This is a genomic window from Mesorhizobium sp. WSM4904, assembly GCF_029674545.1.
In the GTDB taxonomy this organism is placed as follows: Bacteria; Pseudomonadota; Alphaproteobacteria; order Rhizobiales; family Rhizobiaceae; genus Mesorhizobium.
On the sequence record NZ_CP121354.1, the window covers coordinates 6,426,701 to 6,484,371 of the forward strand.

Annotated in this window: 44 protein-coding genes, 1 tRNA gene and 2 pseudogenes (2 of these 47 running past the window's edge); 15 read left to right on the forward strand and 32 right to left on the reverse strand. The window is 62.1% G+C overall.

Features of this window, described 5'->3' with window-relative positions; genetic code table 11:
• The 8 genes in view from QAZ47_RS31080 to QAZ47_RS31115 are tightly spaced (at most 26 nt apart) and all read left to right on the forward strand, a layout consistent with a single transcriptional unit that may run on beyond the window.
• A protein-coding gene (locus tag QAZ47_RS31080) for a Rieske (2Fe-2S) protein (protein ID WP_278231937.1) crosses the window boundary here: on the forward strand, positions 1 to 629 show its 3' portion. The gene continues 22 nt to the left of window position 1, outside the view; 629 of the gene's 651 nt are visible here — the last part of the coding sequence; its start codon lies beyond the left edge, outside the window; it ends in the stop codon at positions 627 to 629.
• Positions 626 to 1,471, forward strand: a complete 846-nt coding sequence (locus tag QAZ47_RS31085) for an aromatic ring-hydroxylating dioxygenase subunit alpha (RefSeq protein WP_278231938.1) — start codon at positions 626 to 628, stop codon at positions 1,469 to 1,471. Before QAZ47_RS31080 ends, QAZ47_RS31085 begins: the two co-directional genes overlap by 4 nt.
• The gene (locus tag QAZ47_RS31090) at positions 1,468 to 2,127 is read left to right on the forward strand and encodes a glutathione S-transferase family protein (RefSeq protein ID WP_278231939.1); all 660 of its coding nucleotides are present in this window, start codon (positions 1,468 to 1,470) and stop codon (positions 2,125 to 2,127) included. The genes QAZ47_RS31085 and QAZ47_RS31090 overlap by 4 nt, the downstream gene beginning before the upstream one ends.
• A 1-nt stretch (position 2,128) precedes the next feature.
• On the forward strand, positions 2,129 to 3,508 hold the full coding sequence (locus QAZ47_RS31095) for an amidohydrolase (protein ID WP_278231940.1): 1,380 nt from the start codon (positions 2,129 to 2,131) through the stop codon (positions 3,506 to 3,508).
• A 26-nt stretch (positions 3,509 to 3,534) separates the two neighbouring features.
• Complete coding sequence (locus QAZ47_RS31100) at positions 3,535 to 4,629, forward strand: BMP family ABC transporter substrate-binding protein (protein ID WP_224600985.1); 1,095 nt, start codon at positions 3,535 to 3,537, stop codon at positions 4,627 to 4,629.
• 2 nt (positions 4,630 to 4,631) lie between these two features.
• Positions 4,632 to 6,155, forward strand: a complete 1,524-nt coding sequence (locus QAZ47_RS31105; RefSeq protein WP_278233915.1) for an ABC transporter ATP-binding protein — start codon at positions 4,632 to 4,634, stop codon at positions 6,153 to 6,155.
• Positions 6,152 to 7,252, forward strand: coding sequence for an ABC transporter permease (locus tag QAZ47_RS31110; RefSeq protein WP_278231941.1), 1,101 nt, complete (start codon positions 6,152 to 6,154; stop codon positions 7,250 to 7,252). Before QAZ47_RS31105 ends, QAZ47_RS31110 begins: the two co-directional genes overlap by 4 nt.
• The gene (locus tag QAZ47_RS31115; protein WP_278204745.1) at positions 7,249 to 8,160 is read left to right on the forward strand and encodes an ABC transporter permease; all 912 of its coding nucleotides are present in this window, start codon (positions 7,249 to 7,251) and stop codon (positions 8,158 to 8,160) included. The genes QAZ47_RS31110 and QAZ47_RS31115 overlap by 4 nt, the downstream gene beginning before the upstream one ends.
• Positions 8,161 to 8,175: 15 nt before the next feature.
• On the opposite strand, the pseudogene QAZ47_RS31120 reads toward QAZ47_RS31115, so the two are convergent.
• Positions 8,176 to 8,334, reverse strand: a pseudogene (locus QAZ47_RS31120) (adenylate/guanylate cyclase domain-containing protein); the annotation flags it as partial.
• 190 nt (positions 8,335 to 8,524) lie between these two features.
• Here QAZ47_RS31120 and QAZ47_RS31125 point away from each other — a divergent pair.
• On the forward strand, positions 8,525 to 8,659 hold the full coding sequence (locus QAZ47_RS31125) for a hypothetical protein (RefSeq protein ID WP_278204746.1): 135 nt from the start codon (positions 8,525 to 8,527) through the stop codon (positions 8,657 to 8,659).
• A gap of 111 nt (positions 8,660 to 8,770) precedes the next feature.
• A complete protein-coding gene (locus QAZ47_RS31130) occupies positions 8,771 to 11,683 on the forward strand; it encodes a trifunctional glycosyltransferase/class I SAM-dependent methyltransferase/polysaccharide deacetylase (RefSeq protein ID WP_278231942.1) in 2,913 nt (970 codons plus the stop codon).
• A gap of 116 nt (positions 11,684 to 11,799) precedes the next feature.
• Here the strand turns inward: QAZ47_RS31130 and QAZ47_RS31135 are convergent, their stop codons facing one another.
• The 5 genes from QAZ47_RS31135 to QAZ47_RS31155 form a co-directional block, all read right to left on the reverse strand.
• Positions 11,800 to 12,480: a redoxin domain-containing protein gene (locus QAZ47_RS31135; RefSeq protein WP_278204748.1), complete on the reverse strand. Its 681-nt coding sequence runs from the start codon at positions 12,478 to 12,480 to the stop codon at positions 11,800 to 11,802.
• A gap of 18 nt (positions 12,481 to 12,498) precedes the next feature.
• The gene (locus QAZ47_RS31140) at positions 12,499 to 15,795 is read right to left on the reverse strand and encodes an adenylate/guanylate cyclase domain-containing protein (protein ID WP_278231943.1); all 3,297 of its coding nucleotides are present in this window, start codon (positions 15,793 to 15,795) and stop codon (positions 12,499 to 12,501) included.
• A 240-nt stretch (positions 15,796 to 16,035) separates the two neighbouring features.
• Entirely contained in the window at positions 16,036 to 17,421 is a 1,386-nt protein-coding gene (locus tag QAZ47_RS31145; RefSeq protein WP_278231944.1) for a hypothetical protein, read from the reverse strand.
• Between the two features lie 50 nt (positions 17,422 to 17,471).
• A complete protein-coding gene (locus QAZ47_RS31150) occupies positions 17,472 to 17,996 on the reverse strand; it encodes a GNAT family N-acetyltransferase (protein ID WP_278204750.1) in 525 nt (174 codons plus the stop codon).
• A gap of 175 nt (positions 17,997 to 18,171) precedes the next feature.
• Complete coding sequence (locus tag QAZ47_RS31155) at positions 18,172 to 19,167, reverse strand: hypothetical protein (protein ID WP_278231945.1); 996 nt, start codon at positions 19,165 to 19,167, stop codon at positions 18,172 to 18,174.
• Positions 19,168 to 19,196: 29 nt separating this feature from the next.
• On the opposite strand from QAZ47_RS31155, the gene QAZ47_RS31160 reads away from it, so the two are divergent.
• Positions 19,197 to 20,612 carry an adenylate/guanylate cyclase domain-containing protein gene (locus QAZ47_RS31160; protein ID WP_278204752.1) on the forward strand — a complete coding sequence of 472 codons (1,416 nt, stop codon included), beginning with the start codon at positions 19,197 to 19,199 and terminating at the stop codon, positions 20,610 to 20,612.
• Between the two features lie 14 nt (positions 20,613 to 20,626).
• Here QAZ47_RS31160 and QAZ47_RS31165 read toward each other — a convergent pair whose 3' ends face one another.
• The 8 genes from QAZ47_RS31165 to QAZ47_RS31200 all read right to left on the reverse strand — a co-directional run bounded on the left by QAZ47_RS31165 (position 20,627) and on the right by QAZ47_RS31200 (position 31,653).
• Entirely contained in the window at positions 20,627 to 21,106 is a 480-nt protein-coding gene (locus QAZ47_RS31165; protein ID WP_278204753.1) for a class I SAM-dependent methyltransferase, read from the reverse strand.
• 192 nt (positions 21,107 to 21,298) lie between these two features.
• Positions 21,299 to 22,480 (reverse strand): ABC transporter permease, encoded by a 1,182-nt coding sequence (locus QAZ47_RS31170; RefSeq protein ID WP_278204755.1) that lies wholly within the window; start codon positions 22,478 to 22,480, stop codon positions 21,299 to 21,301.
• Entirely contained in the window at positions 22,477 to 23,475 is a 999-nt protein-coding gene (locus QAZ47_RS31175; protein ID WP_126090193.1) for an ABC transporter permease, read from the reverse strand. The genes QAZ47_RS31170 and QAZ47_RS31175 overlap by 4 nt, the downstream gene beginning before the upstream one ends.
• Before the next feature lie 2 nt (positions 23,476 to 23,477).
• Positions 23,478 to 25,376, reverse strand: a complete 1,899-nt coding sequence (locus QAZ47_RS31180) for an ABC transporter substrate-binding protein (protein ID WP_278204757.1) — start codon at positions 25,374 to 25,376, stop codon at positions 23,478 to 23,480.
• The gene (locus tag QAZ47_RS31185) at positions 25,373 to 27,268 is read right to left on the reverse strand and encodes an ABC transporter ATP-binding protein (protein ID WP_278204758.1); all 1,896 of its coding nucleotides are present in this window, start codon (positions 27,266 to 27,268) and stop codon (positions 25,373 to 25,375) included. Before QAZ47_RS31185 ends, QAZ47_RS31180 begins: the two co-directional genes overlap by 4 nt.
• A gap of 145 nt (positions 27,269 to 27,413) precedes the next feature.
• A complete protein-coding gene (locus QAZ47_RS31190; protein WP_278204759.1) occupies positions 27,414 to 28,754 on the reverse strand; it encodes an adenylate/guanylate cyclase domain-containing protein in 1,341 nt (446 codons plus the stop codon).
• A 264-nt stretch (positions 28,755 to 29,018) separates the two neighbouring features.
• Entirely contained in the window at positions 29,019 to 30,362 is a 1,344-nt protein-coding gene (locus QAZ47_RS31195) for a nucleotide sugar dehydrogenase (RefSeq protein WP_278204760.1), read from the reverse strand.
• A gap of 112 nt (positions 30,363 to 30,474) precedes the next feature.
• Positions 30,475 to 31,653: a DUF3095 domain-containing protein gene (locus QAZ47_RS31200; RefSeq protein WP_278204761.1), complete on the reverse strand. Its 1,179-nt coding sequence runs from the start codon at positions 31,651 to 31,653 to the stop codon at positions 30,475 to 30,477.
• A gap of 75 nt (positions 31,654 to 31,728) precedes the next feature.
• Here QAZ47_RS31200 and QAZ47_RS31205 point away from each other — a divergent pair, with 75 nt between their 5' ends.
• Positions 31,729 to 32,817: a glycosyltransferase family 4 protein gene (locus tag QAZ47_RS31205; protein ID WP_278231946.1), complete on the forward strand. Its 1,089-nt coding sequence runs from the start codon at positions 31,729 to 31,731 to the stop codon at positions 32,815 to 32,817.
• The gene (locus QAZ47_RS31210; RefSeq protein ID WP_278204763.1) at positions 32,814 to 33,578 is read left to right on the forward strand and encodes a polysaccharide deacetylase family protein; all 765 of its coding nucleotides are present in this window, start codon (positions 32,814 to 32,816) and stop codon (positions 33,576 to 33,578) included. Before QAZ47_RS31205 ends, QAZ47_RS31210 begins: the two co-directional genes overlap by 4 nt.
• Position 33,579: 1 nt before the next feature.
• Here QAZ47_RS31210 and QAZ47_RS31215 read toward each other — a convergent pair whose 3' ends face one another.
• The 3 genes from QAZ47_RS31215 to QAZ47_RS31225 all read right to left on the reverse strand — a co-directional run bounded on the left by QAZ47_RS31215 (position 33,580) and on the right by QAZ47_RS31225 (position 37,864).
• Positions 33,580 to 34,434 (reverse strand): MBL fold metallo-hydrolase, encoded by an 855-nt coding sequence (locus QAZ47_RS31215; protein ID WP_278231947.1) that lies wholly within the window; start codon positions 34,432 to 34,434, stop codon positions 33,580 to 33,582.
• Positions 34,435 to 34,509: 75 nt separating this feature from the next.
• A complete protein-coding gene (locus tag QAZ47_RS31220; protein ID WP_278204765.1) occupies positions 34,510 to 34,959 on the reverse strand; it encodes a cyclic nucleotide-binding domain-containing protein in 450 nt (149 codons plus the stop codon).
• Between the two features lie 190 nt (positions 34,960 to 35,149).
• Entirely contained in the window at positions 35,150 to 37,864 is a 2,715-nt protein-coding gene (locus tag QAZ47_RS31225; protein ID WP_278204766.1) for an ABC transporter ATP-binding protein, read from the reverse strand.
• Positions 37,865 to 38,026: 162 nt separating this feature from the next.
• Between QAZ47_RS31225 and QAZ47_RS31230 the strand changes: the two genes are divergently transcribed.
• Positions 38,027 to 38,698, forward strand: coding sequence for a class I SAM-dependent methyltransferase (locus QAZ47_RS31230; protein ID WP_278233916.1), 672 nt, complete (start codon positions 38,027 to 38,029; stop codon positions 38,696 to 38,698).
• 156 nt (positions 38,699 to 38,854) lie between these two features.
• Here QAZ47_RS31230 and QAZ47_RS31235 read toward each other — a convergent pair whose 3' ends face one another.
• Genes QAZ47_RS31235 through QAZ47_RS31245 form a run of 3 tightly spaced genes read right to left on the reverse strand, consistent with a single transcriptional unit; the run spans position 38,855 to position 42,463 of the window.
• Positions 38,855 to 40,006 carry a glycosyltransferase family protein gene (locus QAZ47_RS31235; protein ID WP_278231948.1) on the reverse strand — a complete coding sequence of 384 codons (1,152 nt, stop codon included), beginning with the start codon at positions 40,004 to 40,006 and terminating at the stop codon, positions 38,855 to 38,857.
• The gene (locus QAZ47_RS31240) at positions 40,003 to 41,247 is read right to left on the reverse strand and encodes a glycosyltransferase (RefSeq protein ID WP_278231949.1); all 1,245 of its coding nucleotides are present in this window, start codon (positions 41,245 to 41,247) and stop codon (positions 40,003 to 40,005) included. The genes QAZ47_RS31235 and QAZ47_RS31240 overlap by 4 nt, the downstream gene beginning before the upstream one ends.
• Position 41,248: 1 nt before the next feature.
• Positions 41,249 to 42,463 carry a glycosyltransferase family protein gene (locus tag QAZ47_RS31245; protein ID WP_278231950.1) on the reverse strand — a complete coding sequence of 405 codons (1,215 nt, stop codon included), beginning with the start codon at positions 42,461 to 42,463 and terminating at the stop codon, positions 41,249 to 41,251.
• Positions 42,464 to 43,001: 538 nt separating this feature from the next.
• On the opposite strand from QAZ47_RS31245, the gene QAZ47_RS31250 reads away from it, so the two are divergent.
• A complete protein-coding gene (locus QAZ47_RS31250) occupies positions 43,002 to 44,447 on the forward strand; it encodes an adenylate/guanylate cyclase domain-containing protein (RefSeq protein ID WP_278231951.1) in 1,446 nt (481 codons plus the stop codon).
• A gap of 168 nt (positions 44,448 to 44,615) precedes the next feature.
• Here the strand turns inward: QAZ47_RS31250 and QAZ47_RS31255 are convergent, their stop codons facing one another.
• From QAZ47_RS31255 to QAZ47_RS31310, 12 genes and pseudogenes are all read right to left on the reverse strand, one after another.
• Positions 44,616 to 45,686 carry an adenylate/guanylate cyclase domain-containing protein gene (locus tag QAZ47_RS31255; RefSeq protein WP_278231952.1) on the reverse strand — a complete coding sequence of 357 codons (1,071 nt, stop codon included), beginning with the start codon at positions 45,684 to 45,686 and terminating at the stop codon, positions 44,616 to 44,618.
• 3 nt (positions 45,687 to 45,689) lie between these two features.
• Positions 45,690 to 46,184 carry a Rab family GTPase gene (locus QAZ47_RS31260; protein ID WP_278231953.1) on the reverse strand — a complete coding sequence of 165 codons (495 nt, stop codon included), beginning with the start codon at positions 46,182 to 46,184 and terminating at the stop codon, positions 45,690 to 45,692.
• A 12-nt stretch (positions 46,185 to 46,196) separates the two neighbouring features.
• Positions 46,197 to 49,235 carry an OmpA family protein gene (locus tag QAZ47_RS31265; RefSeq protein WP_278231954.1) on the reverse strand — a complete coding sequence of 1,013 codons (3,039 nt, stop codon included), beginning with the start codon at positions 49,233 to 49,235 and terminating at the stop codon, positions 46,197 to 46,199.
• Between the two features lie 7 nt (positions 49,236 to 49,242).
• The gene (locus QAZ47_RS31270; protein WP_278204774.1) at positions 49,243 to 49,908 is read right to left on the reverse strand and encodes a hypothetical protein; all 666 of its coding nucleotides are present in this window, start codon (positions 49,906 to 49,908) and stop codon (positions 49,243 to 49,245) included.
• Positions 49,909 to 50,321: 413 nt separating this feature from the next.
• Positions 50,322 to 51,323, reverse strand: coding sequence for an MBL fold metallo-hydrolase (locus QAZ47_RS31275; protein WP_278231955.1), 1,002 nt, complete (start codon positions 51,321 to 51,323; stop codon positions 50,322 to 50,324).
• A 223-nt stretch (positions 51,324 to 51,546) separates the two neighbouring features.
• Positions 51,547 to 51,987 carry a hypothetical protein gene (locus QAZ47_RS31280; RefSeq protein ID WP_278231956.1) on the reverse strand — a complete coding sequence of 147 codons (441 nt, stop codon included), beginning with the start codon at positions 51,985 to 51,987 and terminating at the stop codon, positions 51,547 to 51,549.
• A gap of 52 nt (positions 51,988 to 52,039) precedes the next feature.
• Positions 52,040 to 52,135: transfer RNA gene (locus QAZ47_RS31285), tRNA-Sec, on the reverse strand.
• Positions 52,136 to 52,264: 129 nt separating this feature from the next.
• Positions 52,265 to 54,091 (reverse strand): annotated as a pseudogene (gene selB / locus QAZ47_RS31290) (selenocysteine-specific translation elongation factor); the annotation flags it as partial.
• On the reverse strand, positions 54,088 to 54,876 hold the full coding sequence (locus QAZ47_RS31295) for a tetratricopeptide repeat protein (protein ID WP_278231957.1): 789 nt from the start codon (positions 54,874 to 54,876) through the stop codon (positions 54,088 to 54,090). The gene QAZ47_RS31295 and the pseudogene selB, both read right to left, overlap by 4 nt.
• Positions 54,863 to 56,284: an L-seryl-tRNA(Sec) selenium transferase gene (gene selA, locus QAZ47_RS31300; RefSeq protein ID WP_278231958.1), complete on the reverse strand. Its 1,422-nt coding sequence runs from the start codon at positions 56,282 to 56,284 to the stop codon at positions 54,863 to 54,865. Before selA ends, QAZ47_RS31295 begins: the two co-directional genes overlap by 14 nt.
• Positions 56,285 to 56,291: 7 nt before the next feature.
• Positions 56,292 to 57,209: a formate dehydrogenase accessory protein FdhE gene (fdhE, locus tag QAZ47_RS31305; RefSeq protein WP_278233917.1), complete on the reverse strand. Its 918-nt coding sequence runs from the start codon at positions 57,207 to 57,209 to the stop codon at positions 56,292 to 56,294.
• A gap of 103 nt (positions 57,210 to 57,312) precedes the next feature.
• Positions 57,313 to 57,671: the 3' portion of a formate dehydrogenase subunit gamma gene (locus QAZ47_RS31310; protein WP_278231959.1), read on the reverse strand. The gene runs 346 nt beyond the window's last position; the window shows 359 of its 705 coding nt (coding positions 347-705); its start codon lies off the right edge, out of view; it ends in the stop codon at positions 57,313 to 57,315.

The window sequence follows — 57,671 nt, forward strand, 5'->3', positions numbered from 1 at the left end:
CATGGATGCCTGTTGCCCTCTCCGCGGACTTGCCGGCGGGAACCGTAATGCCGGCGCAATCCCCGGCCGGACCGGTTGCCCTTTGGCGAACCCGTTCCGGCCGTGCGGCGGCCTTCGCCGACAGATGCCCCCATCGCGGCATGCGCCTTTCCCAGGGCTTCGTACGCGGTGAGACCCTGGCCTGCATCTATCACGGCTGGAGCTACGCCAAGGCGGGAAACTGCCAGCGCATTCCGGCCCATCCGGCATTGACGCCGCCGGACACGATTCGTGTCGCGACGCAGCACCTCGAGGATGGCGGCGGCATCATATGGATTTCGGTTGGCGAACCCGCCGCCGGGCCGCCGCGGTTCGAGGGCCTTGCGCCGCTCCGCTCCATGGTGGTGGAAGCGGGCATCGTGGCGCTGGAGGCGGCCGCGGGCACGAAGGCCGCTGGAGGCCTGCTCGACTACACCCACGATGAACAGGCCGTCTGGCTGCTGCTTGCTCCCGATGGGCAGGCGCGCACGCTGATGCATGTTTTGGTGGACGAGGACAGCAATCCGGACGAGCGTATCGCCGCGTCGAGGGCCGCCGAGGCGCTGCGGCGGGCGGCCGAGGATATTGCACGCGCCGGGATCGCCCGATGACCGGCAACACGATGATCGACGGATGGTACCCTGTCAGCCTTGCTAGCCAGCTCGATGCGCATGGGCGCAGGACGGCCCTGATGGGCGAGCCGATCATGGTGAGGCGCGGCGAAGACGGAAACGCGAAGGTCACGGGCGGCAACGGACGTGACCTGCCGGCCTGCATCCGCTACGGCCATGTCTGGTCATCGCTCGGTGATCCACAAAAGCCGCTGTTTGCGATCCCCGAGGCCGATCAGCCGGGCCGCCGGCTCGTCGATGTCGGGGTGGTGCGCGTGCGCTGCTCGCCATTGCGTGCGGTGGAGAACTTCCTGGACATCGCGCATTTTCCTTTCGTGCATACCGACATACTGGGGGCCGAGCCGCATACGGAGGTGCAGAACTACAAGGTCGAGATCCGAGAGGACGAAGACGAGGTTTGGGCCACTCAGGTGAAGTTCTACCAGCCGCAGGCCGCAAAGTCGGCGGAAGGTGGCATCACCACGGAATACATGTACCGCGTGCCCGCGCCGACCTGCTCGGTGCTCTACAAGACCTGCCCGCCTCGCCCGGCGGAATGGGACGTCATCACACTTTTCGTGCAACCACTTGCCGAAGACCTGTGCGACGTCTGGCCATGGATGGCGCTGTTCGATGACGAAACACCGATGACCGACCTGATCCATTTCCAGCAGACGATCTTCGTTCAGGACCGGTCGATCCTCGAAAACCAGATTCCGAGGCTGCTGCCGCTCGATCCCGGCATGGAGATTCCCACGCGCGCCGACCTTACCTCGGTTGCCTACCGGCGCTGGCTGAAACGCCACGGCTACACCTACGGCGCGCAACTGGTGGCGCAATGAAGCTCTACGACTACGTGCTGTCGCCGAGCTGCTACAAGGTGCGCCTCATGGCTGCGCTGATCGGGGTGACGCTCGACATCCGCCCTGTCGACTTCCATCCCGGTTGCGAGCATCGCGGTCCTGAGCTCATGGCGCTCAATCCGGCGGGGTCGATCCCGATCCTGGAGGATGGCGACCTCGTGCTGACCGAATCCTCGGCCATGCTGGTCCATCTAGCCGCGAAGGCGGCACCCCAATGGCTGGGCAATGATACGGCCGGGCGGGCGGCGCGCGTCCAGCAATGGCTGTCCTTCTCGCACCGGCTGACCTCGAGCCTTGGGGCGGCGCGCTTGCACGAGATGCTGCTGCGTCCGGGCAATATCGCCGCCCTTCAGGAGCAGGGAATAGCGGCCCTGCGGGAGCTGGAAGCCGGCCTCGTCGAACAGCATATCCGCGGCCAGCGCTTCCTCGCGTCGGATCGACCGACGATCGCCGACATTGCCTGCTTTCCCTATGTTGCGCTGGCGCCGGACGGCGGCGTTTCGCTCGATCCCTACCCCGCTATCCGGCTCTGGTCACGGGCGGTCCGCAGTCTCCAGGGCTTCATCGAGATGCCGGGCATCCACCGGCTGCACGAACTGACACCCGCACCGGTCCTCGAAGTCGGCGAGGCCTGACGTGGCGGGCTATTTGCTGAAGGGCTGCGCTGCGGTCATCGTGGACGAGGGCAACGGTCCGGACATCCGACGCAATGTCGATGTCTTGACCGACGGCCCGGCAATACGGGCCATCGGCGCGGGCCTCGACAAGGCAGAGCTGCCCGTTGGAACAGTCACGCAGGACGCCGCTGGCTGGTTCGTCTATCCCGGCCTCGTCAACACCCATCACCACTTCTTTCAATGCTTCGTGCGCAACCGCGCCGATCTGGACTGGACGAAGCTGTCGGTCATCGAATGGCTCGACCGCATCTATCCCATTTTCTCGCGGCTGACTGAGGAATGCTTCTACCACGCATCGGTCACGGCGATGGCCGAGCTGATAAAGCACGGCTGCACGACGGCATTCGACCATCAGTATTGCTTTCCGCGGCAGGCGGGCAAGCGGCTGATCGACCGGCAGTTCCAAGCAGCCGAACTGCTCGGCATGCGCTTCCATGCCGGACGCGGCGGCAACACGCTGCCCAAATCGGAAGGCTCGACCATCCCCGACGCCATGCTGGAAACGACCGACGAATTCATCGCCGACTGCGCCCGGCTGATCGACGCCTACCATGATGCCGGTCCCTTCGGCATGCGGCAGGTCGTCGTCGCGCCTTGCCAGCCAGTCAACTGCTATCGCGACACCTTCGTGGAATCGGTGGCGCTGGCGCGCGACCGCGGGGTGCGCATGCATACGCATGTCGGCGAGGGCGAAAGCCCGCTAATCGAGGCCCGTCACGGCATGCGCACGGTGGACTATTGCGCGGACATCGGCTTCTGCGGGCCGGATACCTTCTATGCCCATTGCTGGGAACTGACCCACGACGAGCTGCGCAAGATGGCCGCGAGCGGCACCGGCGTCGCCCACTGCCCGGAACCGGTCTATCTCGTCGGCGCCGAAATCACCGACATTCCGGCGATGTCGGCCTTCGGACTCAGTGTGGGTCTGGGCTGCGACGGCGCCGCCTCAAACGACAATTCCAACCTGATGCACTGCATCCATTCCGCCTACATGCTGCAGTGCCTGTCGGCGTCGACGCGCGACCATCCGGTGCCGCCGCCGGCCGATTTTCTCGGCTATGCGACGACCGGAGGCGCGGCATTGCTCGGGCGCGGCGACATCGGCAGGCTGGCGCCCCGCATGGCCGCCGACCTTTTCGCCATCGACACGCGGCGCATGGACTATGTCGGCACGCGGCACGATCCGCTGAGCCTGCTGGCCAAGGTGGGCATCGGCGCGCCGACGGACATGACCATGATCAACGGCCGCATCGTCTGGGCCAAAGGCGAATTCCCGGGGCTCGACGAGGCCAGACTGTTCGCGCAAGCCGAGGCGGCGCTTGCGACGGTGGAATTTTAGAAACCAAAACAAGGGGAACCGACATGCTGACAAATCTTACCCGCAGAACATTGATGAAAGGCGCGGCCGCCTCTGGGCTCGTCGCGGCGGTGGGCGGCCGCGCGCTTGCCGCCGACGAACCTCTGGGCATCGTGCTCGTGGTCCCGTCGCCGGTCGGCGATGTCGGCTGGGGCCGTGCGCTCGCCGACGGACTTGAGCCTGTGAAGGCTGCCTACGGCGACAAGGTGAAGGTAACCATCATCGAGAACATACAGGAAGGACCCGACGCCGACCGGATCATGAACAAGGCGGTCGCCGACGGGAACAAGTTCCTGGTCGCCGGCTCCTTCGGCTATCAGAACGGCGCCCTGCAGATCGCGCGCCGCAATCCCGACGTAACCGTGCTGCACGCTTCCGGTTTCCAGGTGGCGCCGAACTTCTCGCCCTTCGCGGCCCAATATTCCCAGGGTACCTACCTTATGGGCATGGCGGCAGCCGCGCTTTCGAAGACTGGCAAGCTCGGCTCGGTCTCTGCCTTCGCCATTCCCGAGCTGATCACCTCCATCAACGCTTTCACGCTGGGAGCGCAGGCGGTGAAGCCCGATGTCGAGGTTTCAGTCGTATGGGTGAACTCCTGGTTCGATCCGGCCAAGGAGCAGGAGGCCGCCAAGGCGCTGCTAGCGCAGAAATGCGACGTGATCTTCTCCAACGCGCAGGACACACCCTCCGTCGTCTCGGCCTGCGAAGAGGCCGGCGTCCCCGCCTTCAACCTCAACTCGTCGATGAAGAAATACGCGCCCAAAAACTACCTCGGCTGCGTGGCGACCGACTGGTCGCCCTTCTTCAAGGCCTCGGTCGACGCCCACATCGCCGGCACCTTCAAGGGCGCAAACGCTTTCCTGGGTGTCGGCGACAAGGTGGTCGAGGTCGTTGACTGGAACCCGGGAATCCCGGCCGACATGATGGCCAGGATCAAGGACGTTGAAGCCAAGATCGCCGACGGCAGCTTCTCGCCCTTTACCGGTCCGATCGTCAAGGCCGACGGCAGCGAGGGCGTGCCCGCCGGCAAGACGATGACCGGGGCCGAGATCGTTGCCATGGACTGGCACGTCAAGGGTGTCACCACGCCGCTGCCCAAGTGACCGTGACCGTCCCGCTCCTGTCGCTGCGCGGCATCTCGAAGAGCTACGGCCAGATCCATGCCAATCGAGACATCGATCTGGATGTGGCTCCACGCTCGATCCATGCGATCCTCGGGGAAAACGGAGCGGGCAAGTCGACGCTGATGAAGCTGATCTACGGCGTCGAGCAGCCGGACGCCGGAATGGCGACCTGGAAAGGAGCCCCCCTGGCCCTCGCTTCCCCCGCGGATGCAAGGCGCAAGGGGATCGGCATGGTCTTCCAACATTTCTCCTTGTTCGAAACACTGACGGTGGTGGAGAACATCCGCCTGGTCGTGCCCAAGGGCAAATCGGATCTCGCGGAATGCATCCGTGCGCTCGGCCGCGACTTCGGACTCGAGGTCGATCCGCTTGCCCATGTGCACGCGCTCTCGGTGGGAGAACGGCAACGGGTGGAGATCATTCGCTGCCTGATGGCCGAACCCCAGCTCCTGATCCTCGACGAACCGACCTCCGTCCTGCCGCCGCAATCGGTGAACAAGCTGTTCGAGACTTTGCGGCGGCTGCGCGACAGCGGCGTTTCGATCCTGTTCATCTCGCACAAGCTGGACGAGATCCGGGCGGTTTGCGACCGAGCGACCATCCTGCGCGGCGGTCGCGTCACCGGCCATGTGGACCCGCGCGACCATGACGCGCACGACCTCGCCCGCATGATGATCGGCCGCGACATGCCGCAGCCCATGCCGGCGTTGGCGCATTCCGGCGGCGAAAAGCGCCTCGAAGTCGTGGGCCTGGACCACCAGCCTGACGATCCCTTCGCCGTGCCGCTTTGCGACGTCAACCTGACGGTGCGTGCCGGTGAGATCCTCGGCATAGCGGGCATATCGGGCAACGGGCAGAGCGAACTCGCGGCGCTGATCTCGGGCGAAACGGTGCTGCCGCGCGAAAAGTCCAATTGCATCTACATGATGGGAAAGGATGTCGGCGCGCTCGATACGGCCGCCCGCCGCCGGCTGGGCTTCGCTTTCGTTCCGGAGGAACGGCTCGGCCGCGGCGCGGTGCCGGAAATGTCGCTCGTCCTCAACAGCCTTCTGACCGCCCATCCGTTCGGCCTGGTGAAACGCGGCCTTGTCGACACAGCTCGCGCGAAGGCTTTCACCGAGACCTGCATCCGGCAATACGACGTGCGCACGCCCGGTTCCGAAGCGGAGGCCAACGCGCTTTCAGGGGGCAATCTGCAAAAGTTCATCGTCGGCCGCGAGATCATGCTGTCGCCGAAATTGCTTTTCGTGGCGCAACCCACCTGGGGCGTGGACATCGGCGCAGCCTCCGCCATCCGCCGGCGCCTTGTCGCCCTGCGCAACGAAGGCATGGGCATCCTCGTCATCTCGGAGGAGCTGGAGGAACTGTTCGAACTCTGCGATTCGATCCAGGTGATCCATCAGGGCTGGCTGAGCCCGCCGCTGGTGACGCGCGACACCAAACCCGAGGAGATTGGCCGCTACATGATCGGCGCGCATTCAACGGCCAGGAAGGTTCCGGCATGAGCGCTCTTTCCAGGCCGTTCCTTCCGGTTTTGGTTCGCCGGGAGCATGCCTCGCTTACCGTGAAGCTGGTCGCCCCGCCCGTGGCGCTCGGCGTGGCGACACTCCTCAATCTCGGGCTCTACCTCCTGATGGGCCGCGATCCGGTCTCTATTTTCCACGCGATGCTTCTGGAGCCTTTCCTGTCCTGGGCCTCGTTCTCGGAAGTTCTGCTGAAGACGGGGCCGCTCCTGCTGATCGCGCAGGGGCTTGCTATCGGCTTTCGCACAAAGGTCTTCAACATCGGCGCCGAGGGTCAGTTCATCCTCGGCGCGATCTTCGCATCCGCCATTCCCATCTGGTTCCCGCAGGCAACGGGCCAGTGGATCTGGCCATCCATGCTGGTCATCGGCGCGCTGGGCGGCGCGCTGTGGGCGTCGCTAACGGCCTTCTGGCGCGTGAAGCTCAACGCAAACGAGATTCTCGTGTCGCTCATGCTGGCGCTCGTTGCCGCGCAATTGCTCAACTATCTGCTTCTCGGCCCCTGGAAGGATCCGAATGGCTTCAATTTCCCGCAATCGGTGATGTTCCAGTTTGACGCGATGGTGCCGATCCTGATCCCCGGCACCCGCGTCAACGTCTCGCTGCTTGTCGCCTGCGCCTTCTCCCTCGCGGCCTGGGTGTTCATGCAGAGGAGTTTCGCGGGTTACAAGCTGCAGGTCGGCGGCCTCGCGCCGCGCGCCGCCGGATACGCTGGCTTCAACGAAGGACGCGCGATCTGGCTTTCGCTCCTCGTCGGTGGCTTCGCGGCAGGCCTCGCCGGTGCGGCCGAGGTGGCCGGGCCGCTCGGACAGCTGCAGCGCTCCATCTCGACCGGCTACGGCTATGCCGCCATCATCGTCGCCTATCTCGGGGGCCTTCACCCGGTCGGCATCGTCTTTTCCGCGTTGCTCATGGCGGCCCTCTATATCGGTGGCGATAACGCCATGGTCTCGGCAAATCTGCCGGTCGCTGCGGTCAGGGTCTTCCAGGGCAGCCTGCTGCTTGCCTATCTTGTCGCCATCGCCTTCGTCCGCTATCGGCTCGAATGGCGCCATGCCGCCCACGGAAGCACGCCATGAACGCCGTGGAATTCATCCTCGCCGGGATGTTGGCGGCGGCTACGCCGTTCCTTCTGGCGGCGCTCGGCGAACTGGTGGCCGAGCGCGCCGGGGTCCTCAATCTCGGTGTGGAGGGCCTGATGGCCCTCGGCGCAGTCATCGCCTTCATCATCGTCTATCAAGGCGGCGGGCATCTCCTGGGTTTCCTCGCCGCTGGTCTCGCCAGCGCCGCTCTTTCCCTTGTCTTTGCCGTCGCGGCGCTGGGATTCCGGGCGAACCAAGTTGCGACAGGCCTCGCCATAGGCATCCTCGGCCAGGGCCTTTCGGCGCTGTTCGGCAAGAGCTTTGAGAGCCTCACGGTCAAGGGGCTTCCGAAACTCTCATTGCCCTGGCTTTCAGATATCCCGGTCATCGGTGGCTTGTTCACCCAAGACATTGTCGTTTGGCTTTCGCTTGCTGCGACCGTCGCCATTTGGGCGATGTTCGCCTACACCAAGACCGGCCTCGTCATCCGCGCCGTCGGCGAGAATCCCAAGGCGGCCCGTGCGCTCGGCTATCCGGTAATCGCCGTGCGCTTCGCCGCGGTCGCTTTCGGCGGCGCGTTCGCGGGTTTCGCCGGTGCCTACGCGGCCGTGGTCTACACTCCGCTCTGGGCCGATGGCATGATCGCCGGGCGCGGCTGGATAGCGATCGCGCTCGTCGTCTTCGGCACTTGGCTTACCAGCCGTATCTTCCTTGGTGCTTGCCTCTTCGGCGCCGTGTCCCTCGCAAGCCTCGCGGCCCAGACAACTGGGCTCGACGTTTCCTCGCAACTTCTATCGAGCCTACCTTATCTCGTGACAATCGTCGTGCTGGGCATCATTTCTTCGAACCGGCGTCTGCTCAAGCTCAACGGCGTGGCTTCGCTGGGAGAGCCTTTCGAACAATAGTGTCGCTCGCCGCCCGTCGCGGGCAAAGGCCAGCGGATTGACGCGATAGAGCGAGTGGTCGTCGACGCTCTTGATCAGCGCCTCGAATTTCGAGATGACGCGTGGGCTCCAGGCTCGCGCTTGCTCCACCTTGGTCATCTTGCTTTCGAGAAGGCGATCGTTGACTACCGTCACGCCGGTTCCTCAAACCTGCCTCGCGACAGCCTACTAAAAAACCAGCGCGATGCGAATGGACTGACTTTCCTTGTTGTACGACAGTCTTGACAGAGCAGTGCTGCCATCCGATGCCGTTATGCGTTTTCGAGGTTCCGAAGCTGGATGATCCAAGATTATGCTCCCATAAGCGTTGTGGTACCGATGGCCAATGCAAACCATCGGCGCAACGCTTGCCGGCATCCGCCGGCAGATCTACCTGGCACTGGATATAGTCGTAGTGGACGACGGGATCGAGGGACGGATCGGGTTCGACGGCCTATGCCAGGCGCAGGAGACTGTTTGAACGCAGCGTCCCTGAAAGCCGTTTCTTTGGCAGGAAATCGCCGGCTATGTTTCGGTACTCTTGTTCTACCTTCGAAGCAGGCGCGGGTAAGACGGCGTGGCGCATAGTCCCTTGGTTTCAATCGTGGTTCCTGCGCACAACGCCGAGGCAACGCTGGCGCGCGCACTCGATAGCCTGCTCGATCAGGAAATGGTGGATTGGGAGGCGATCATCATCGACGACGCCTCCACTGACCGCACGCCCGCGATCATCGCGGGTTATGTGGAGCACGATGCACGATTTCGGACATTGGGGTCTTGCGGGCATAGCGCCGCCGCCGGGCGCAATTGCGGGATTCCCACAGCGCGCGGTCGCTGGCTCATGTTTCTGGATGCGGACGATTGGGTAGATGCCAGCTTTCTTGCGAAAATGCTGGCTGCGCTGAAAACCGCTCCCGATGCAGTGGCCGCCTATTGCGGCTCTCGGCGCATGATGCCCGATGGCGAACTCACCCCGTCGAGCATCGCAACGGAAGTTGCGATCCAGCCCTTCGAAACATTCGCCCGCCGCTGTGCCGTCGGCACGCACGCGCTGCTGGTCGACCGGGAGACGATTGTCGAGTTGGGCGGTTTCGATGTGTCGCTGCGCACTTGCGAGGACTGGGACCTGTGGCAGCGCCTCGCGCGTCTCGGCAAACGTTGGCTGATGGTCGACGAGCCGCTCGCTTTCCATCGGACCAGCCCCAACTCACTCACCCGCAATTCCACGCAGATGCTGGTAGATGCGGAAATCGTGATCGCCCGCGGCTTTTCTCCTGATCCCAGGGTCAAGCACCCAGCATCGGCTCACGCCAATGGAGCGATCGAGGCGAACGGCACCGCTGCCGAAGCGCTCGCGTGGTTCGCGTTGTGGAACTCCGCGTCGGATTGTGGCCGCGGCTTGCGCTCGATCAACCCGCAGTTCCTGCGCGCGCTCCCGGCAGGACGTAAGTGGGCGCGTGAGATCGCCAAGGTGGCCTTTGATGGTCTTATGGTAGGAAGCCTGTCGGTGCCGACGCAACTGGCTGCCAGGTGGGACAGGTTCGCCGGCCCTCTCACCGAGTTGATTGCCGACCTCGGCAAGGTCTGGGACGATCCCATAGCGTGCCGCCGCGTCCAGTATCACCTTGATCAAATGCTTCTCGACTGCGACGACCTTGCCGCGCCGCGCAGACTGGCGCGGATACTCGGAATTCGCGTCGACGCCAGAAATCCGATCTCGATCGAACTTCCGGAGGGGATCGATCAAATCTATGCCGGTCTGATGATGGATGGCCGGATCGAGGCTCGCGTGCAGTTCGCCGCGCTCGGGACAGTGACCAGGCGTCATTGGATTGAATTGATCTCCAATCTCGTGCCTCCAGAGCGGCTTGCACGGGGCGCCGGTGCCGACACGTCGAACATGTTTGCAGCCGAGGCATCGGCGTCTATGGCGGGACACCGGTCTGATCCGGACAGCCACTTCGGCGAGCTTGCGCGATTGGCAGCGGAAGCGCAGAGGCTTGTTCGCTCGAGCGCCGAACCGGCAGAGCCTCTTGCCGCGCCGCGCCGCAAACCGGCCGCTGACGACCGTGACGATGATCGCACGTCGTTTTGGGATCGCCATTTCGCGACCGAGGATCCATGGAAATACGGTTCGCCCTATGAGCAGGAAAAATATGAGCGCCAGCTCCAAATTCTGCCCGCCGGTCCCATCGGACGGGCGCTTGAGCTGGCCTGCGCGGAGGGCCACTTCACGCGGCAGCTGGCGCCGCGCGTGGGCCATTTGACCGCGACTGACATCTCCGCCGTCGCCATCGGGCGCGCGCGCGCGCGATGCAGCAATCTGCCGAATGTCGAGTTCGGCGTGCTGGATCTCGCTGCGGACACGCTGCCGGGTGAGATGAATCTGATCGTCTGTTCGGAAGTGCTCTACTACCTGGACGATCTCGCCGAGTTGCGGCGCGTCGCCAAGAAACTCGTTGAGGCGCTGGCGCCTGGCGGCAGTCTCATCGGCGCACACGCATTCGTGCTCCGAGATAATGTTGAAAGGACAGGCTTCGACTGGAACACATTCGGTGCACAGGCGATCTTAGAGACGTTGGCAGCGACCGAAGGCCTCGTCCTCGAGCAATCGATCCAGACCGAGCTCTATCGCATAGACCGCTTCCGGCGCCTGTCACCAGACGACGTTGCGACGGAACCGATGATTGATCATGTGCCAATCCGTGCGCCCATCGGTATTGGAGTCGCGCGAAATATCGTCTGGGGCGGAGCGCGGGCGTTGCGCCGCGACGTCGCACGTAGCGAGCGGCGGCAGCGTATCCCTGTCCTCATGTATCACGGCGTCTCCGATGATGGTCCGGCCGCCCTCGCCCGTTTTCGGCTCACGCCCGCCGCGTTCGACGGCCAGATGGCCTGGCTGCGCGCCAATGGCTTTCACGCGATTATGTCCGAGCAGCTGGAATGGTACATCGCCAACCGTCAACCTTTCGTTGGCCGCCCAGTGCTCATCACGTTCGATGACGGCTTCCAGAACTTTGCCGACCATGCCTGGCCGATCTTGCGCGCGAACGACCTGACCGCGGAGGTGTTCCTCGTGACGGATCTTGTGGGCGAAAGTGCACGGTGGGACGCCGACAGCGGTCCGCCGACGCCGCTTATGAACGCCGGGACGGTGCGACGCCTCGCCGGCGAAGGTGCGTTCTTCGGAAGCCATCTGGCGACGCATCGCGCGATCGATGGTCTATCGAGCTCTGACTTGGCCGCCGAGCTCCTGCGCTCTCGTATGTTCATCGAACGGTGGACCGGTCGACCAACCGCGGCGTTCGCTGCACCCTTCTCTGTCACCGACCGACGGCTTGGCCGACTGGCCAAGGAGTGCGGCTATCGGATCGGCTTCGGCGGCAGACATGGGCCGGCGGACCTCGATTGCGATCCCATCGACCTTCCGCGCATCGAGGTTCGCGGGGATCGCTCGCTCGATGACTTTGTTGCCCGTATCAAGGCCGTGCTCGAAGAGCCGTAAATCTCAGCAGGGTGCGTGCTGCCACGAGCGTGCGGGCCCGCCGAGGCCAATGTCTAGATTTGTGACAAATTGGTTCCGCTTTCGTTCAGTGTCCCGCCCGTCACCTCGTCGCAGGTCTATGGCGCGACTTGCGACACCGCCGACATCAGCTCCTGTGCGCTAGGCGCCGCGAACATGTATCGCCCGCCCTCTGGAACCTCCGTGAAGCTCCAGCGGACGATGCCCTGCCGGTCTAGTAGGAACTGACCGATCAGTTGTCCGTGTCCCGTCGCCATCATCTGCTCGTCGGCTTCAGTCACCTCGTAATGGTCCCTCTTGTCGAGGAATTCGCTGGCCGCAAAAGGATCCATTGGACCGGGCAACTCGCCTGGTATGTCGACCCGCAAATCCTTTGCCGCTGCCATCGAAACCTTGTACGGCCAGTTCGTCTCGTTTTCGGTGAATTCGAGATTGGGCAGTCCAAAAGCGCGATGCGAAGCGCGTTCAGGGTCGGAGGCCGCAAGCAGATTGGGCATCGGATGGTAGCGGAAATAAAGTCGCGCCCGCTCGATCGGCGTGTTGACCACCGTCAGGCTCCCCACGCCCTTTTCGCGCAGCTCCGGATCGAGCCGCGCCTGGGCGGCGATATGGCGCCGGCAAAACGCACAATGCAGACCTCGAAACAGGCCGACCAGCACGGGCTTTTGTCCGCGAAAGTCGTCAAGCGCGATCTTGCCTTCCTGGGTTATGGCGTCGAGTACCACGTTTGGCGCACGGTCGCCCGGTTGAAGCGGTACCAAGTCACTATGCGCGGACATTTCCAACCTCCCACCCGGCTAGTCGAGAAAAGGCAGCACCACAAGTCCTTCCGGGTCGAGCCCGTGCTGGGCGCATATACCCTGCGCCAAGGAAAAATAGCGCTCGGCCTCGGCCAGATTGTCGAGGTCGAGATTGAGCGTTGCGAGACCATCATAGCACGGAAACAGCAGTTGGGGTTCGCCCGTTTCGCGGGCTACGTTCAGTGCTTCGTGGAACAACCCAACCGCCAGCTCCGGACGGCCGTTGCACTGGTGGATCTGCCCAAGCACGATCAACGGCACCGGCAGATGCTCGCGCTGGTCGAGCGCGCGGTCGATCTCGATGGCCTTCTCGGCGGCAGGCACGCCCTCCGTCGGGCAGCGATCTGTGAACGTACAACAAGCGACCGCCAGATTGGCGAGGAGGCGCGCCTGGAACCCCAAATCACCAATACGGCGCGCCACTTCAAGACCGCGCCGACAGACCTCCATCGCCTTTGCCGGATCGATGGTCGTGTAAAGCACGCCGAGATTGGTGTAGCCGCGACAGGCCGTGCCCGGTAGGCCGGCGGCTTCGGCCAGTTCAATGCTGCGTTCAATCTGACGCACGGCTTCCTGGCTTCGCCCAAGGCGAGCCAGCGCAACAGCCTTGGTGTTGAGCGCCTCGGCGGTCACAAGGGTGGCATCACGCCCTACCTCGGAGGAATGCTCCGCTGTCAGAGAACGTACGCAGTCCAGCGCCGCGTCTGCCCATTTTGCCGCGAGTGCGTGATCTCCGCCACGGAACGCCTGTCGGCCACGTTCTTGCCACAGATGCGCCTGCTCGACCGGGGCATCCGCTCCGTCGAGGAGCGCTGCCGCTTCGGCGTAGCGCGATTCCGCGTTGTCCCGCTTGCCGACGTCCCAGAACAGCCGACCGATCTTGCGCAAAACTCGCGCCGACGCGACGCGATTGGCCGACTCGCGGTATGCCTGCAACACCGTCTCGTAGTGCTGGTGCGCAATCTCGCGGCGGCCTGCCGGGCCGCTCAAATCGGCAATGCGCTCCGCAATTGCCAGTTTGAGCGGCGTTGGCCCGGTCGCGCCCAAAGCCGTCAGTGCTCGCTCGTAGAAACGAAGGGCGTCGTCGTTGGCGTAGATCATGCGAGCGCGATCGCCCGCCGCCTGCAGGTAATGCGCGCCCCTCTCCCGCTCGGCGCTCAGTGCGAAATGATGACCGAGCACGGTCAAATCTTCGAGCCGTTCCGGCTTGTCGCCGCACTGTTGCTCCAAGGCGGCGCCGACGCGCCCGTGGATGTCGGTCCTGCGTTGCAGGAGCAGATTCTGGTAGATCACGTCCTGCAGCAGCGTTTGCGTAAAGCGGTAGCTTTGCGACGAGACCGAGCCTGATCCGGCAACTTCCTCGATGATTTCCGCATCGCAAAGCAGTTCGCAGCCGGCTTCCAGGCGGCCGGGGTCGGCCGTCACGGCTTTCAGAAGTAGGGCGTCGAAGCGCGGGCCGATTACCGCGGCTTCCTGAGCCAAGCGGCGCACCTCCTGGGGCAGCCGGTCGACGCGAGCAAGCAACATTGCCTGGATCGTGGCGGGAATGCCGGTTGCGACTTCGCCCGTCACAGTCCGCCATTGCTGACCCTCGCGCATCAATACACCGCGATCGATAAGGCTGCGGACGATCTCCTCGATAAAAAGCGGGTTGCCGCCCGCGCGCTCGAGGATCTGGTCGAGAAGCCCTCCTGCCGAGGCTACCCAGCTCTCGCCGAAAAGCGCCGCCAGCAGGCTGCGTCCGTCATCGCTGTTGAGCGGCGAAAGCCTGAGCGCTGTGTGACTGACACGGCTTGAATCGAGCTGGTCGTTGTGCGGCGCCGGACGATGCGTGACCAGCAACATCACCCGCGTGCGTTCCAGCCTGTCCATGACGAAACGCAGCGCCTCGAGCGACACGGCGTCGGCCCAGTGCAGATCTTCGACGACGATCAACAGCGGCGACAATGCAAGCCGCCGTTCGATGATCGTGCGGACTGCGTAGAGAATTTGCCGCCGCAACTGCTCGGGCTCGACATGCTGCAAGGTGGCGTCGGGGTCGCCAAGGCCCAGCACATGGTAGAGCAAAGGCATCAGCCGCTTCACCTCCTCGCCCTGCAGGCCGAGATCGGTAAGCAAGTCTGCGAGCTTGCTCCGCATTTCCTCCCCACTGTCGTTTTGCATCATCCCGGCAGCGCTGCGCACCACTGCACCCAAAGCGCCGAATGATTGTTCGCCAAGCGGCGAGCACGTGGCCTGTCGCACGGCGACGTTGCAAAAACGATCCTCGTCGCCGACGCGGGCGACGAACTCCTTCACCAGCCGCGATTTCCCGATACCGGCCTCTCCGACGAGGCGGACAAGTTGGGCCGAGCCGCCACACGCCTGATCAAGACTGGCCAGCATTCTATCGAGCTCCGCACCGCGGCCTATCATCGGCGCGCTGAGGCCGAGCGCCTCGAGCCCACGCGCTGCACGCGGCGCCGCAAGCGGTCCATCCAGTCGGTGGACGAGCACGCTGCCAGCCTTGCCGCGAAGCACGACATCACCCAGCGACTCGTAAGCAAAGGCATGCCGGGTCAGCCTGTGAGTGAGCTCGCCAACCAGCACCTCACCCGGTGCGGCCAGCGATTGCAGGCGTTGCGCCGTATTCACCGTATCGCCGGTTACCGAATAGGATTTGGCGGTGCCGATGCCCAATCCCCCAGTAACGACCGGACCAGTGTTTATGCCGATGTGAAGCAACAGAGGCGAGCCGGAGTGGAAGGTGCTTTCGCCGAGCCGTGCCGTCCGGGCCATCATGTCGAGAGCGGCGCGAAGCGCACGTTCCGGATCGTCCTCATGCGCGACCGGCGCACCGAACAAGGCAAGCAGTGCATCGCCGATGAACTTGTCGACGAAACCGCCAAAGTTTCGCACTGCCGCCGTCAATTCCTTGAACAGTTCGTTCTGCAGCGTTTGCATGACCTCTGGGTCGAGCTGCTCGCTGAGTGTGGTGAAGCCGCAAAGGTCGGCGAATAGGACCGTCACCGTACGGCGATCGGCGTCAGAGACGGGATGCCGCCCATCGCCTTCGATGTTCGGAAGCAGCGACGGAGTTCGAGAAGGCGGCACAATGGTCCGGCTTGGTGTCGGAGCAGGCCGTTCGACGGCTTTTGCCGGCGCACCGACGCTGGCCCCACATTTCGGACAGAACTCGAAATCAGGTTGGCAGGGGTAGCCGCAATTGCCGCACGGCACGGGCTGGCGCTTGCCACACTTCGGACAGAAGGCGTAGCCGCTCTCAACCTGGAAACCGCAGCCCGAGCAGTCCATCGAACAAGACCTCACTTGCGGCCGTGACGGCGTGATGTCGCTACGCGCTTCACGGTCAGGATATTCCCAAGGATGAACCGATAGCCGTCGACCGGCAAGCGGCAGCGCATATGAGCATCGAGCAATCGACGCGGATCCGGTGGCAGAGCGCGCTCGATAGCCTGCTCGATCAGGAAATGGTGGATTGGGAGGCGTCGACGACGCCTCCACCGACCGCACGCCCGCGATCATCGCCGGTGTTCAGGTCGCCTTGATTCCTGCCTGGCCGATTTTGCGCCATCGGGCGTTTTCGCGAACCAGCTTCAGGTCGTCGGTCGTCTCGGCAAATGTCCGCAATCGGTATTGCCGAAGCAGGTGCGGGAAGAGTGCTTCTTCCGGCAGGCCGGCAAGCTGCTCGCGGACCGAAATCTTTTCATCGATGACCCGCGTGCCCCAGGCATTTTCCCGAACTTGCAGTTCCGCGGCCAGATCGCGCTCTTCCGGCGCGTTTTCGTCCAGTACAGCCAGCAGGATCGAGTGGAAAAGCGCTACATAGCCAATCTGTCTCAGGCCGCCCACGACCCTTACCCGCGGCAAGATAGCGAGGACGAGGAACATCAGGAACAAATTCGGCAGCAGCACGCCGCCGAGCAGCGCCTGCCTGAGATGCAGCCGCTCGAACGGGATGGAAAGACCATGCGGCCTGTCAGGCTCGATCAGGTGCCCGTTCTCGAGGACGAGCCTGCGCACGCGCTCCTCGCGGATGCCCCAGAAATAGTCCGTGGTATTGGGCAAGAATCTGCCGAATGGGCCCGATGCGGCCTCCTGCAAGGCTTGTTCGAGACGCTGCCGTCTTGCGGGTTCGATGAGCAGCCTGGAAAGAAGGCTGCCGTCATGTTCCAGATGCCGCGCCATGGCGGCGGCGGCGAGCCGATCATCGATGAAGACGGGAACGGTCATGCCGGAACGATCCCAATTGGCGACCAGAGCCTCGTTGAGGGCTGTCAGCCCGTCGGCGGCGGTTCCAAACACCTTGTCCTGACGGGCAAGCAGAGTGCCCAGCCAGCGGCTGGCGTCCGTTTCATCGCCCACCGCTTCGAGCGCGCGCTTGTTGAGGGAGACGGGACCGGCCACGCAGGCGCTTTTGCGGCACAGCTTGTGGCGCCCCATGCCAAAGAGGTTGACCTTATCGTCGCCGACATCGAGCCATCCCGGCCCCTCCCGGCCAACTGTTTCCATGGTCATCGTCGTTCCCATGAAATTGACGAAGGCCGACAGCCCGTTTTCGACCGCGCCGATCCAGGCAAGCAGGAGGGCATCGAAGGTGATCCGGTCCATCAGAAGCAGGCAGTGCAGGCCGGATTGAATCACCGGTCTGTGCTCGAACTCTTCGAGGGCCTTGCCGATCTCCTCGGGCTGCATAATCGCACCGAGGCGTTGACGCAGGACGTCGCGCAGGATCGAGCGGGCAGCGATTGCCGGGCCCGAGGCAGGCCTTGCCACCGGCCGCCACAGATGGCGGGCATAGTCGGAAACCGATGCATTCCAATTCTGCTCAATGTCGCGCACGACTTCCGGGCAGAGCAGCGACAGCACGGCCAGAATTTCCGTCGGAGGCGTAGGGGTTGGATCAGCGACGGCGGTCATTGGTCCCGTCTAGCCCCATGTGGTGCAAACGCCAAGGGAAACAGCGAATCTTAGAACCGCAGTCGTGCCATGCTCAGGAGGTCGTGGTACTGCCCGTCGGTAAAACCGGCCTTCACATGCCGACCTTCGATCTCGAAGCCGTGGCTTGTGTAAAGACGGATAGCCGGTTCGTTGTCGGCATAGACGGTCAATTCGACCCGCTTCAGGGCCCGCCAGTTGTCGGCCACGTCAAGCAGCGCGCCAAGTATGGCGGAGCCGATGCCCTTGCCGACAAAGGCATCGTCGACGCCGATATTGATCTCGCCGACATGCGAACGGCGCGGCGAGTCCTGTGCGACCAGGCTGCCATGGCCGACGACCCTGCCGTCCACCTCGGCAACGATCCAGGTGGTTTCCTGGCCGGACTTGGCGATGCGCCGCTCCACCTGCTCCACCCTTTCGAAGGGCATCCTGAACGTGCCCCAGCGGAAGCCCGGCATGTTGAAGATAGCGCAAAGCGCCTCCGCATCGCTTGACCGGACGGGTCGGAGCTGTGGCCGGATCTTCTCGGACGATGGCGAGGTCGTGCTGGTCATGGCGTTCCCGGCTAGAGCAATTCCAGGAAAAGTGTAAGCGGTTTTCCGCCCGGAATTGCGTCAGCACAAAGAGATAGAGCAGTTCGCCGTTTCCTTTGAAACGGTGAAATGCTCTAAGCAATCGGTCCGACACGATGCACCGGACCTCACCTGAAAATCCAGCCGTCTCTTTAACCTACGATGCCGGTTGCGAGCTGAAATATTGGGAGGCGGCGTAGAGCTTGAAGGCGCCGCTGATGCAGATCCAGCCGAAAAGGGCGAGCCAGCACAACGTCCCGGTCGCCGTCCAGTTGATCCGGTGCACCGCAGCGTCGGTGATGACGAGGCCAAGGATGGCAAGCAGGCCAACCAGAAACTGCGCCAGGCCCAGCACCAGCAGTTCCTCGCGCGGCGCGCTTCTCAAGACGAGATATATCCCGCCCGCACCGGCGAGGAAGATGGCGCTGTAGACCTGAGCGTGGAAGGCATCGACCGGCCATGGCCAGAAGCTGCTGAATGTCAGGGGAAACAGCAACAGGCCGATGCCATAGAATCCGAGGATCGCCAATTCCACCGGCATGTAGCTGCGCCATGCCGGGTTTAAGGTGACGCCCTTTGCAGAAGGACGGTCCCTGGCCCGCCACAGGAACAGCCCGGACACCGCGACCGAGCCAAGATAGACCAAAAACCAGAGCCAGGGCGCTTTGCGCTCGAAGTTGAAATAACCGAGATTGATGAACGAAGCTGCCGACACGATGACGGTGAAGATGAAGGCCATGACGAGCACGAGCCTGCCGGGCGACCAGCGATTCCAGAACAGCAGCGCCGCCATCACGACCATTTCGGCGGTGTAGAAGCCGCCGAGGAAGCGGGCATTGAACGGGGTGACGGCCCAAGGCCAGCGCGGCTTGACCAGCATAGGCGCGAAAAACAGGCCCGCGCCCACGATCAGGACGATGATCACCACCACGGAGAAAAGGCGCAGAGTCGCGGGAAATGGCGGATTGTCGGATGTCGGCATGGGAGAAAGCCCCAAAGATGAACGCCCGTGGACCATCATAGTGCCGCTTGCGGCCGGTGAAAATCTGCCGGATGGAATTGAACTGTCACCAGGCTTGTCTATTCGAATGGCCGTACTGTCCGTTTCGAAGTAAAATGCAGCGGCCAGACCAAGGAGCGGTCCGGTCAACATGGCTTGGGCGCATTTTCGGAGCCTGCACGATGAACGAAGCTCAGGATCTGTTCTCGCTTCTGCGGCAATCACCAGATGTCGATCCACTGGCAATCGACGCGATCCAGCGAACCATCGCGGAAGGCGGGGACCGTGAGCTTTGCCGCATCAATGCGCTGGCCTTCGCCAGCAAGCATGGCCTTGATGAGGAGCGCGCCATAGGCGCCTTTCTCCATGCTGCGCGGGTTGGCATCTTCGACATTTCCTGGAATGTTCTGTGCCCCGGTTGTGGCGGCGTGCTCGACACCAACGCCACGCTGAAAACCCTGCAGAAGGACGAGTACACCTGCTCGCTGTGCGCCGAGGGCTATTCGCCGACCCTCGACGAGATGGTCGAGGTGACATTCACCGTCAGTCCTCGCGTGCGCAAGATTGCCGCCCACAATCCACACGAACTGCCGTTGGTGGAATATTTCCGCCAGATCTACTGGGCGTCCGGTGTCGATCTGCCGGAAGAGGATTTCGCCAAGACGATGGAAGCGTTCTCGCTGGAGGATATCGAGCTTGCGCCCGGCGAAAGGGCTGTTCTACCCGTGCAGCTTCCGTCCGAATTCATCATCGTCTTCGAGCCGGTCACCCATTCAGTGCAGTTCATCGACGTCAAGGGAGAACCGACAAGGGAGCGCCGAAGCCTCTCCTTGGTCTTCGACCGCGAGCATATCCAGAGCCAGACGCTGGAGATGCAGCCCGGCCCGTTGCGCATTTCGCTGGAAAACAGGACCGACACCCGCGTGCTGCCGACGGTCTTCATCGCCGGAAAGGAATTGCATGATCTCCTGGGAAAACGCCGGCCCTTCCTGACCGCCAAGCGCCTGCTCACCAACCAGACGTTTCGCGATCTCTATCGCACGGATACGCTCGACATCAACCAGCGCCTGAAGATCACCAGCCTGACCTTCCTGTTCACCGACCTGCGCGGATCGACCGAGCTTTATGAGCGGGTGGGCGACCTTTCAGCCTTCGATCTCGTGCGCGAGCATTTCCAGGTTCTGCACGAGATCGTCGCGGCGGAGGCAGGCGCGGTGGTGAAGACGATCGGTGATGCTGTGATGGCGACCTTCGCGACGCCTGATCGTGCGATTGCCGCGGCCCTCAGGATGCGCGATGCCATGCGTGCGCTCAATGAGAAGAGCGGGCGCGAGGACCTGTTGCTCAAGATCGGAGTCCATGCCGGCCCCTGCATCGCCGTTTCCATGAACGAGCGTCAGGACTATTTCGGCCAGACGGTCAACATCGCTTCGCGAGTCCAGAACCTTGCCAACGCACAGGCGATCTTCGCCACTCGTGCGGTGGTCGACGACAATCTCACCGCCGATCTGCTGCGCAGGAAAGCGCTGAAGCCGGAGCCCCACGAGGTTTCGCTGCGCGGCATCGAGCGAGAGATAGCGGTCTATACGATCCCCTGAAGACTTCTCGCCCCTCACACGCGCCTGCAGATAAAATAACGATCGGTGGGCACCGAGGGCGGCGGCGGGAGGCCTTGCAACTGCGGGTGATCGAGCGGCGTGCCGCTGACCGCGATGCCGCCGACGCGAAGCAGGCGCGCGGTCAGATCGGGAAGCCAGGTAGCGGTCACTGCATCGAGATCTTCATAGCCGGTGCCGATATCGGCGTGAACAAGAGCGGCGTCGATGCCAAAGAACCTGGTTGCCGTCTCGCGTATTTCGCCGAGCACGAGGTTTTCAGCTTCGGGAATTGAGCTGGCGTGTGCGGCAAGCGCGCGGTCGAACGCCACGATCCGGCGTCCGGGCAGGCGCTCGCGCAGATGATGAAACGTCCGGCCATTGCCGAGGCCGAGCTCGATGATGGGGCCCTCGATGTTCGCCACCTCCGCGCAGACTTGATCGAGAATGTCGCGCTGCGCGGTCAACCTGCGGATGAAACTCTCGAGGCGGCTCATATGCGTTTGTGTGTCCTGAACCAGCTCAAGAGATCGGCAATGCGCGGGACCAGGGTGAAACGCAACAGTGACGTGCTAGGCCCGATCCAGCCTCGCCGCATATAGAGGCGAACGGTGAACGCTGCAACAACCGAACAGGCCGCCGACAAGCCAGTTGGAGTCTGCGGCCCGGCATGCGGCGGAATGGAGATGTCACTTGTAGGGGTCCGCGGCATCCCGCAAGCCGTCGCCGAGGAAGTTGAACGCCAGGATGACGAGAATGACGGGGAGGATCGGCAAAAGCAGCCATGGATAGAACGCGATCACGCTGACGCTGCGCGCCTCGGTGAGCAGGATGCCCCAGCTGGTTATAGGCGCCCGCAGGCCGAGCCCCAGGAAGCTCAGCGCCGTCTCGCCCAGGATCATGCCGGGTATGGAGATCGTCGCCGTCGCGATCAGATGCGACATGAAGCCCGGAATGAGGTGCCGCCGGATAATGCGGCCGCTGCTGGCGCCCATCAATTGCGCGGCCAGAACGTAATCCTCCTCACGCAAGGCTAGAAGTTTTGAGCGCACGGCCCGCGCCAGTCCGGTCCAGTGGAGCAGCCCGAGGATGACGGTGATGCCGAAATAGATCAGGATCGGGCTCCAGGTTATCGGCATGATCGCCGCCAGAGCCAGCCATAGCGGGATGCTGGGAATCGATTGCAGAACCTCGATTATCCGTTGAACGATCAGGTCGAAGATACCGCCGTGATAGCCGGCCAGCCCCCCGATGACGATGCCGAGCAGGAAGCTGAAACCGATGCCGACAAGGCCGATTGTCAGTGAAATGCGTGCGCCATAGATGATGCGCGAGAGCACATCGCGTCCCAGCCTGTCGGTGCCGGCCAGAAAGAGCTGGCCGTTCTCGGCAGGGCAGACAAGATGCCTGTCGCCTTCGATCAGGCCCCAGAACCGGTAACTGTCGCCCTTGCAGAAGAAACGGATCCGCTGAACATCATCCTGTTTATCGGTGTAGTTTCGCTTGAGCGTGTCCATGTCCAGCGTCATCTGGCGGCCATAGACAAACGGCCCGACGAACTGGCCATTGTGGAACAGGTGCACCTGCTGCGGCGGCGAATAGATGTAGTCCATGTTGCGCGTGTGCAGATTGTAGGGCGCCAGGAACTCGCAGATCAGTATCCCGAGATAGAGCGCTACCAGGAATATGCCGGATATAAGGGCAAGCCGGTGCCGTCGGAATTTCCACCACATCAGCCGCAACTGCGACGCCTGAAAGACCTTCGACTGCTCCGCCGTCATCGCCTCGACCGACTGCAGGTCAAAGGGCGCGATGGATACGTAGTGTTGCAGCGGGGCACCCGGAGCGGGCAGCGGCGATTGCGTGTTCATTTGGTGCTGCCGCCCTGCAAGCGAATTCGCGGATCAAGCAGCGCCAGCGCCAGGTCGGAAATCAGGACTCCGATGACCGTCAGGAAGGCGAGGAACATAAGGAACGACCCTGCCAGATACATGTCCTGGCTCTGCAGCGCCCTGATCAGCATCGGCCCGGTCGTTTCCAAAGACAGCACGATCGCCGTGATTTCGGCGCCGGAGATGATGGCCGGCAGGATGGAGCCGATGTCTGAAATGAAGAAATTGAGTGCCATGCGCAGCGGATATTTGACCAGCGCCTTGAAGGGGTGAAGGCCTTTGGCGCGCGCGGTCACGACATATTGCTTGTGAAGCTCGTCGAGCAGATTGGCGCGCAGCCGCCGGATCATGCTTGCCGTGCCCCCGGTGCCGATGATCAAGACCGGGATCCAGAGATGGGCGAGGATAGACTTCGCCTTGGCCCAACTCATCGGTTCGCCGAGATATTGCTGGTCCATGAGATGGCCTATGGACGTGCCGAACCAGATGTTGGCGAAATACATCAGGATCAGCGCCAGCATGAAGTTCGGAATGGCAAGGCCTAGAAGGCCGAACAAGGTCAGGCCGTAGTCGCCCCAGCTGTATTGATGCGTGGCGGAGTACATGCCGATCGGAAAGGCGATGAGCCAGGTGAAGATGATCGTGACGAAGGAAACCAGCACGGTCAGCCACATTCGGTCACCGATGACATCGCGAACCGGCAGCTCATATTCGAAGGAATAGCCGAAATCGCCGTGTAGCATCCCGCCGACCCAGTAGAAGTAGCGAATGACCGGCGGCTTGTCGAAACCATACTCCTTGCGCATCATCTGGATGCGATCGGAATCCACCGCTTCGCCCTGAGCCCGAAGTTCGGAAACATAGCTGTCGAAATAGTCGCCTGGGGGAAGTTCGATGATCGTGAACACCAGCGCCGATATGACCAGCAGCGTTGGAACCATCACGGCGATGCGCCAGACAATATATCGAAGCACGCTCAGGACTCTCCAAGCCAGAATGTGTCCGGCATATAGACACCGAAATAGGCGGTCGGGTCGTAGCCGTAGAGCGCCTTGTCAGGCAGATTGCGCAGCCGCGAGGACGCCAGAATCGGCTGATGCGTTCCGTTCACCGTGCCGATCGAAAACACCTGGTCGGTGTAGATCGACAGCATTGAATTCCAGATTTCGGCGCGCTCCGTAGCCTTGGTCGATGCGTTCCAGCGCTTGAGCAAAGCCATCAGCTCGACCACAGGCGGAAGGTCGGGCGCCTCGCCGACCGTGCCGTGAGACAGGTAGTGAGCGCCCCAGAGCGGCCATTGCAGCTGGTCGTCGATGGTGGGGGCCAACTGGTACGGGTTCATGTCGGCGGTCGGTACGCCATTGTCGATGCCCGACCAAATCGACATCATGATCTCGCCACCAAGCGCGCGGCTGCGGAAGATGTCTCGCTGCGAAGTCCGGACGAACAGGGCGATGCCGACCTGCCGCCAGTGATCGGTGATGAGTTCGAGCGCATCGGTTTCCAGCGTGCTTTCGCCGGCCGTTTCCACGATGACCTGCGCCGGGCGTCCATCGGGCAGTATGCGCAGGCCGTCATCGTCACGCGTCTGAAGCCCGACCTCGTCGAGCAGGGCATTGGCCTGGTCGGGATCATGGGCGACCCAGGCTTTCGCGAATTCCGGCCGGTAGAGTGGGCTCTCCGGCAGGACGGTATCGGCACTCTCCTGCGCCAATCCGTAGAACACGGCCAAATTGATTTCGCGCCTGTCGACAGCAAGCGAAAGTGCGCGGCGCACGCGCACGTCGCGAAGCAGGCCACGCCACACCTTGTCGGCACAATTCAGATTGGGCAGCAGCGCCAGCCGCGAACCCTGTGTGCGTTTCCAAAGATGCATCTTCACCGGGTAGCGCTTCTCCGCGTCCTTCAGGAAGGAGTAGTCGGCAAAGTCGATTCCCATGCATTGCAGGTCGCTCTCGCCCGCACCGGTCTTGGCGGAAATGATCGCCGACGAGCTGACATTCATGACGATCCGGTCGACATAAGGCAGTTGCCGACCGTTCTCGTCTACTCGATGAAAGAACGGGTTGCGCTCGAAGATGAACTGCTCAGCCGGCGGCTTGGTCCGGTTATGCCAAGGATCGAGAGTCGGCAGTTCCGGGTTCTCCGGGCGATACTGACGCGACATGCGGATATGCAGGAGCGTCCATTTCTTGGCCCTGTTCTCCTCCATCAGGCCGGCGAGCCGGAATGGATCCTGGTATTTCTTGTGGAACTGCTTGAGATAGGCGGCCGGCAGGACAAGCGATAGCGGCGAAGCAGCAGCGAGCTTGGGCAGGAAATCGGGATTGGGCGCATCCCAGCTGTAGCGGACCGTCAAAGGATCGACGATCTCGAAGCGTGGCGGCTTGCCGTCCGCCAGCAAGGCCGGGGCGAGCCCGCCTTGCGAAAGCTCATCGTTGAGCCAGACATCTTCCCAGCAATAGCGAAAATCCTCCGGCGTCAGCAGGCTGCCGTCGGACCACTTATGTCCTTCCCGTATCTTGAAAGTGAAGACGCGGTCATCCGCTACGTCGAAACTTTCGAGAATGTCGGGTTGCAGGTTGAGCTTTTCGTCATAGCCGACCAGGCGAGCATACCCATAGATCGTCATCAGCCGGATATCTTTCTGGCTGCCGATGATCGTGCGCAGCGTGCCGCCGTACTGGCCTGGCTGTCGGCCCATCGCAGCGAGATTCAACACGCGCGGGTTCTTGGGCAAGCGTTCGGCGAGCGCCGGTACCGCCAGGGCCTTCAGCAGCGGCTGAAGAAATTCCGGCTCCAGATCGCCGGCACGCAACGTGCCCGGCACAAATGCCGAAGCCATAAGTCCAAGGACGGTGCGCCGGCTGATCAATGGCGCAACTCGCTGACATTGGCCGAACGTCGGGCCAGCACGAGATGGCCGCCGCCAAGATCGAGCGGCGACAGCATATCCTCGCCGCCCTCGTCGCGGAATTGCGGTCCCCAAGCGCTCGTGTCGGAAGCGCCGCTGAGCTTCAGCGTCTTGAAATCCATCGGCCTGTCGAGATCGGGGAAAGGCACTGCGGCGACCAGTGAGCGCGTGTAGGGGTGGATCGGTTTCCTAAGCAGAATCTCGCGTGGCGCAAGCTCGACGATGCGCCCGCCGCACATCACCGCGATGCGGTCTGCCATGTAGTCCACCACCGCCAGGTTGTGGGATATGAACAGGTAGGTCAGGCCCAGTTCCTTCTGCAGGTCCTTCAGAAGGTTCAGGATCTGCGCCTGGACGGAGACATCGAGCGCCGAAACCGGTTCGTCGCAGATCAGAAGTTCAGGCCCCAGCGCCAACGCGCGCGCGATGCCGATACGCTGACGCTGCCCGCCGGAGAAACTGTGCGGATAACGCTTGATGAAGCGCGGATCGAGCCCGATTGCCTGCATCAGGCTCTTGACCATGGCGAGTCGGGACGCGGCATTGCCACGTTGATGGATTTCCAGCGGCTCGCTCAAGATGTTCTCCACCGTCATGCGAGGTGAAAGCGATGAAACCGGATCCTGGAAGACCATCTGGATTTTCGCGCGCAGCGTGCGCAAGGCCTCGCCCTCGCCTGCCAGGACGTCGATCGGTCCATCGCGGCCGTTGAAGATCACAGAGCCGCCGCTAGGGGTTACGGCCCGCATGAGAATTTTGCTGACGGTGGTTTTGCCGGAACCGCTTTCGCCGACCAGACCCAGGCACTCACCCCGCCTGATATCGAAGCTCACGCCGTCCACGGCGCGAACAGAGGTTTGATGGTCCCCGCCGAACCATCCGGACTTGCGGATGGTGAAGGTCTTCTTCAGATCCCTGACCGACAGCAGGATGTCGTCCGGCCCCTTCGATGACGGCGCCGTCTGCTTGCCGAGCAGGTTGCCGACATTTACCGGCACCTCGCGCAGCGCCTTTAGCCTTTCGCCTGGCTTCAGTTCGAAATGCGGAACGGCTGCCATCAGCCCCTTCAGGTAAGGGTGGCCTGGCCGGCGGAATATCGCTTCGACAGGTCCCGCTTCCATGATCTCGCCATGATACATGACCACCACCTCGTCGGCGACATTGGCAACCACGCCGAGGTCGTGCGTGATCAGCAGCATCGCCATGTTCAGCTTGGTCTGAAGCCCGCGCAGCAATTGCAGGATCTGCGCCTGGATGGTGACGTCCAACGCCGTCGTCGGCTCATCGGCGATCAACAGGGCGGGCCGGCAGATAAGCGCCATGGCGATCATGGCGCGCTGGCGCAATCCTCCCGAAAGTTCAAAGGGGTACATGTCATAGGCGCGCTTGGGGTTGGGAAAGCCGACAAGGCTGAGCATTTCCTCGGTCCGCGCCTTGCGCTCCGCCCGAGTCATCGGCGTATGAATCCGCAGGGATTCGCTGACCTGGTTGCCGATCGTGTGCAGCGGCGACAGCGATGTCATCGGCTCCTGGAAGATCTCGCCGATGCGGCTGCCCCTCAACGCCCGGATTTCGGGTCCATCACGCGGCATCTTGAGGATATCCTGCGTCTTGCCGGGCTTTTCAGGATCGGAAAACAGGATGCGGCCGCGAACATGGGCCGAGTTCGGCAAAATGCCCATCACTGCCTGGCTGAGAACCGATTTTCCGGAACCTGACTCGCCCACGAGCGCGGTGACCTTGCCCGGCAGCACGCGAAGATTTGCGCGCCTGACGGCATGCAACGGCCCCCCGACAATGGCAAAAGAGATGCCTACGTCCTCGATCCGCAGCAGATCGACACCAGAATTCATTCTCGCACCAGCCCCACTCTGGCAAGTCCAGAAAGCGAGACTAGCGCATTGCCAGCCCAGAGCAACTTGGATTTCGAAACGGTCGCCAGTGGCGGAGCCGGCGACCGCACTGTTTGCCAAAAGCGTGGGGATCAGATCGTGGCAGCTATTGGATCTTGCTTGGGTCGCCCGCCGCCATGCGCGCGGCATCGCGATGAAGCAGCATGACCTGCTCGGCGTCCGATCTTCGGTCGTAAATCGGCTCCAGCGCACCGTCTTCATCGAGTGCGAGAGCGCCCGACAGATCGGGTGAAAGCACCGTCAGCTTCTGCTTGATGCCAGCCAGCTCCTCATTGCCGAGCGTCAGCCAGCTGTTGGCGCCGCAATAGCCGGCGAAGTCTTTGCTGGCGAGAACGCTGTGCGGATATTTCTTGGTCAGGGTCTGGAGGCGCTGGACCTCGTTTACAGCCGAACCGAAGACAGAGAATGTAAGCCGGTCGGTAAGCCCGACATTGCCGAACATCACGTTGCCGACATGCAGGCCGATGCCAAATTTTATGTCGGACAACCCCTGTTCCTTTCTGCGCAGATTGAGATCCATCATACGCGCGCTGGCCTTGTGGGCGGCCGCAAGAGCAGCCTGGCAGGCGGTCTCGGACTGCGAACGGTGCCTTTCGCAAGGGTAGATGGCAATGAAGCCATCACCTATGAAGCTCATGATCTGCCCACCGTTGCGATTGAACGGTGCAGCAACGGCGTCGAAAAACTGGTTCAGCGTATCGATATAGATTTCGCGACCGGAGGTTTCGGCAAGCCTTGACGACCCGCGCATATCCCCCATGACCAGTGCGGCCCGGATAGTATCTCCCTCGCCGCGCTTGATCTGGCCGTCAAGTACGCGCCTGCCGGCGTCGCCGCCGAGATAGGTGGTCATCATGTTGTCGGCGAGCTTGGTGAGCACCGCCATCTTGGTGGCGATAGCGAGATGGCTCTGGATGCGCAGCAGCGCCGAAATCATACTTTCGCTGAAGCCTGCGGCGCTGTCGGTGGACCACGACCCCATCATGCCCTGACTGGTGTTGCCGCTGAAGGGATGGACGAAAGCCATGTAATCGGTGACGCCCATAAGCCGCAGGTCATCGAAAACAGGAAACTCCGACAGCACCGAGGGGTCGAGCCGGCGTCGCAGATGGTCGAGCTTATTGCTGAGCAGATGGTAGTATGGGCTGGTCAGGAATCTTTCGGACGGCACGCCGGCCTGCTTGCGGAAGCCTTCCACTTCCATGCCCTGGCCGCGAACCCAGGTGAAGCCGAGCGCATCATAAAGCGGATGAAGCATCGAGAAGCTCAAATGCACCCGCTTCAGCGGCAGGCCGGCAGCAGCCAGCCGTTCGCAAAAGCCATTTACCAATGTTTCCAGGTCGTTGCCCGCCAGTGCCGAGTGGGTCAGCCAATCGGCAACCTTATCCATGAGAATGGCGGAAATTTCTGCTTGCGATGTGCTCATGCTATCTCGAAACCCGTCGAAGACGGAGCCATTACCCTCTGTTCTGCCATAACACAGTCCGCCAACGACGCCACGATAAGATACCCGAAGTCAACGAGGCCGGCCTCGGCGGCAAAAGCGGCGAAGCATTTCCCGGATCACTATCGTTGCAGCCAAGAAGAAGGCGTAAATGCATCTGTGTTCTGCTTGCGTTATGTGGCGAGGCAGCCGGCAGAGTGCAACCACGATCCTGACACTGGCAAAAATTCGCCGGCTCAGACGCCGTCAAGCCTTCACCACCGTCTCTCGGACCAGCCCGAGACGGCCAAAAACATTGCGTGTGTCGACGATCAGAAGGGCGTGATCAGCGATCGTCTGATAGTCGATCGCGTCGTGGTCGGTTGCAACGACGACAGCATCGAAATCCTTCAAGGCTGCCTTGGTCAATTCGACCGAGCGGCGCCCTTTGATCGCCATATGCTCCCGGGTGGTCGGGATCTCGGTAACATGCGGGTCATGGAATTCCGCCTTGCCGCCCCATTCCTCGATGAGTTCAATGAGCCGCAATGAGGGGCTTTCGCGGATGTCGGGCACATTCTTCTTATAGGCGAGCCCGATGATGAGAATGCGCGAGCGGCTGAGCGCCTTGCCGCAGCGCCGGTCCAGCGCCTTCGCGAGTTCATCGACGACATGACGCGGCATGGCCGTGTTGATCTCTGCCGCCAGCTCGATGAAGCGGGTCGGCAGTTCGTATTCGCGCGCCTTCCACGTCAGGTAGAAGGGATCGATCGGAACGCAGTGCCCGCCAAGTCCGGGGCCAGGATAGAAAGGCATGTAGCCGAAGGGCTTGCTCTTTGCCGCCTCGATCACCTCCCAGATGTCGATGCCCATCGCGCCGAGAACGACCTTCAGCTCGTTGACGAGGGCGATGTTGACCGAGCGGAAGATGTTTTCCGTCAGCTTGACCGCCTCCGCTGTCGCCGTCGAGGAAACCGGAACGACGGTCTTGACCACGCCCTGATAGAAAGCCTGCACGAGCGTCGCCGCTTCAATGCCGTCGCCTGCCACGACCTTGGGGATCGTCGCGACCTCAAAGCTGCGGTTGCCGGGATCCTCGCGTTCGGGCGAGAAGCCGAGGAAGAAGTCTATCTTCGACTGCAGGCCGGTTTCTTCCAGTATGGGCTTGATCACGTCGTCGGTGGTGCCGGGATAGGTAGTCGATTCCAGCACGACGAGCTGGCCGGGACGCAGATGTTTCGCAATGGTGCCTGCCGTGTTCCTGACAAAGGAGAGATCCGGCTCACGGTTTTTCGTCAGCGGCGTCGGAACGCAGATGATGATGACCTCGCAGACGGCCAGTTCGGCAAAATCCGCAGTGGCACGGAATCGTCCGCTCGCCACCTGGCCGGCAAGGGCTGTCGACGTCACCGCCTCGATGTAGGATTGGCCGTTATTCAGGCTCTCGACCTTCTGGGCTTCGATGTCGAAGCCGGAAACCGGAAAGCCGGCTCGCGCGATCGCAACCGCCAGCGGCAACCCGACATAACCCAGTCCGATCACGCCGACCTGCGCGGCGCGCGTCGAAATCCGGTTCAGAAGACGGTCATATATCGATCCTGAGGCGTCCAAAAATCTGCTTCCCGTCAATTCGGACAGGCTGTCCGCTCGCATGCCGAAGCTCACTTGGTCCCAAGACCATGGCCGAGGCATATTGCGGAAGATCGGTTTCCGCAAGCCGTCATCAAGCCGGCACCTTCGCCTTCAGGCTTGCGGCAGCCATCGCATAGCCGCCGGCCGCGCCATCGATGAAATGAAGGTGATCGCGCTGCAGCGGCGAAGCGACCAGGCATGTCATCAAGGCCGATTTCTGGCGGTGCAGGCCATAGTTGCAGATGCCCGCCTCTTCCGCCTGCTTCAGCCGGTTCTCGATCCGTTGCAACACATCCGCGTCAACGTCGATGGTCATCTTCAAGCCGTCGTCGAACTTCCGGAAATCCGAATTGCTGGCCACGTCGCGTTTGTAGACCTTCGGATCGAAACCGCCGATCGTCCAGCCAAATCGATCGGTGACAGCCGTAAGCGTCATCAGGAACATCACCCACAGCTTCGCCAGCCACCGCCGTCCTGCCGACGCCGTGGCCCGCGCCTCGATATCAAGACCGGCGGGTATCAAACTGTAGTCCGGCCCGTTCACCGGCACCGGGTGGCCATCGCGCTCCTGCCTGCCGGCTAGTGCGATGATGTCGGAAACCAGAAACTGAAAACCGCGCAAGTCGCGCGACGCCCCCGGGATTGCTATGATCGAGACGATTTCCCCGTGCCGGGCTTCGATCGGGTTCCATCGGCAGGAGAGGCCGGTCAGATCCGGCCGCGCGCCGGCGGGCGCAGGATCGATCCGGTAGCGCCCCGCTTTCATCTCGGCTTCCGCCCAACTGCTGCCGCCGCCGCCGAACATGGCATAGAGGACCGCTTCGGACGCCTGGAACCTCGCCACGCGAACGTCGAGGCCTTGCGCTCTTATGTCCTTTATCGGCACGATTGCGGCACGCAAGGTTAGGTCCAGTTCGTCCGCCACCCATCTCTGGACGGCCGCCAGCGCGTTGCGGGTGATCTCCAGCGCCGAGCCGGGAACCGCCACGAGCGCACCGTCGCCGCCGAAGACAAACGGAAGATCTTGCCGGTCCAGCGCATTGAGCAGCGCCGAAATGACGCTGGCACCGGCCATATTGACGGTTTTATAGCGCCCGGCCTTGATCGCCTTGGTCGAGCCGACGATGTCGGCGGTGGCCAGCGCCCAGCCATCGGGGAGAGGTCGGTAGTTGTCGATATCGGCAACGCTTTCGAACTTTGCGAAGACCGGCAGGGAAGCGACAAACGGATCGGACGCGGCAGCTGTTTCCATGAGCATCAGATAGCACATTCCCCTGCTTGAAGAGTGAAGTCGATCATGCTTCGAAATTGACTTGCGCCGGCTTTCCGATGATAGGGTCCGGCGATGCGAATTGCCTTCTATGCGCCGCTGAAGTCACCCAATCATTCCGTTGCCTCCGGCGACCGCCAGATGGCAAGGATGCTGATCAAGGCTCTGGAGCATGGAGGGCATAGCGTCGAACTAGCATCCGAACTACGCTTCTATCTACGCGAACCGGAGCCAAAAAGTTTCGATGCGCTTACGATCGAAGCCCGAGAGGAAGCCGCGCGGCTGGCAAGGCTTTGGGATCGCGACGGCAAGCCCGATCTCTGGTTTACCTACCATCCCTACTACAAGGCGCCCGACCTGATCGGGCCCGGGCTGGCGTCGGCCTTTGGCGTTCCCTATTTGACAGCGGAAGCCTCCTATTCGAGGCGACGCAACGCCGGTTTGTGGGCCGACACGCAAGCGTTGGTGGCATGGGCCGTCGAACAAGCGGCGCTGAACATCTGCTTCACGCAAAGGGATCGTCAGGGACTGGCAGATGCGATACCCGGTGCCACTCTCGGCATGCTGCCGCCCTTCATCGACACGTCGTTATTCAGGGAAACACCAGCACGGGGTTGTCCGACGCGCCTCGTTACCGTCGCCATGATGCGCCCGGGCGACAAAGTCGCCAGCTACCGCATGCTGGCGCAAGCGCTCGGTGCGATCGGCCACCTGCCCTGGACCATGTCGGTCGTGGGCGACGGGCCTGCCCGCGAAGAGGTCAAAGCGCAATTCGCCGGCTTGCCCGCCGATCGTATCGATTGGCTTGGCGCGATCGAGCCAGCAGCCGTGCCCGACGTCCTTTATAGTGGGGGAATTTACGTCTGGCCGGGTTTCGGCGAGGCCTATGGCGTTGCCTATCTTGAAGCACAGGCCGCAGGCCTTCCGGTGGTGGCCCAGGACATCGCCGGCGTGCCGGAGGTCGTGCGGGATGGCCAGGCCGGGTTTCTCACCCCGCCGGGCGATGTGGCGGCGTTCGCCTGTGCCATTGAAAGGCTGCTGTCTCGTAACGAGGAAAGAACCATCATGGCCGCAGAAGCCAGACGTTTCATCCTCGAAGAACGTTCCCTCAATGCTGCAGCGGTGCGTCTGGCCGAACTTCTTGCGAAGATCCCGGTTTCATGACATCCGATCAGATCTGGCAACTCTTGGTGGAAGAACTGGCGTGCTGGCAACGGGCGGACCGCAAGGCTGAGTTCTGGCTACGTGACGATGACGCCGTGGATCCGACGCCTGCGCTTGATCGACTGCTCGCCCTCACCTGTGAATCCGCGGTTCCGGTCACTCTGGCCGTCATTCCGGCCCTGACTGATGAGAAGCTTGTCGTTCGGCTTGACGAGGCGCCGCATGCCACGGTCGCCATCCATGGCTGGGCCCACCGAAATCATGCGCCGAAGGGCCAGAAAAAGCAGGAGCTCGGCGCGCATCGGCCACGCGAGGCGGTGCTCGATGATCTGGCTCGCGGGCTGTCGCACGTAACCGGCCTTCACGGCGCACGTGCCGTTCCGATGCTGGTGCCACCCTGGAACAGGATCGACGCCGGCTTGGTTTCCGACCTTGAATCGATAGGATTTGCGGCATTGTCGGTCTTTGGGCCGCCGAGGCCGGCTTCGCTGACGGTCGTCAACACCAATGTCGACATCATGGATTGGCATGGCACGCGCGGCTGCCGCGATCACGGCATATTGGTTCAGACCATCATCGCGCAATTGCGGAACGCATTCGACGGCGGCGAACCAGTCGGCCTGCTCACCCACCATCTCGTACATGATGAGTCGGCCTGGCTTTTCCTCGAACGGCTGTTCACAGTCACCGCACAGACTGAAGCCTGCGCATGGCTTCCGATCAGGACATTGATCGGGCGTAGCGCTGCCAGAGGAAAATAGCTCAGCGCTTTTTGTGCAATGAGACTGGAAATTTGAGAGTCTGGCCATCCCGCGCGGCAAAAGCTCCGGCAAATCTCTCCTTGGCCAGTTTCTCGATCTCGTCCAGTTCCTCGTCGGTGCGTGCCGGATCGTGGTGAACCAGCGCAAGCTCTCGCGCACCGGCCGCCTCGCAGAGCTTGACGCCCTGTTGCCATGTCGAGTGCCCGTTACCGCGGCGGCGTTCCATTTCCTCCTCGGTGTACGCACAATCGTAGATGACGAGGTCGGCATCTACGATCAGGCCGAGCACCGCCTGATCGAGTTTGCCCGGCTCGTGCTCGGTGTCGGTGATCACTGCCACGACGCGGCCGCCCCATTCGACCCGGTAGCCTATGCAGCCGCCCGGATGGTTAAGACTGCCGGTTCGGACCACCACCCCTTCCCGCGGCCGAAGCACGTCTCCGGATATGAAATCGCGGCAGTCGATGCTTGCCTTGCAGATATCGAGCGTCACCGGAAACCACGGCGGCCGCATGAACTCATCGACCATCTGCCGGGTCGTCATGCGCCCTGCAAGATGGCCGGACCAGAGCCTGACTTTGACGCTCCGGTCGTAGATCGGCTTGAAGGCCGGCAGCCCGATGATGTGATCGTAATGGCAATGGGTGAAAAACAGGTCGAAATCGGTCACGCCCGACGCCCGAAGTGCCCCGCCGGCAGGTCGCAGGCCGGAGCCCGCGTCGAACAGAAGCGTATGCTTTCCGCATCGCATCTCAATGCAGATCGTGTTGCCGCCATAACGGGAGAATTCTGGCCCCGATACCGAAATGCTGCCGCGCACCCCCCAAAACCTGACCAGGAAAACGTCGTCCTCCATGCTGCTCCTTTGCGGTCCAGTCACCCATGCTAGCCGGCGTCGTCACGACGGCGAGGATCAGGCGCGCGTCGCTGGTTACTTGGCGCTCCGTGCGTCGATCAGATCTGCGGTAGTATGGCTCAGGCGATCGGCGAGGACCCGCACCATCTCGATGGTCATGTCCGGGAACTCCCTCATAAGCCTTAGGAAATGATCTTTTCGGATTCTCAAGGCTTCCAGCGGACTCGCGGCTCTGACGGTGGCGGTGCGACTGCTGTTGCACAATATGGCGATCTCGCCAACGATCGAATTTGGCACCAGTTCGGCAACTTTTATCGGTCCGCTGTCGGAATCGACCAAAATATCCGCCTTGCCTGAAAGGATGACATAGGCGGCATCTCCCTCGTCGCCCTGCCGGAAAAGGATCTGGCCGGCACTGTAGCTTACGCGATCGGATGTGAACGCAAGCAGCTTGAGTTTTGCCAGCTCTATGCCGGAGAACAAGGGAACGCGTTGCAGCATTCCAACCTCATCCTTGAGCAGCATTGTCGCAACCTTCCCAACATTTACGTCCGCGAGACTAGAACAACCGACGCCCAGATGGAATCAATTCTGCTTGCGGATAGCGGGATGAACCACGCGAAACGTGGCGAGCCCGATCCGTTGGAAACCTTAATCCCTTGACCTCGCGGCAAGTTCCCACCGGCAGAATGATCCCATCTGAGTGTCCAATGCTCTATGACAGCAGTTCCTTGAAAATACCGTCCCCTGTCAAAAGTCCCTCGTGTGTTCCGTCTTCCACCAAACGACCCGAGTCGAAGACGACAACGCGATCGAACATCATCGCCATTGCCGGATTCGTCACGACCCACACAATTGCCGGCGAACGGCCGTCGCGTCTTGCTTCCTCGAGCACGTTTTGCAGCACCTTGTCCTGTACGCGCTGGTCGAGCGCCGACAGCGGCCGGTTGAGAATGAGAAAATCGGGACGCTTGAGCAAGGCCCGGGCAACATCGAGCTTCTGTCGCTGTCCACCGGTCAACCGCCTGCCGCCTGCGCCGACGTTGAAGTCCAAACCGACATCCAGCAGTTCGGCGTAAAGCCCCAGTTCATCAAGAATGTCATAGACGATCGAGCGTATGCGGTCCGGCGCGTCGGGATGATTGCTGCCCAGACGCCCGAACAGGACATTGTCCATGACGGTAGCCGCGGCAATGTATTTGGCAGGATCGTACCGTTCGACCGCGTTTTGCAGCTCGGGCGGCAGGTCTTCATAGAACTGGTTGCGCGCGGCGACGATCTTGTTCATCAGCTCGTCGCTCAGCAGGCCGAAGCGGTGCCGGGGTTCGATATAGGCGAAGCTCAGCGTGACGATCATGGCGCGGTCGTTTTCCGGAACCGCCTCGTAGGGGCGGTTCTTGAGCCTTTGCAGCAAGGTCTCGTAGGCGGGTATCTCTTCGGCGCTCATGAAGGTGAGTTGCTGGAAGAACTGGTGGTCGGGCGGCAGGTCGGCAAACAGCTCGATCGCCTGTTCGGCGATCTCCATGCCCATTTCGTAGAGCGTGCGATCGAGGCCGGATTGCCTCAGCACGGAAGCAAAATAGGGATTTGCCGCCAGCCCCCTGTCGGCCAGCTCCGGGCCGGCGGCCGCGCCGAAGAGCAGGTTCTGGCCGATCGTTGCTTCCTTGTTGTAGGCGCCTGGTTCGAAAGGAACCACCAGCCCGCTCAGCCCCTCGTGTTCCAGCCGGGCTCGCAGCGCCGCGCGCAGTTCGACGATACGCCTGGCAAGCTCCGTGTGACGCTTGAGGTCGGCCGTGGAGCGCAAGCCAAGATCCAGAATGTCGCGCGACAGAACAACCGCGTCGAGCACGCGGCGTACAGCTTCAAAGAGGTCGTGCGGACCGGTGGCGCCTGCGGAAGCATAGTTGATCCAGTCGCTGTTGATATCGATATCCGAATTGCCCGACCGGCGCGCCTCGTTGATGTTCCAGCGGTGCTGGTCTGCCGCGGCACCGTCATAAGTCACCGATGTCAGCGGCGCATGCTTCAACCCGTAGAGCAGATTGTCGCGGAGGCTTGCCTGGAACAGGAAAACATCCGACGACGCATAGGACATGCGCCGTCCAGTCACTGCCTCGGGGAGTTCCAGCAGGTCGTCGGCGCCCGAAGCGACCCTTCCGCTTTCCGGCCAGTTCAGCCGCGCGAAAGCCTCCGCAAGCGCTTCCGCCCCACCTGTTGCGGTACTGACCAGCGCCACCGTCTCGCCCGGCTTGACCTGGAGGGAGATACGGTCGAGGAGCATTGCACCGCCATCGTCTGCCATGGACAGGCTGATCGCCGACAGCGGGTCGGTCATCGGACCAGGATCGTCGATCGTCAATGCCCCGATTCTCGGCGCAATGAGACCCTCGACGGTGAACTGTTCGACGACCTGCTGATATTTGACCTGGACATCCTGCCGATCCTGATCCCAGTCGATCAGTTCCTTCATCGGTCCGGGCAGATCCTTGTAGGCGCCGATCACGGCTACGAGCTGGCCGACGTCCAGCCGCCCCTGGATAACCAGATACCCGCCGACCATGTAGAACAGAAAGGGCGTGACCTGCGCGAGAAAATTGTTGAGGAACTTCACCATGAATTTCCATTGGTAAAGGTCGAAGCGTATCTTGAAGATGAGTCCGAGCCGGGCAGCAATGTCGGCGCGCTCGTAGTTTGATGTATCGTGGACGTGGACCGCGCCGATGCCGTCGACGATTTCGCCGACCCGGCCCGAAAGCGCGCGCGCCGTCAGCTGCCGTTTGCGCCCGAGTACGATCAGCCGGCGCCGCATTCGCGGGATGAGCACGATCTGGATCGCCACGATCACGGCCGCGATCATTCCGAGCCAGAAGTTCTGGACCAGGATGAACAGCATGGCCGTCAGCGCCTGGCCGCCGAGCAGTACCGGCTGCAGGAAGGCATCGCCGATGAAGCCGCCCAGCGGCTCCACCTCGTCCTTGACCATGGTCGCCACTTCGGCGGATTTCACGCGCTTGAAGTAACGGGGCGGGAACCGCAGCACACGATCGACCAGATCGAAGCGGATACGCCGCAGCATGCGTTCGCCGAGGCGGCCCTTGTAGGTGTTGATGTAGAGTTTGAACAGGCCGTTGATGATGACGAGCAGGAGGAACACGAGGCTCAGGGCGAACAGCGTCGCCGTCCGGTCGAGCTGAAAACCGGGGAAGAACTGGACCTCTCCGATGAACGGCAGGTTATAGTGCAGCTTCATGAAGGGCTGGGTCGCGCCCGGTTGTTCGAAGCCCCGGCCCTGGATCGGGCCGTTGACGATCAGCTTCGGCAGGTCGAAGGACATGAAATACGGGATCATCGAAAGCAGGACAATAATCAGTATCCAGAGCTGCTGCTTCTTTGTGTGCGTCCAGATATAGCGGGCTAGGCTGGGTTCCATATGCGACTGTGGACCTTCAGTTTAAGGAACAAAGTAAAAGCATCAGCTGGTGAGCGGCGCATCGGCTATCATCGCCGGCGATACCTTCGAAGCCTGCGAGGCGGCTTGGCGGGGCAAGATTGCGTTGTGTCGCCCGAAATCCCGAAATACAAGACGAATATGATGGATGTCACGCAACCACGCAATGCCGGCATGGACGGGCACGAGCAAGCCTTGGATCTCACGCGGGGAATTGCCGCCTATGTCAACCACCCTCTCGTGGCAGGGCTGGCGCGCGTTATCGCCAAGCATCCGACGGCCGACATCGCCAACGCCTTCAACCACAAGCAGGTCGCCTGCAAGATGTGGGCGCTCGACAGGCTGTTCGAAAGCTGTGGCGGCCGGTTCGGGCGCATATGGGTTTTGGGTGGATGGTACGGCGTATTGCCGGCGATGCTTTTCAACGATGCCCGCTTCGACATCGCGGCTGTCGATAGCATTGATATCGACCCCGAAGTCGCGCCGGTCGCCCGGACCCTCAATCGGGAAGCCGGCGACCGGTTCCGGGCGCTGACGGCAGATATGTACGCACTCGACTATGCAGCCGGGCGGTCCGACCTCATCGTCAATACGAGTTGCGAACACATAGCCGATTTGCGCGCCTGGCTTGCTCTCATTCCGCGGGGCACGAATGTACTGCTGCAATCCAACGATTATTTCAGCGAGCCGACGCACATCAACTGCGTTGGTTCACTTGCTGCCTTCGAAGCAATGGCGGCGCTGCGGGAGATGCGGTTCTCAGGCGAGCTGCCGACAAAGAACTATACGCGCTTCATGCTGATCGGAACCGTTTGAGGCATTTTCGCCCGGAGGAACATGGCGTTCCGCGACAACGACATCGCGCGCCCGTTAGAGCAATTCTAGGAAAATGTGTAACGGTTTTCCGTCCGGAATTGCGCAAAAAACAAATAGATGGAGCAGTTCAGCATTTCCGTGAAACGATGAACGGCACTAGAGTCTCAGGGACCATGTTTGGTACCGCTCGCGCAGGATTTGCGCCGAATGATGCGCGCCCTCCAGATCGAGGCGATGCGCGGATGGCCTCGGTCCCACAAGCGCCTGCTCGATCGCTTGCGCCAAACCTTCAGGTGTTAGGTCCTTTTCCATCAGCACCGTTGCAAGACCGAGTTCCTCGAGCATCAGAGCGCGAACCGTTTGTTCGGTTTCCCCGCCGGCTGCAAATGGAACGAGCAGGGAGCGGCAACCCGCGCGCAGGACGTCGCAGACCGTGTTGTAACCGGCTTGCGAGACTGACAGGCGGGCGCCGGTCAGCAGGCTGGCGAAATCCTCGCGGAACCGGAAGACGGACAGACCCGGGGTGGCATCGCGCGCGATCGCGTCAAACTCGTCTTTCGGCAGGTTCGGACCGGTGATCAAGCACCATTTCCAACCGTTGTTGGCATTCCGCGCCGCTGCGATGGTGGAGCTGACGAGACTCCGTCCGGCAGCCCCGCCACCGACTGACACCAGAACGTCGAAGCGCTCGGTTGTCGCGGGCGGTGGCGGCGCAGCAACGAGCCCAGTGTAGGTGACCTCGGCCCTGATCGCTCCGGCCAGTGGAAATGTCTTGTCGATGGTAGCGAAAGTCGGATCGCCGTGGACCATGACAAGGTCGAAATGCCTGTTGACGAGATAGACCGTTTCCTCGTTTCGGCCCGGTTTGACGCGCTCCTGAAGGATATCACGAACGGACGTCGCCAGCAGCGGCCTGGGCGACGTCGCGTCGATGGCATCGATCAGCGGCAAGAGTTCGAAGCGCATCTGCCGGCGTCCAAATGGAAACGCCTCGACAATGACGATATCAGGCCTGCAGTCCCGGAATGCCTGCAGCAGCATCTCGGAACGCCGTTTCTTGAAATCATCGTCGATGAGTTTGCCTTGCAGGTCGACAAGTCCGGAAAATCCTTCATCACCAGAGGTGACGGGTGGCAGGGTTACACATTCTACCCCCGGTCCCGGAAACCCGGCGATCGGCGCTCCGCCGGTCACGACGGTTACTTCGAAGCCGTCGTCGACCAGAGCCGCCGCAATACGGCTGGAGCGCGCGAGATGGCCGATACCGAGCAGGTGCTGGACGTAGAGGAAGGCGCGCAGCCGCTTCAACCGGCGGCCCCCCACTCGCGCTCGAACAGTTTCTTGAGCTGTCCAATGCTTGCCGTATGATCGAAATTGCCGCGTACGCGCTGCTCCGCGGCGTCGCCGAGGCGGGCGCGCAGCGCGGGATCACGGATCAGGCGCTCCAGCGCCCGTGCCAGGGCCACCGGGTCTTCCGTCGGAACCAGCAGCCCGGTTTCATCGGCAAATAAAAGCTCCGGCACGCCGGAAACATCGGTCGACACGCAGGCAAGCCGCTGGCTAGCCGCCTCCACCAGAACATTCGGCAGGCCGTCCCGGTCGCCATTTGCGGTGATCCTGCAGGCCAGGGCGAAGACGTCGGCGCAGCGGTAGTGCTCAAGCACCTCCTTCTGCCCCAGCGCGCCTTTCCAAGTGACACGACCATCCAATCCGAGCTTTTGCGCCAGTGCCTTCAGCTTTTCCAGTTCCTCGCCGACGCCGATATGCTCGAAACGCCACGCCAAATCGCCCGGCAAGAGGGCAAGGGCCTTCAGCAAGGTGTCGTAACCTTTCTTTTCGACGGCACGTCCGACACTTAGAATGATAACCGGTTGATCCGGCGCCGAGCCGTCGTGCTGCATTCGCGCCCCGCCGAAACTGCCGAAGCGATCAAGATCGAGCCCGTGATAGCTCAGATGCACGGACGAGTTGCCGTTGGCGAGTTCTTTCAGACGGTCGAAGCCTGTTTTCGTGCAAGTGACCGTCCAGCGCGCCGAGGAAAGCTTGCCCGCCAGATCCCAGTCCGCCGAAGTCCAGATGTCCTTGGCATGGGCCGAGCAACTCCAGGGCAGGCTACGAAGCTGGCTGGCGTAGCGTGTCACCGATGCCGGCGTGTGCGCGAAATGCGCATGCAGCCATCCCGCGTCTTCCGGCCATTCGGCAGCCAGCACGAGCGCTTGCCCGAAGCGGCGCAAGCGATTGCGCGTAAAGTCGCGGGGGATATCGGCAGCCAGCGATCCGAGCGCCCGCCAGAAGCCCGGCCGCAGCAGATGAACAAACAGCGAGCGAACCACGCGCAGCGGCTCGTGATGCAGATATTCCGGCAGATAATGGACGGGCGCCTTGATCTCGTCATGCACAGGGTGGCGTTTTGCGTCGGTCGGCCGCCTGAGCGCGACGAGTACCAGGTCGAACCCGGCGCGCTCCAGACCAAGCAGTTCCTGCGCGATGAAGGTTTCCGACAGCCGCGGATAGCCCTTCAGAACCACGACGATCTTGCGACGCTGCAACTCAGTTCATTCCCTCGATGACCGCAAGGTGATGGCCGGCCCGCCGGTCGAGCAGTTCCGCGACGATTTCTGAAATATGAGGCAGCCCTTCCAGCGTCAGATGCGGATTGCTCTGTGATGGGCGGGGGCGCTCCGGCAGCGCCACCAGCGCATCGGCAAATCGCTGGGAATCCTTGGCTTCATCCGGCAACAGCATCTCGATGAGGCCGAGTTCGGCTGCGCGCCGAGCGCGGATCAGTTGTTCCTCGCGAGGCTCGACGCGCGGCACGATCAGCGCTGGTTTGTCAAAAGACAGTATCTCGCAATAGGTGTTGTAACCGCCCATCGCTACCACCGCCTTGGCCCCGGCAATCAGGTCTTCCATGCGGTTGTCGAACTCGATGATCTTGATGTAGGGGATTTTGGCCCCCTTCCTGAGCAGCTTGTTGCGTTTGCGCGCCGGCATGTAAGGCCCAAGCACGATCAGCGCCCTGTGCTGCAATCGCGGATCCTGCTGATAGGCGTCGATGACGTCGTGGATCAGTTCGGCGCCGTCGCCGCCGCCACCGGTGGTGACGAGGATGTACTCGCCCTCGGGCCGGTGGCCGGGGAACTCGTTCCGCGGCAGGCTCCGTTGCAGGAAACCGACGAACCTCATCTTTGCCCTGACAGCCGGCGGCACGTCCAGGCCGGTCAACGGATCGTAGAAATCCGGTGGGCCGTAGGCCCAGACCCTGTCATAGAACAGGCCTATCTTGCGCATCACATCCCGGCGTGCCCACTCTGCTTCGAGCAGATGCGGCGCATCCATCACCTCACGCAGGCCAAGCACGAGCGTGGTGCCCCGTGTCTTGAGATAAGACAGCGTATCCTCGATCTCACCGCGCAGGCCAAGCGGTTCCTTGTCGACGATGAAAATATCGGGCCGGAAGGTCTCGGCTGTGTGGCGGATGATCGACTGGCGCATCCTTAGCGTCTCGTCCAGATCGATATCCTTTTCCAGCGAGTTGTATTCGCCGTTGCGCAACTTGATGACGCTGGGGATCTTCACGAAGTCGACACGGGCGCGGTAGTCGAAGGCGCCGGCGATGGTCGCGCCTGAAATGATAAGCACCTGAAGTCCGCGGAAATCCTCGACCAGCGAATGCGCGATCGTCCGGCAGCGCTGCAAGTGGCCGAGCCCGAACGTGTCGTGGCTGTACATGAGAATTCGAGCGTCTGGTACGTGCTGGGTCATTTTTGAACGTCTTCTAGAATTCTCGTGTTGAGCACAGTGGGCGATCCCGCAGGCTTCGAAACCATCCCGGGTCTACCGGCCTGTCCGACTTGCTACAGGGGGTGTGGAGTCCCTCAGCCCTTTTATCGTCCCCTATAGAGCATCCAGAGCGGCATTGTTACGATAGCGAATACAATTAGAGCCAATTCGGCCCAACCAGGTCTATGGGTCATGGACCCGGTCTACGATGCGATTCGTAAAATTAATCCCGCCTGTCCAGCGGGAATTGGCAACGAGAACGATGCTGGCAAGCTCAAGCGCGATCAGAGCGCCCTTCATCGTTGGTCGGTCGGGTTTTCTCATCCGTCTTTCATATCAGCCCACCGAATTTCGGCAACGGTGTCGCCTCTATCGCATTTAACGATTCGAAATTTCAAACTGATGCAGCGGCCGCTCCGGTGCGCTACGCGCCGAGACTCTCGTACGCCAAAGGATTCAATCCATTCGCATCGTGCTGGTTTTTTAGTAGGCTGTCACGAGGCAAGGTTGAGGATCCGGCGTGACGGTAGTCGACGATCGCCTTCTCGAAAGCAAGATGACCAAGGTGGAGCAAGCGCGAGCCTGGAGCCCACGCGTCATCTCGAAATTCGAGACGCTGATCAGGAGCGCCGACGACCACTCGCTCTATCGCGTCAATCCGCTGGCCTTTGCTCGCGACCGCGCAATCGCCGAGCCTGAAGCAATCGACCTCTTCCTTCACGCCGCCCGCTGTGGGCTATTCGACATGAGCTGGGATGTGCTCTGTCCCCAGTCCGGGATGGTGCTTGACAGTTTCGGCGCCCTGCGCACGCTGAAGACCCACTACGTCTGTGGCCTGTGCGACGTATCGGGCGACACCGACCTCGACGACTTCATCGAGGTCACCTTCTCGATATCGCCGAAGCTGCGGCGCCTGCCGCACCATGATCCCGAGACGCTGCCTGTCGAGGATTTTCACTGGAAGCTCCACTTCGGACATGACGGGCGGCTACCCGGGCAAGACGTTCGCTTTCTTGACGTTCTGCGCGGCTTCGTTCGGGGCATGACGTTTCTGCCGCCCGGCACCACTACAGTGCTCCGTGCCGACCTGGGACCGGGCGCCCTTGCGGGCGTCAACGTGCAGACGCAGGCCGCATTCGCTGTACCGATATCAGGCGATCCGGTGTCGGCGCCGACGCTTCTGAAGATCTATTATGACGGCAAACGCTTCTTGCCGGCGTTGCCCGCCGTGCCGCCTGGTCCGATTGTCGTTGAGGTGGCGAACAGGGGGCCGGTGCGAGGTTCGTTGCTTGCCATCAACTGGCCGCCCGAGTTGGTCGCGCTGACCACCAAGCCGGCGCTCGATTTCGACCCTTATGTCTCCGGCGGAGCGCTGCTTGCGCGGCAAACCTTCCGCCAGCTCTTCCGGTCCGAACGTGTCGACGAGAGGGAGGGGCTCGGCATCCGGCAGATCACCTTCCTGTTCACCGACCTCAAGGGTTCGACCGCCATGTATGAGCGCCTGGGTGACCTCAACGCCTATGCTTTGGTCCGCGAGCATTTCGCCCTGGTCAACGCGGCGGTTCGGCAACATTCCGGGGCGGTCGTCAAGACGATTGGAGATGCGGTGATGGCTGTATTCTCGCAGCCGTCGAATGCGATTTCGGCTGCACTCCACATTTTTGAAGAAATCGATCGCTTCAACGGCGATCATGACGGACCAGGGATCATCCTCAAGATCGGTGCCCACTGCGGACCGTCGATCGCCGTGACGCTCAACGACAACCTCGACTATTTCGGCCAGACCGTGAATGTCGCCGCGCGCGTGCAGTCCTTGGCGGAAGCCGGACAGATCTGCATTTCCGAGGCACTCTATTCCGCGCCCGGGGTCAGCGACATGGTCGCCGGCCATCATGTCGTGGCCTTTGACGCGCCTCTTCGAGGCGTGGAGGGTGATGCAACCGTTTATCGCATTATGCGGGGATAGCCGCGATTGCGTGCCAACTCCCTTTCGCACGCCGCAATGCATGTCGCGCAAAAATGTGCAGCGGTTTTGCGAAAACGACACGCATAAGACAAATAATTAGGACAGGAGCTTGTGGCATCCGTCTGGTAAGCGCAGGTGGTTTGGGTTCCGCCCGCGAAGCACGGCAAATCAGCCGCGGAGCCGCCACATTCGCACACGACCTGTGCCACGCAATTCCGTTTCCCCGAGCGGGTCGCAAGCAAAATCCGGTCCGAGCAATTGGTAGGTTGCATCCGAAATACGGATTTCATCGGGCTCCGCGGCCTTTTGAATGCGCGCGGCGAGATTGACGGTGTCGCCCCACAGGTCATAGACAAACCGCCTTTTGCCTATGACGCCCGCCACGATCGGTCCAGAGTGAATTCCAATTCTCAGTCCTAGCGGTTCGCCCGCAAAGCGCTCGCGCCTGGCCGCCTCCCGCAGCTCGAGCGCATAGTTCGCAAGGGCCTGCGCATGATCGGATCGCGCGGTGGGCAGGCCAGCGACCGCCATGACGCAATCGCCGATGGTCTTGATCTTTTCGCAGCCATGTTGTTCCGAGAGCAGATCCGCCGCCTTGAAGAAGTAATTTAGAATAGCGAGCGTCGTCGTGGCTCCGACGCTCCGCGCTCTTTCGGTAAAGCCGACGATGTCGGCAAAAAGCACACTGACCTCCGCGTGATTGTCTGCAATTTGCTCGTCCGCTTTCAACCGCTCCGCGATCGACGCCGGAAGAATGTTGAGGAGCAGGGATTCGGCGCGCCGGTATTCGCGCGCCAAGCCCTCCTGGCTCTCCCTCAACGCCTCGTTCGTCGATTGCAGCTTCGCATTGAGTTGACGCTCCCTCTCCTGCAGCAGCGTCATCTCATAGGCCTTCTGTTGAAGCCGCTGTTGGTGGTCACGTTCGGGAGTGGCGTCGAGAAAGACCAACCACGTCGAGCCGCCGTCACCAAAGAAATGAAGGTCCGCGACATGGCCGCCGGGCAGTTCCATCATGGGCATATGGAATGGAAGCTCCGGGCAAGGCAGCAGCCCTTCCATGAATTCAAGCTGATCGGCAACGAGCTCGCCAGTGCGAAGCGACGAGAGCCCGTAATGTTCGAGGTTGCCGCCCTTCTCTTCTATGCATTGCCGGGCATCGATTTTCAGATATGCGGCAAAGCGCTCGTTGGAGAAGAAATCGTATATCCAGCTTCTGACTTCTTTCGGCAATCTGGGCATGGTCTACTTGGCGACCATCGAAGCAAGCTGACGAAACGCATCGTCAACATGTTCGCCCGAAAGCGCGCTTGTCAGATAGATTTGCCATCCACGTTGCTTCAGCTCGTCAATCTCACCATCCGATATTGCCCACTGATCGGCCAGATCGGATTTGTTGAACAGCAATACGAACGGCATGGCGCCGAATTCGGCCTCGGCCCGCTCGCGCAGCGTGAGCGCCACGGCAAGAGTGGCGGGCCGGGTTCCATCGACGACAAGCACGAGCCCGGTCGCACCTCGCACATAGCTGACGCGGAATGAACCGATATCGTCTTCGCCGGCCAAATCCCACAAAATCAGATCCACGGTTTTGTCCGGGAACGCGACACTCTTCTTGTCGATTTTCACGCCAACCGTGGTCAGGTAGGTTTCTGAAAAGATGCTTTGCACGAACCTGCGAACCAGACTCGTCTTCCCGACACCGAACCCGCCCAACATGCAGATCTTTTTTTGCAGCATCTGGGCTCCCCGCTATTCCAGGTTCACCGTAATCGAAACCCGGCGATTGGTGGAGCTCCCGGTTTGACTATCAGGCACCACCGGCTCAAAGGTGCCCGCGCCCCGAACCAGCAGCAATTCCGGGGGGACGCCGCGCTTGTTGAGAAGCGCACGAACTGTCTCGGCGCGGGCGGCGCTGATCGAAGCGTTGGCCGTCTCGCGGCCCGTGGCGTCCGAATGTCCAGTCAACATGAACCGCGCTGTTACGCCTGACTTGCGGGCACTTTGGGCGAATTCCTTCAACTGATCCGCCAGTCTGTCTAGAACCGGCGTCTGCTCCGGTCCCGGGACAACTCTGCCGGAATAGAAGAAAATATCGGTCGCCTGGATGGCCTCTCTCAGTCGATTAAGTTCTGGAAGGTTCAGCTCGCGCAGCTGTGAGACATCCATCACCACTCCGTCCGTGGAAAGTTGCTGCGCGGCGGCCCGCGCCCGGTTGATCCACGTGACGGTAGCCTCACCCGCGGCAACGATTCGGTCATCGATGATCGTAAGCTGTACCGTATCCGGCGGAGCCAGCGATGCCGTCAGCCGCTTCAACACGAACTCCGGCTCGAGGCTCTGATAGAATTGCCACTGTGAATGCACGCGAGCGGGATCGACCTCCGTTCCCGACAACAGCGACTGCGGGTCGGCGGCGAGCGGGTCTCTCAGACCGGAAATGTAGAAATGTCCGCCCCTCGCCGTTTGTTGGGCGACGATGATTCCCGGTTGGGCCTCAAGTCGCGACACATAATACTGCCAATGCTCCGCCGCGCGTGCATCGGGGCTCACATCACGAACCTTGGAGATGTCGAACTCCGGTCCTCCTACTGAGAGCTGTCTTGCCGCTGCGCGCGCCCGATCTATCCAGGTGTCGGGAGCCTCGCCCTCGGCAACGATGCGGCCATTGACGATCGAAAGTCGCACTGTATCCATCGGATACAGCGACGCCGCCAGCCGCTTCAGCACGAACTGCGGCTCAAGGCTCTGGTAGAATTGCCAGCTTGCATGAACGCGAGCGGGATCGACCTCCGTCCCGGACAGAAGCGACTGCGGGTCGACGGCAAGCGGGTCTCTCAGGCCGGTAATATAGAATTGGCCATCGCGCACATTCTGTTGCGCGACGATGATGCCGGGCTGCGTCTCGAGTCGCGACAAATAGGCCTGCCAGCGCTCCTCGGGGCTCACATCACGGACCCCGGAGATGTCGAAGGCCGGACCGCCGGCTGAAAGCTGCTGGGCGGCGGCCCGCGCCCGGTTGATCCACGCGGTGGTGGCCTCACCCTCGGCAACGATGCGATCATTGACTACTGACAGCCGCACCGAATCCGGCGGCGCCAGCGACGCCATCAGCCGCTTCAGCACGAACCGCGGTTCAAGGCTCTGGTAGAATTGCCAGCTTGCATGAACACGCGCGGGATCGACCTGCGTTCCGGCCAACAGCGACTGCGGGTCGGCGGCAAGCGGGTCTCTCAGACCGGTAATATAGAATTGGCCGTCGCGTACATTCTGATCGGCGACGATGATGCCAGGCTGGGTTTCCAGTTGCGACACATAGGTCTGCCAGCGCTCCTCGGCGCTCACATCGCGGACCCCTGAGATGTCGAAGACCGGCCCGCCTGCCGAAAGCTGCTGGGCGGCGGCCCGCGCCCGGTTGATCCACGTGGTGGTCGCCTCACCCTCGGCGACGATGCGACCATCGACGACCGAGAGTCGTACCGAATCCGGCGGCGCCAGCGACGCCGTCAGCCGCTTCAGCACGAATTCCGGCTCGAGGCTTTGGTAGAACTGCCAGTTTGAATGAACGCGGGCGGGATCGACCTCCGTTCCCGACAACAGCGACTGCGGGTCGGCGGCGAGCGGGTCTCTCAGGCCGGCAATGTAGAACTGGCCGCCGCGAATTTTTTGTTCGGCAACAACGATCCCCGGCTGGGTCGCCAGCCGCGACCGATAGGTCTGCCAGCGCTGCCCGGCTTGCCAGGAAAGAAAGAACCAGGCGCCTGCCGCAGCCAGAATCAGCAGGGCTGCCGTCACCACCAGCCACGGGAATCCCTCTTTTGAATCCGTATGCTGCAGCTCGACGCAGGTTTGCAACTGGGTCTCTACGCCGGGCAACTGCGAGGTGTCCCCGTCGAAGCGCTCCAAAGCCTGCGAGGACTGATCATGGATGCGAAGCAATACGTCGCGGATTATTTCGTGCAGCTCCTCCGGCGGATTTCCCCTGATCACCGCAACCAACGTCGCAAACGGTCCGACTTCCGACCAGAGGCGAAGCTCTCCGAACCGGATGGTGTCCAGGCCGCTGTTTTCTTTCTCGTTGAACGAGTCCTTCACAAAATCCTGGATTGCGCTGAGCATCGAGGAAATCAGTTGTGGGTCTTCGCTGGTCGCGTTTTCGGCTGTTACATGCGCGATCAAAAGCCCGGAACTGCGGCTGATGAGAAAGACATGCTCCACGCGATAGACGAGAGAATGCTTGAGAACGACTTCGGAGAAGCTTGTTCCCGTCCTCCAGGCCTCAAATCTCCACTTGAGACCATGCCAGGTAAATATATGCCTTAAAGATTCATTCAGCGACTGGAAGGTCTGGTCAATCTTTTCGCCGATCGACTTGCGAATGGCCGGCAGAAACACCGGATACAATATATCGGTCAGCGCGCTGGGGTTCTTCTGGATGGACCTTTGCGCAGCCCTCTCGACAGCTGGCGCAAGGGCCTCGCCGAGCTGCACAAGAGACGCCCCTGCGGCTGCGGTAGGGAGAACGCTCCCCACCGCAGCCGCAAGCTGCTCAGGTTCGTCGAGCAGGTGCGTAACGCGTGAAAGCTCCGAGATTTCGTGGCCGACGAGCAGTTGGCGAAGCCTTTCCAGCCGATGATCGGCGGCTGGAACGCCTTCGTAAAGCGCATGGTTGTCCGGATCGACGTTTTTGGCAATTTCCACCAAAAGGCGGGCCAAAGCCTCGCGATCAATCCCGGTATCGTTCGAAGCTACTTTTTTAGGAAGGCTGATTGGTTCGACGCTCGACGTCAACTTCCGATCAACTCACTTTCCAACCACGCTCCGAATTGCCCTTGCTGCCGACGGGATCCTGATTGAGACATTTCGCGACCTCGACAAACAGGCCGGCCAAAAGATTTCGGTCGGTCTTGACGTTGCTGAGGTCGGAAAAGATCTTCTCCATCAGCATTTGAGCGCTTTCATTCTTTTGCTTGATTTCCTCGCGCAGCAAATGGTCGCTTCTGTTCATACGATCCGCTATTTCGCGCTCGAGCTCGCTCAATTGATCAGACAAAGCGCGCACCTGCTTTTCAAGCGCTTGATTTTGATCGCGAAGATTGCGGTCGATCTCCTTGTCGGCCTCGGCTCGCGCATCTTTTTCGTTCCGCAACTGCGTCGCCAGCGAGTCAACCTGCTTCTTGGCATTCGACTCGTAGGTCTCAAGATTGCGCTTGGCCTCGGATTCGACATCCTTGAACCGCTGCAGGAACCGTTCCTCAAGTTTGGAGAAGCGGCGATCATAGTCCTGCATCTGATTGCCGAACAGCAGATCGCGTATCTTGTCGACACCTGGAGCGTCACCGCCGGGCCCGCCCTCGCGCGCTTGGGGGGCCATAAAGTTCAGCCCATTTCCCTCTGCATTACCGATCAAATTTGCGTCCGCTTTATTTGCCGCAGAAGCGGCACTCGAAGATTCCTTCGCCATCACCGTGCCCCAATTACCCACTGCAACATTAGGAGACTGTAAATTATGTCAGACAAATACCAGGCCCGCAAGGCGAAATCCTCTTGGCTTGAAGCCAGTTCGTCCGTCGCTTGTTCGTCTCTTGGACCAGCGACAAATGCACAAGTCCCGATTGGCGTCGCTCTGGTGCCGCTTGTGATGGCGGCGATAGCCGGCCGATCCATTTGATCATTCGCCAAGCCACGCATTACGAAGCGAAATTCGACCGCTCACCTTGCACCCTGCTATCAGTTCCACACGGTCGACAGTCGACCCCGCCCGTCAGTCGGCGCATAGCCCGATTGCAAGCCTCAATCACCACCCCAAAAAGCAAGCCGGGCTTACCTGTTCCCACCGTGCGCGCAACAGTAGTGGCCTCACGAGGGGAACGAGCCTTATCTCGCGGTAACTGAATCTCCGAGAAATCCAGCTTCGAATTCGGCCCGCAGCTCATCTTCGCGTCCGAGATACCGAGGCGAAAGGTGTATCTGGTGGGCGGAGATCGCGCCGGCTTGCCTGGCGATCGCACCTGCCTGCGCGGCGGTCAGATGCTTCTTCGACGCCGCGAGGTCTCGGTCTGCCTCCAGGAATCCGCCTTCGATGAAAAGCTCATCGGCGCCGCGCACCAAGTTGGATAGACGTGTGACATTGTCCGAGCAGAACGCCAAATCAGTCGCATAGGCGATGCGTTGACCCGGCGCACGGACCAGTGCCTGAGCCCGCAGCAGTTCCCCAAGCGTTACCTTCCTGCCTACACTCGGCGTGAACTCGGTAGCCGCGTCGGCGCCGCGTCGCGCCGCCCGCTTGGCGTTTGTGAGCCAAGGTCCGACGGTAAGATCGAGTTCATCCAGGCGCGACCTGTGCACGTTGACCCGTAGCTTTTCCTGGAAGGCGAAGGCTAAGCAAGGAATCCCGTGATCGAGCGTGACGGCTTCGATCGTGAACTCCGGATCGTCCAAAGGGAACTGAGTGTCTGCGTTCTGCCAATTCTCCCGCACGAAAGCCCTGCGCGCCCGGAAGACGGCTGCAGTGGCAAAGCCTTCTTCCGTCCAATCAGAGGCGAAGATCGTAAAGTCCTGCGACCGTTCGTTGAGGAGATTCCAAGTGTAGGCCCCCAGCTTCGCCTGGACGGCATCCGCCAGTCCGGGCGGGCCGATGATATGGACCTGCTTTTCACGATAGAGCGACACCCCGAGCAGACGATCGAACCCGCTGAAGTGGTCCATGTGCATGTGCGACACGAATATGTGCGAAACGCGCAGGATCTCACGCGGCGAAAGCGCCGACAGATCGCCAAGGTCAAAAAGGACTGCCTTACCGCCGAAGCGGAAATCGAGAAGCAGTACCGGGTCGGAAAACGGCTCATTTACCAAGCGCGGCTGGACGAGAAGCGTCATGATGGGGGAGGCAAGAGTTGCATCCTCCAAAACACGGGACGCGTGCCGTTCGTTCCGCCGGTCGGTCCGGATAGGCTACGGACACGGGCATTGCGTCCACGCGGTCGAACGTGTCGCCGGGACCTCGGCGCCAATGCAGGGATCGACCAAACGGTCCACGGCCTTCAAGGCGATCGGCGAGATTGGCGCGGCGTCTCTGCGGCTGGGCCCCACATGCCATTCTTCAAAAGTCGACGACGGCCGTGTCCGGCATCTGCTGCTCGAACAGGGTCCAAAAACCTGAGCCCCGGGCTTCGGAGTACCAGTGTTCGAAATCCGCGAGCGCGGCACGGATAATGGCGGATTGGTTCCCGTTCGTGTCCCGGAACATGGCCAGCGCAACCGGCGCAAAATGCGAGATCACCTCCGAGCGCGCCTCACTGTCTGCATCCCAGCCGAGGCGCGTGCGCAAGGCGGCGAAGGCGTTCGCAACGGCGATATCTTCACTTTCTGCCGCGGCCATCGCATCGGCGATCATCTGCATGAAATTGAGCCGCCGGAAAGCAAATGCGCGGTCCTGCTCCAGAACTGCGATCTGCCTTGCTGCCTCCTGCCGGAAGCTCGTCTCCACAGCTTTGGCGGACTCGGCGGCGGTCCTCAGTTCAAGCAGAAAAGGTGTTGGCATCGCGTCGTCTCCTCGAAAGATCCGCACATTTCCGGGGCCAACTCTAAGAGGATGGCGGAAGAGAGTGGGAGTCGAACCCACCAAGGACCGGCTCGCGGCCCCTCCCGGATTTGAAGTCCGGACGCCCCACCGGGGACGATGCTCCTCCAGAAGCTTTCGTGATTGGCGGCCCACTGTCGTCCTGACGGCGAAACAGGTCCAGGCGATGCTTGTTGGCACGCCGCAAATCACCGCGCCGCAAGGTGACGCCGTGCCGGTCGAGGAATTCGAGGATGTGGACGGCAATCTTGCGCCCGCTGCCCGCACTGTCGCGAAACTGTGCGACGCTGAACCGTCCGTCATGCTCGGCCGCCAGATCGCAGACGATCTCGACGATCTCACCCAGCACCGAATGAAGGAAGAAGTGATCGTGCGCAACCTCATGCACTATGCCGATGCGTCCGGCGAGCTTCAGGACCTTGCGAATTTCCGCTTCCGGCCGGGCAAGCTCGCTTGCGATATCGCGCACTCTTGGGGGATGGAATTTCACCCGGCCGGCTAATCGTGGCTCGATCTCGCGCCAGAGGGCCTCTTCCCTGGCCGCGAGACGGACCTGATGTCCCGGAAGCCGTATCCAGGCGCCGTCAAGCTCGATCTGACCGGCGCGGACCAGGCTTCGCGCCGCAGCAGCGAAGGCCGGCGCGGGAAGACAGGGATCGAGCTGAAGGCGCAGCTTTTCCATTCCGATGCCCGGCAAATCCGGGTTGCCGGCATGAAAGGCCTCCAGGATTGAGCCCAAGTCGTGCCTGAACCGAGCCCAACGCACCGACGAAACCACGAACTGCTTCTCCCCGACGGGAATCGTGACAAGGCCAAGACAATCGATCAGGCTTGTAATCTCGCCGGCGCCGAGCGCCCGATCACGTGCGAAGGCCGCGAGCTCCAGATAGTGGGGCGGCGTGTCGAGCAGGGCAGCGACGGCCTTTTCCGGAGCCGCGATGGCGAATGCTTCGAGCATGGCCAGCCGATCCGGTGAGCGGCGTTTCCGGCTTGGGGCCCTGAGGTCGATGAAGCGCCCGCCGCCTATGGTTCGCTGGGCGGAGGTGTCGCGCATCACATAGGCGTCGCCGGCGGCAGCGGCGATCGGACTCTCCAAAACGATCTGGACCTTGGCCGTGCCGCCCGGCGCTATAGGCTCGTCGCCGAGGAGCACAATCCTCGCCCCGACCTCGGCCGCGGCGTGATGGAGCCGCACCGGGAACCACTGCCCGATCGGCCTTGGCTCGCGTGGCAGCACGCGCAACTCCGCGTCGATCCTGTCCGCCGGCGCGTGAAGCGCGGGATCAAGGATCACGTCTCCCCGGCGGATCGCCTCCTTGCTGACGCCGTCGCCGGTCAGACAGAGCGCGCAGCGGTCTCCGGCTCGGCCGCGCTCTGCCATGCGGTTCTGAGCGTGGATCGAGCGAACGCGCGCAGCAAGCCCTGGCGGGCTTACCACCACGCTGTCGCCGACTCCGACGGAGCCTGAAAGGACGGTGCCGGTAACGACGGTGCCGATGCCGTGCAGGGTAAAGCAGCGGTCGACCGCCAGTCGAAAGCGGTCCGAGGCTGAGCGCCTGGCGAAGCGCGATGCCTCTTCGGAAAGCAGGCGTCGAAGGTCATTGATGCCTTCGCCGGTAACGATAGAGGCCGGGATGACCTCAGCCTCTTCCAAGCCGGTGCCGGCGAGGGCGGCGCTGACGTCCGCGCTGACGGCTGCGCGTCGTGCCGGGTCGGCCAGATCACACTTCGAGAGCACGACCAGCCCGCGCCTGACGCCAAGGAGATCGACGATCGCCAAGTGTTCACGCGTCTGCGGCATGACGCCGTCGTCGGCCGCCACGACCAACAGCACGAAATCGATGCCGCTGGCGCCGGCGACCATTGTGTGGACGAAGCGCTCGTGGCCGGGAACGTCTATGAACCCGACGACGTCCCCGCTCGGCGTCGGAAGATAGGCGAAGCCGAGATCGATCGTCATGCCGCGCGCCTTCTCTTCCTGGAGCCGGTCCGTGTCGACGCCCGTCAGTGCTTGCACCAGCGCCGTCTTGCCGTGATCGACATGCCCCGCAGTGCCGACGATCATGGCGCGAGCTCCTCGAACGGCAGCGCGGCGCGGCGCTCGGCCTCGGCGATATCGTCCGCGGTCAGCGCGGCGAGCGCCGCGTCCAGGTACCGGCCTGCCAGAGCACTCCCGCCTGCCCGTGCACGCAGCAGCCAGGCATAGGCTTCGACGGCGTCGGCGGGAACGCCGGCCCCGAGATGGCAGGCGGCGCCGAGCATGGCCTGACCATCCGCGTCGCCGCGCAATGCCGCCTTGCGCCACCAGCGGACCGCTTCCGCGGGATCGCGCGACACGCCGAGCGCATCGTGATAGAGCATGCCTACACGAGTCATTGCCGATGCGATCCCTCGCCCGGCGGCGGCCAGCGCCCAGCGCCGCGCCTCGGCAATGTCGGGCTCGATCACCTGACCCTCGAGCAGCATCCAGCTCAGCATGTCCTGTGCCGGTCCGTCGCCCTGCTCGGCCGCCGCCCGATAGAGCTGGGCCGCGCGGCGGTAGTTCTGTTCGACGCCTTCGCCACGGAAACAGAGCGAGGCGAGGTTCCGCTGCCCGACCGGATCGCCGGCTTCGGCGGCAATCGCCAGCCAGCGGACGGCGAGACTGCGGTCACGCTCGACGCCAAGCCCCTCGGCGAAGCAGGCGCCGATATTGTTTTGGGCGCGAGCCGATCCGGACCGCGCCAGCGGCTCCCAAATCCCGAGAGCTGTGGCATAGTCGCCACGTTTGGCGGCGTCGAGGGCAGCCGCCAACTGGTCGGCCACAGGTGTCCGAGCGGGCTTGCGCGCGAGATGATCAAGCCACCGCATCACCATCTCCTCCCAGAACGAAGTTTGCGAGATTGGCTACAAAGCCGGCTTCGTCTTCAAGGCAACGCAGATCAAGCACGAGCGCCCGCTTTTCCACCCGCCCGATCACCGGAACAGGCAGCGTCCGCAACGCGGCTGCAAGCGCTTCGAGGGCCTGACCGCTTCCTGAATGGGGGCTGAGGGCAAGCCCGGCGCTGGGCAAGGTGTCGAGCGGCATTGCACCCGATCCGACCTGGCTGCGGCACTCCATCACTTGCACTGCAAATTGATCGCCCAGAGCGTTTGAAAGCACGGGAGCCAGGCGCTGGGCCTGGGCGGCAATATCGATGGCGAGGCGTGCGAGCAGCCTCAGAGTCGGCAAACGCTCGGCCAGGCGATCCGGGTTGCGATAGAGCTTCAGCGTCGCCTCCAGCGCGGCCAGCCGGAGCTTGTCGACGCGAAGCGCCCTCTTCATCGGATTTCGGTTGACCTCGGCGACAAGATCCTTCCTGCCGACGATGAAACCAGCCTGCGGCCCTCCGAGCAGCTTGTCGCCCGAGAATGTGACGAGATCGGCGCCGTCCGCGATCGCTTCGCCCACGGTCGGCTCGTGCCTGAGGCCATATTGGGTAAGATCGATGAGCGTGCCCGAGCCGAGGTCGTGGACGAGAGGCACGCCGCGCTCCCTGGCGATTGCCGAAAGCTCACGCGCCGAGACCTGCGCCGTGAACCCCTCGATCCGATAGTTGGACGTATGCACTTTGAACACCAGCCCAGTCGCCGGACTGATAGCCGACAGATAGTCCAGGGGATGCGTGCGGTTGGTGGTCCCGACCTCAACGAGCTTCGCGCCCGCACGAACCATGATGTCCGGCATGCGGAACGCGCCGCCGATCTCGATCAGCTCACCACGCGACACGATGGCTTCACGGCCGAGCGAGAGCGTGTTGAGGACGAGCAGGACCGCGGCCGCGTTGTTGTTGACGATTGTCGCATCCTCGGCCCCGGTGAGTTCGCATATGAGCATGCGCAGATGATCGTCACGTTCGCCGCGTCTACCCGTCCCGATATCGAACTCGAGCGCCACTGGCTCGCGCATGGCGACGCGCATCGCCTCGGCGGCTTCGCCCGCAATCAACGCGCGGCCGAGATTGGTGTGCAGCACAGTGCCGGTGAGGTTGAAAACCGGGCGCAACGATGGGTGCGCGGCGGTCTTGAGCCGGACAAGCGCGTCGACAGCGAGGTCGCACGCATCAGGCACCGCGGCCCCGGTGCGGCACGCCGCCCGCGCTTCTTCGAGCGCATCGCGGATGGCGCGCGTCGTGGACTGCTGCCCGAAGCGCTCGACCGCCGCAGCCGCGAGCGGCGTCTTCAGCACTCGATCGACCGAGGGAAGATCGCGCAGGCGAGTTGCGGGCAAACCGGACATCGCACCCTCAATAGCCGATCAGGAACGGATTGAACGATCCGCGGCGATAGCCGGCTTCGCGCATGAGCATGTCGAGGCCAAGCGTCGCCACGTCGTCGGCGATTGGGTCGAGATGGGGGTCCTTGTGCTGATGCAGGATCTTCACATAGCAGCCGCAGGAATCGCAGGTTTCGGCCTTCACCGTGCCCGGCCCGCCCTCGACCTCCTGGTAGCCGATGCCCTTGGTCGAGCCGCACAACGTGCATTTGATGCGCACGTGGTTCCACAGCGTGCCGCATAGCGAGCATGCGCAGAAGCGCGACCCGTGGGCCCCTTGCCAGCCGACAATGATCGAGGATGCCGGCGGGCCACCGCAGGCGGGGCATGCGCCTTCGCCTACCGGCACCAATGCAGGGGCGTCCAGTCGGGCGGCGAGACGGGCGAAGTGAACCTGCAGCGCGGCCGCGGCATAGACGTGCTCGGCGAGCGCCTCCATTGGGATCGCACCGGCGAGCACATTGCGCACCATGCCGAAGCGCTTCGCCGGAGTGGCCTGCCTCAAACGGTCCAGCGCATCGGCTGCGGCTCCTGGCTTCTCGATCTCCGATGCCGCGGCGACCAGGCGGTCGAGCGTCTCTGCGGCCATGTCGAGCGCGAGGCTGTTGCGGTCGAGCGGCGGCATTCCAAAACTGTGCGCGCGCTCGCGCGCCGCGCCATCAGGCATCTCTGGTTCCGCCAGGCCCTCCTGAATGCGGTGCTGCACATCGGCGAGAGCGGAAAGAAAGCGAAGATAGGGACGCAGCCCATGGCCTGCAGCCAGCGCGTTCCACCGCTGCGCGCGACGAGAAAACAGACTTGCGGGCTCTGGAAGGCGGGCAAAGGGAGGGGCGGAGACCTCGCCTATGGCGGTGGGGTCGGAACCGGCCGGAATGATCTGTCTTGGCATTCGAGCCTCACGAACCGCACGGGTCACGTGGTTGCCTGACCGGCACAAAAATCATGTGCCAACACAAAACTAGGGCGGGAAAGTCGTCCGACCAGCGCCCGCTCTATTCGGCGGGCTTCGATCCCGATGATCCTGTTTCCTTGCTCGATTTGGTGACGAGCTCCCGCAGCCATTTGCGGTGATGCCGCCAAGCCCAACCGCCGGTCACCCGCCCGCGCGTCATGGCCGGAATGGTACCGCGCACCCAGATGGCCGAGTAGAAATGGACGATCCAGACGCCGATGATCGCGACGGCCGCGATGGAGTGGACTAGTATGGCCAGCCGCTTCTGGTCGATTGTCGTATACTGGGAGAAATACTGATCCCATGCCACCAGTCCACTGGAGATGAGGATCACAATCAGCACCGACATCGACCAGAAGACGAGTTTTTGGCCGGCATTGTATTTGCCGACCTCGGGAA

What these genes read in the sequence shown, in the direction of transcription:
- QAZ47_RS31085 (WP_278231938.1), top strand. Translation starts at nt 626, where the DNA reads ATGACCGGCAACACGATGATCGACGGATGGTACCCTGTCAGCCTTGCT.
- QAZ47_RS31090 (WP_278231939.1), top strand. Translation starts at nt 1,468, where the DNA reads ATGAAGCTCTACGACTACGTGCTGTCGCCGAGCTGCTACAAGGTGCGC.
- QAZ47_RS31110 (WP_278231941.1), top strand. Translation starts at nt 6,152, where the DNA reads ATGAGCGCTCTTTCCAGGCCGTTCCTTCCGGTTTTGGTTCGCCGGGAG.
- QAZ47_RS31115 (WP_278204745.1), top strand. Translation starts at nt 7,249, where the DNA reads ATGAACGCCGTGGAATTCATCCTCGCCGGGATGTTGGCGGCGGCTACG.
- QAZ47_RS31125 (WP_278204746.1), top strand. Translation starts at nt 8,525, where the DNA reads ATGCAAACCATCGGCGCAACGCTTGCCGGCATCCGCCGGCAGATCTAC.
- QAZ47_RS31135 (WP_278204748.1), bottom strand. Translation starts at nt 12,480, where the DNA reads ATGTCCGCGCATAGTGACTTGGTACCGCTTCAACCGGGCGACCGTGCG.
- QAZ47_RS31140 (WP_278231943.1), bottom strand. Translation starts at nt 15,795, where the DNA reads ATGGACTGCTCGGGCTGCGGTTTCCAGGTTGAGAGCGGCTACGCCTTC.
- QAZ47_RS31145 (WP_278231944.1), bottom strand. Translation starts at nt 17,421, where the DNA reads ATGACCGCCGTCGCTGATCCAACCCCTACGCCTCCGACGGAAATTCTG.
- QAZ47_RS31150 (WP_278204750.1), bottom strand. Translation starts at nt 17,996, where the DNA reads ATGACCAGCACGACCTCGCCATCGTCCGAGAAGATCCGGCCACAGCTC.
- QAZ47_RS31155 (WP_278231945.1), bottom strand. Translation starts at nt 19,167, where the DNA reads ATGTTGACCGGACCGCTCCTTGGTCTGGCCGCTGCATTTTACTTCGAA.
- QAZ47_RS31160 (WP_278204752.1), top strand. Translation starts at nt 19,197, where the DNA reads ATGAACGAAGCTCAGGATCTGTTCTCGCTTCTGCGGCAATCACCAGAT.
- QAZ47_RS31165 (WP_278204753.1), bottom strand. Translation starts at nt 21,106, where the DNA reads ATGAGCCGCCTCGAGAGTTTCATCCGCAGGTTGACCGCGCAGCGCGAC.
- QAZ47_RS31170 (WP_278204755.1), bottom strand. Translation starts at nt 22,480, where the DNA reads ATGAACACGCAATCGCCGCTGCCCGCTCCGGGTGCCCCGCTGCAACAC.
- QAZ47_RS31185 (WP_278204758.1), bottom strand. Translation starts at nt 27,268, where the DNA reads ATGAATTCTGGTGTCGATCTGCTGCGGATCGAGGACGTAGGCATCTCT.
- QAZ47_RS31190 (WP_278204759.1), bottom strand. Translation starts at nt 28,754, where the DNA reads ATGAGCACATCGCAAGCAGAAATTTCCGCCATTCTCATGGATAAGGTT.
- QAZ47_RS31200 (WP_278204761.1), bottom strand. Translation starts at nt 31,653, where the DNA reads ATGTGCTATCTGATGCTCATGGAAACAGCTGCCGCGTCCGATCCGTTT.
- QAZ47_RS31205 (WP_278231946.1), top strand. Translation starts at nt 31,729, where the DNA reads ATGCGAATTGCCTTCTATGCGCCGCTGAAGTCACCCAATCATTCCGTT.
- QAZ47_RS31210 (WP_278204763.1), top strand. Translation starts at nt 32,814, where the DNA reads ATGACATCCGATCAGATCTGGCAACTCTTGGTGGAAGAACTGGCGTGC.
- QAZ47_RS31215 (WP_278231947.1), bottom strand. Translation starts at nt 34,434, where the DNA reads ATGGAGGACGACGTTTTCCTGGTCAGGTTTTGGGGGGTGCGCGGCAGC.
- QAZ47_RS31220 (WP_278204765.1), bottom strand. Translation starts at nt 34,959, where the DNA reads ATGCTGCTCAAGGATGAGGTTGGAATGCTGCAACGCGTTCCCTTGTTC.
- QAZ47_RS31225 (WP_278204766.1), bottom strand. Translation starts at nt 37,864, where the DNA reads ATGGAACCCAGCCTAGCCCGCTATATCTGGACGCACACAAAGAAGCAG.
- QAZ47_RS31230 (WP_278233916.1), top strand. Translation starts at nt 38,027, where the DNA reads ATGGATGTCACGCAACCACGCAATGCCGGCATGGACGGGCACGAGCAA.
- QAZ47_RS31245 (WP_278231950.1), bottom strand. Translation starts at nt 42,463, where the DNA reads ATGACCCAGCACGTACCAGACGCTCGAATTCTCATGTACAGCCACGAC.
- QAZ47_RS31255 (WP_278231952.1), bottom strand. Translation starts at nt 45,686, where the DNA reads ATGCCCAGATTGCCGAAAGAAGTCAGAAGCTGGATATACGATTTCTTC.
- QAZ47_RS31260 (WP_278231953.1), bottom strand. Translation starts at nt 46,184, where the DNA reads ATGCTGCAAAAAAAGATCTGCATGTTGGGCGGGTTCGGTGTCGGGAAG.
- QAZ47_RS31270 (WP_278204774.1), bottom strand. Translation starts at nt 49,908, where the DNA reads ATGGCGAAGGAATCTTCGAGTGCCGCTTCTGCGGCAAATAAAGCGGAC.
- QAZ47_RS31275 (WP_278231955.1), bottom strand. Translation starts at nt 51,323, where the DNA reads ATGACGCTTCTCGTCCAGCCGCGCTTGGTAAATGAGCCGTTTTCCGAC.
- QAZ47_RS31280 (WP_278231956.1), bottom strand. Translation starts at nt 51,987, where the DNA reads ATGCCAACACCTTTTCTGCTTGAACTGAGGACCGCCGCCGAGTCCGCC.
- QAZ47_RS31295 (WP_278231957.1), bottom strand. Translation starts at nt 54,876, where the DNA reads ATGCGGTGGCTTGATCATCTCGCGCGCAAGCCCGCTCGGACACCTGTG.
- selA (WP_278231958.1), bottom strand. Translation starts at nt 56,284, where the DNA reads ATGTCCGGTTTGCCCGCAACTCGCCTGCGCGATCTTCCCTCGGTCGAT.
- fdhE (WP_278233917.1), bottom strand. Translation starts at nt 57,209, where the DNA reads ATGCCAAGACAGATCATTCCGGCCGGTTCCGACCCCACCGCCATAGGC.